Below are 57,671 nucleotides of genomic sequence, written 5' to 3'. Positions count from 1 at the left end.
CACCGCGGCGGAGATGGTCGAGAAGTACCGGCTGGGCGGCCTGATCCTGATGAACAGATCGGCCGGGGATCCGACCGCCAGCACCAACAAGACGAGCAACCTCACGTCCCCGGCCCAGGTGCGTACGTTCACCGACGGGCTGCAGGCTGCTGCGGCGAAGCTGCCGGCGTCGGTGCCGATGCTCATCGGCACCGACCAGGAGTACGGCGTGGTCAACCGGCTGCGCGACGGGATCGTCCAGCTGCCCAGCGCACTGGCGTTCGGCGCCGCGGGTGACCCCGCGCTGACCCGTGGAGCCTGGGCCGCTGCCGGCGCGGACCTGCACGCCGTCGGCATCAATGTGGATTTCGCGCCGGTCGCCGACGTGGTGGGGCCGGACGGCGGGTTCATGGGCTCGCGTTCCTACGGCTCCGATCCGAAGGCCGTGTCGGAGCAGGTGAGCGCGGCGGTGCAGGGCCTGCGGGACGCCGGGATCGCGGCGACGCTGAAGCACTTTCCAGGTCACGGACACACCAGCGGCGACAGCCACACCGAGTTGCCGGCGTTGAGCCAGAGCGCTGACGCACTGGCAGCCGGTGACCTGCCGCCATTCACGGCCGGCATCAACGCCGGCGCGGACCTGGTCATGTCCGGGCACCTGGACGTGCGAGCCATCGACCCGGGCGTGCCGGCGTCGTTCTCGTCCCACGTGCTGATCGACCTGCTCCGCGGCCGACTCGGATTCAAGGGCGTGGTGGTCAGCGACGCGATGAACATGGCACCGGCGCAGAAGTACCCGCCGGGCGAGGCGGCCGTCCGGGCCCTGGTCGCCGGCAACGACCTTCTGCTGATGCCGCCCGATCTCGCCGCCGCGCAGCGCGGCCTGCTCGACGGGCTGCGCACCGGCCAGTTGCCCAAGGCGCGGCTGGTGGAGGCGGCGACGAGGGTACTGGCCGTGAAGCTCGCCCGGGCCGAGTACCAGCAGCCCGAACTGGCCGGCGTGAACGGTGCCGAGGGCCGGGCGGCGGCCGCGAAGGTGAGCGCCGCGGCCGTGACGATCCTGCGCGGTGGCTGCCAGGGCGCCCTGGTGAAGGGACCGGTCACCGTGACCGCGTCGGCCGGGCGCGACCAGCAGCGGGCCTGGCTCGTCGATGCGCTGCGCCGGCGGCAGGTGGCGGTGTCGTCCAGCGGCGGGGCCGAGGTGCGGCTGGTGGGGTACGGCGACGACATCTCCGACCTCCGCGCGGGTGCGGCGGTCACCGTGTCCATGGACGTGCCGTCGCTGCTGGGGCAGGCGAGGTCGCCGGTGCTGCTGGCCACGTACTCCTCGACCGAAGCGTCGATGTCGGCGCTCGCCGACGTGCTGACCGGTGCCGCGCCGGCGGCCGGACGTTCCCCGCTCGACGTGTCCGGTCTGCCCCGATCGGCCTGCGCTCGTTGACCTTGCGTAGTTGATTAATTCCTATTCGTGACGGCCTAGCATCTTTTGGCCAGCCGTGGAGGGTGACCGGCGCATATCTGACCCGTCGTCGCCGGAAGCACACGAGCCCGGGAGCGGATCGACCGCTCCCGGGCTCGCCTTGGGCCCAGCGCTATTCAACAGGGATCACTGCCGTGCGCTCGGCACGCGGCTTACAGCGGGATGTTGCCGTGCGCGCCGCGCGCAGCCGGAGCGGCCGCGAGCGCCTCCGCGATGCGCCGCCGGGTCTCGGTCGGCTTCACCACATCGTCGACGACGCCGATCTCCAGCGCCCGGTTGACCCCGCCGGCCACCCGGGTCTGCTCCTCGATCAGTTCGGCGCGCAGCGCCTCCCGTTCATCGGCCGGAGCGGCGGCGAGCTTCTTGCGGTGCAGGATGTTGACCGCGGCGGAGGCGCCCATGACGGCGACCTCGGCGTTCGGCCAGGCGAACACGGCGGTGGCACCCAGGGAGCGGGAGTTCATCGCGATGTACGCGCCGCCGTAGGCCTTGCGGGTGACCAGCGTGATCCGCGGCACGACGGCCTCGGCGAAGGCGTGCAGCAGCTTGGCGCCGCGCCGCACCACACCGTCCCACTCCTGGCCCACGCCCGGCAGGTATCCGGGGACGTCGACCAGCACGATCAGCGGCACGCCCAGGGAATCGCACATCCGCACGAACCGCGCCGCCTTCTCCGCGCTGGCGGAGTCGAGGCAGCCGCCGAGACGCATCGGGTTGTTGGCGATGACCCCGACCGTACGGCCGCCGAAGCGTCCGAGCGTGGTGACGATGTTGGGCGCCCACTTGGCGTGCAACTCCACACCCGGCTCGTCGAGGATCGCGTTGACCAGCGGCTTGACGTCGTAGGCGCGGTTGGTCTGCTCGGGCAGCAGCGCCGACAGGTCGACGTCGCTGGCCACGTCGGCCGGCTCGATCCGACCCTGGCTACCGAGCAGCGAGGCCAGCTGGCGGGCCTTCTCCAGCGCCGACTCGTCGTCCTTCGTGGTCACGTGCACCACGCCGGAGCGCCGACCGTGCGTCTCGGGGCCGCCCAGCCGCTCCATGTCGACCTGCTCGCCGGTGACGCTGCGCACCACCTCAGGGCCGGTGACGAAGATGCGGCCCGCGGCGGACATCACCACAATGTCGGTGAGCGCCGGGCCGTACGCCGCGCCGCCCGCGGCCGGGCCGAGGACGACCGAGATCTGCGGTACCCGGCCGGAGGCGCGCACCATCGCGGCGAAGACCTGGCCGACCGCGTCCAGCGAGACGACCCCTTCGGCCAGCCGCGCCCCGCCGCAGTGCCACAACCCCAGCACCGGTACCCGCTCGCGGACCGCTGCGTCGATGGTGTCCACAATGTGGCGGCAACCTTCGGTGCCCATGGCGCCGCCCATGCGGGTCGCGTCCGTGGCATACGCGACGACCGGGGCGCCGTCGATCTCGCCGCGGGCAGCCAGTACGCCCGAGTCGTCGCGGGGCGCGAGCAGGCGCAGCGTCCCCTGATCGAACAGCGCCCGAAGCCGGACCTCGGGATCGCGGTAGTCGATCACCTGAGCGTCAGCGGATATCGATGTCAGTGTCATGGATTCTCCGGAAGAATCAGGCGCGGGCGAAGACCAACGCGGCGTTGTGGCCGCCGAAGCCGAACGAGTTGTTCAGCGCGGCGGGGATCTCCATGGGGCGCGCCTTGTGGGCGGCCACGTCCAGGTCGACCTTGTCGTCGGGGTCGTCCAGGTTGATCGTCGGCGGCACCACGCCGTGGTGGATGGCGAGGATGGTGGCGATCGACTCGATCGCACCGGCCGCGCCGAGCAGGTGCCCGGTCATCGACTTGGTCGACGTCACCACCGGGTGGTCGCCGAGGGCCTTGTGCAGCGCGATGATCTCCGCGACGTCGCCGACCGGGGTCGAGGTGGCGTGCGCGTTGACGTGCACCACGTCCGACTTGGCGATGCCGGCGTCCGCCAGCGCCATCGCGATCGCCCGCGTGGCGCCCCAGCCCTCCGGGTCGGGCTGGACGATGTCGAAGCCGTCGGAGGTCATGCCGGCACCGGCGAGCCGGGCGTACACCTTGGCGCCGCGGGCCCGGGCCCGGTCGGCCCGCTCGAGCACGATCACGCCGGAGCCCTCGCCGAGGACGAAGCCGTCCCGGCCCTTGTCGAACGGGCGGGACGCCTTCTCCGGCTCGTCGTTGCGGGTCGACATGGCGCGCATCGAGGCGAAGGCGGCCATCGGCAGCGGGTGGATGACCGACTCGGTACCACCGGCGACCACCACGTCGGCCCGGCCGGACCGGATCATGTCCAGGGCCCAGGCGATCGACTCGGCTCCGGTGGCGCAGGCACTCGTCGGGGCGTGCACCCCCGCCTTGGCCTTCAGCTCCAGGCCGATCCAGGCCGCCGGCCCGTTGGGCATGAGCATCGGGATGGTGTGCGGCGACACCCGGCGGGGACCGCTCGCCTCCAGGACGTCGTCCTGGGCGAGCAGCGTGGTCGCGCCGCCGATACCCGAACCGACGACCACGCCCAGCCGCTCCGGGTCGAGGCCGGCGTCGGCGAGGCCGGAGTCCGCCCACGCCTCGCGGGCGGCCACCACGGCGACCTGCTCCGAGCGGTCCATCCGGCGGGCCTGCACCCGATCGATGGTCGGCTCGACGGCGAGTTGACCGGCGATGCGCACCGGGAGCTGCGCCGCCCACTCCGGGGTCAGGGCGCTGACCCCGGAGCGGCCGGCGAGCATGGCGTTCCAGGTCGACGCGACGTCCCCGCCCAGCGGGGTCGTCGCGCCGAGCCCGGTGACTACGACCTCAATACTCACGCCTGTGCCTTGGAGATGTACGACACGGCGTCGCCCACCGTCTTGAGGTTCTGCACCTCGTCGTCCGGGATCTTGACGCCGAACTTCTCCTCGGCCGCCACCACGACCTCCACCATCGACAGCGAGTCGACGTCGAGGTCCTCGGTGAACGACTTCTCCTCGGTGACGTCGTCCGGGTTGACCCCGGCTACCTCTTCGAGGATCTCGGCGAGGCCGGCAACGATCTCGTCACGGGTCATTTGGGTTTTACTTCCTTCCTTGTTGGCACGCTTGGTCGTGAACGCCGGGAGGGCGCTACGGACAACGGACGACCTGTCCGGCGTACGTCAGGCCGCCGCCGAAGCCGAACAGTAGTACCGGGGAACCTGACGGCACCTCGCGACGCTCGATCAGCTTCGAGAGGGCCAGGGGGATGCTCGCCGCGGAGGTGTTGCCCGATTCGACGATGTCCTTCGCGATGATCGCGTTGGGCAGGTTGAGCCGCTTGGCGATGCCTTCAATGATGCGGGCGTTGGCCTGGTGGCAGACGACCGCCTTGATGTCCTCCGGCTCGTACCCGGACCGCTTGATCGCGTCGAGGGCCAGCGGGGCGAGCGCCGTGGTGGCCCAGCGGAAGACCTGTTGGCCCTCCTGCTGGATGTACGGGCGCCAGCCCTCGATCCGCACCGCGTCGCTGCGCTCCGGCACCGAGCCCCAGAGCACCGGACCGATGCCGGGCTGCTCGCCCTCGGGTACGGCGGTGACGACTGCGGCGCCGGCCGCGTCGCCGAACAGGATGCAGGTGGAGCGGTCGGTCCAGTCCGTGAAGTCGGACAGCTTCTCAGCCCCGATCACGATCGCGTTGCGCGCCGCACCGGCCCGGATGGCGTGGTCGACGGTGCCCATCGCGTACGAGAAGCCGGAGCAGGCCGTGTTGATGTCGTAGGCGGCCGGCGCGTCGATGCCGAGCTTCGCCGCGACCCGGCAGGCGACGTTGGGGGAGCGGTCGACCGAGCTGCAGGTGGCGACGACGACGAGGTCGATGTCACCGACGCCCAGGCCGGAGTTTGCCAGCGCCTTGTCCGCGGCGGCCGCGGCCATGTCGGCGACGGTCTCGTTGTCGGCGATACGCCGGGTGACGATGCCGACCCGGTCGCGGATCCACTGGTCGTTGGTGTCGACCATCTCGGCCAGGTCGTCGTTGGTGAGCACGCGGGTGGGCTGGTAGTGGCCCATGGCGAGAATCCGGGAGCCGACAACAGGTTGGGTCACGGCGTTACCTCTCTTATTGACTGGCTCGCGGATGTCTAAAGACCGCCACCGATGCGGGCGACAGGCTGGCCGGGCGCCACCGGGTCGTCGGGGTGGGCGAGCCACTCGACGAGCGCGCCCGACTCGTGGGCGGTCACCTCGACCGCGCCCTGGCGCGTGCTCACCTGGCCGATGACCTGGCCGTTGCGTACCTCGGCGCCCTCGGCGACGTCGTCGGCGGGGGTGAAGTTGCCGGCGGCGGTGGCGACGACGACCCGGAACTGGAGCGTCGGTTCGTGGCTCGGCGCGGCGCCGTGACGGGCGATCAGATCCTTCGCCGCAGCCAGGTCGTCCGGCGTGTTCACGGTGACGATCTCGACGCCCTTGAGCGCCCGCTTCGCCAGGCCGGCCAGGGTGCCGGCCGGCGGCAGCTCGATGACCGCCGTGACGCCGATCTCCGCGAGGGTCTGCATGCACAGGTCCCAGCGCACCGGCGCGGTGACCTGGCGGACCAGGCGCTGGAGCATCGTCGGCCCGTGGTCGACCGCGGCGCCGTCGCGGTTGGACAGCAGGATCCGGGTGGGCGCGCCCGTGGTGATGCCGCCGGCGACGGTGGCGAGGGCCTGCTCGGCAGGCGCCATGTACGGGGTGTGGAAGGCGCCGGCGACCGACAGCGGGATCACGCGGGCCTTGGCCGGCGGCTCGGCGGCGAGCTTCTCGAGGCTGGACAGCGCGCCGGCGGCGACGACCTGGCCGGCGCCGTTGCGGTTGGCGGGGTAGAGGCCGACGGCCTCGATCGCGGCGATGACCTCGTCCGGGTCACCGCCGAGCACCGCGCTCATGCCGGTCGGTTCGAGAGCGCACGCCGCCGCCATCTCGCGCCCGCGTACCGCCGCGAGCGTGACGGCCGCCTCCGGCGTCAGGACGTCGGCGAGAGCCGCGGCGCCGATCTCACCCACGCTGTGGCCGGCGACGACGCCCACGTCGTACATGGGCAGCTGTTCGGCGGCGAGCAGCGCGGCCGCGACCAGCAGCGGCTGCGTGCGGGCAGTGTCCTTGATGTCCTCGGCGCCCGCCTCGGTGCCCAGGTGGACGAGGTCGAGTCCGGCGAGCGCCGACCACCAGCGCAGGCGGGCCTCGGCGCCGGGAAGGTCGAGCCACGGGGTGAGGAAGCCAGGCTTCTGGGACCCCTGTCCGGGGGCGAGTACGGCGAGCACGGGTATGACTCTTCCGGATACTGACCGGTATCGGGGTTAACGCCAGCCACCAAACTCGACGACATCTTTTGGAGGATCCCTCCAAAAGATGTCCGCCGCTGGCTTTTGGTAACCGGAACGTTACTCGGTGCTAGCCACCGGTTGGTGGGGCGGGAGGCACGGCCGACGGGTCGAGCCGCCCGACCGTCAGGGCGATGCGGAGGGTGAAGGCGTCCCGCGCCACGAGGGGCGTAAAGCCGGTCACTTCCCCAATACGGCGCAGTCTATATCGGACGGTATTGGGATGGACGAAAAGGGCGCGTGCCGCACTCTCCAGGACGCTCCCGGCGGTGAAGAACGCGTCGAGGGTGTCGAGCAGTTCGCCGCCCGCGCGTACGAGGACGCCGTACACGTCCTGGCGCAGGATCCGGCGCGCCTCCGCATCGCCGGCCAGGGCTCGCTCGGGCAGCAGGTCGCCAGCGGACACCGGACGGGGCGCGGCAGGCCAGGCGGGGGCGGCGCGGTACCCGGCGAGGGCGGCCCGGGCCGACTCGGTGGCCTCGTCCAGGCTGGGTACGGCCGGCCCGACGACGACCGGGCCGTCGCCGAACCCGACCAGGAGTTGACGGGTGGCGGCGAGGGGGTCGGGCGCGCCGGCGAGGACGACGACGAGGCGGTCGCCGTGCACGCCGCCCAGGATGTCGACGCCGATGCGCCGGGCCGTCCGGTACACGGTGTGCAGCACCATCGTCGCCTCGCCACCCGGTGAGCGGCCGACCGCGACGGCGACCGGCGAGGCGTCTCCCCAACCCAGCGCCGCGGCCCGACTCGCGACCACGTCCGAGGAGTCCCCGCGCAGCAGCGCGTCGACGAGCAGGGCCTGCAGGCGGGTGTCCCACGCCCCGCGGGTCTCGGCGGCGCGGGCGTACACCCGGGCGGCGGCGAAGGCGATCTCGCGGCTGAAGCGCAGGATGGCGTCCTGGATGGCCGCCTCCTCGCCCGCGGCGGCGAGGTGGGGCACCTGCTCCTCGGCCACCTCAATCGTGATCTTGACCAGCTGGACGGTCTGCTGCAGGTTGATCGAGCGGGCGAGCGCCCTGGGGGCGGCTTCGAACACCTCGTCCGAGACCGCCTGCGGGCCGCCGTCGTCCCCCTCGCGCCGGCGCAGCCACTCCACGAGAGACCGGACGCCGGCCTGCGCTACCAGCATGACCCAGGCGCGCTGGTCGGCGGGCAATTCCCGGAACCAGGGCAGGACCTCGTCCATGCGCGCGACACTCGCGGTCGCCAACGAGCCGGCGGCCTGCTCGATCGCCCGGATGCTGGCCCCGAGCGGGCCCACGTCGGCCGCGTCGTCGTCGGGCCGCTCGCCGGCCTCCACCTGCCTGGTCATGCTCCTGAGCTTGTCATGATCCGGCGCGCGGCGCGGGGGCGGTGCTCGGGTGCGGCTGTTCGTCACAGCTTCTTGCCCGACCGCCCGTCATGGATTCCCGCTCGACCACCCATCATTTTGAAGCACATCAATATTGAAAGACGTTGACATGTATGTCATCCGCTGTTAAAACGTTAGTGAGAGCGCTCTCTCACCAGGCGGGCCCGGGGAACAGGAGAAAGCGCGCTGTAAAGACCTTGTTTCCCTCTGTGGAAAGGCATTCCGATGAGTTCACCAGTGCACGCGCTCTCCCATCGCCGGGGGCGCGTGGTCCGGATCCTGGCCGTCATGGCGGTCGTCGCTCTTGCCGTAGCGGGCTGGCTGACCACCAGGATCAGCGCCAGCGCTGCCGTGCCACCGCCCGCACCGGGCTGGAGTCTCGTCTTCGGTGACGACTTCAACGGCCCCGCCAACACCGGCGTCAACCGGTCCAACTGGCTCTACTCTCTCGGCCACGGCTACCCCGGCGGCGCCGCCAACTGGGGCACCGGTGAGATCGAGACAATGACCGACAGCACCGCCAACGTCTTCCAGGACGGCCAGGGCCACCTCGCCATCAAGCCGATCCGGGACGCCGCGGGCAACTGGACCTCCGGTCGCATCGAGACCCAGCGCACCGACTTCGCCGCCCCGGCCGGAGGCAAGCTACGGGTGGAGGCCGCCATCCAGCAGCCTAACGTCAGCGGCGCGGCCGCCGCCGGCTACTGGCCGGCGTTCTGGATGCTCGGCGACGCGGCGCGGCCGGTAGGCGCCACCAACTGGCCCAGCATCGGCGAGTGGGACATCCTGGAGAACATCAACGGCCGCGACTCGCACTTCGCCGCCATGCACTGTGGAGTTTCGCCCGGCGGCCCCTGCAACGAGACCACCGGCATCGGCAGCGGCGAGCGCGCCTGCCCCGGCTGCAAGACCGGCTTCCACACCTACGCCATCGAGTACGACCGCAGCACCTCACCGGAGACCCTGCGCTGGTTCCGCGACGGCCAGAACTTCTTCACGATCAGCCAGAACCAGCTCGACGCCACCACCTGGAACAACGCCACCCACCGGGGCTTCTTCATCATCCTGAACGTCGCCATGGGTGGCGGGTTCCCCGCGGCGTTCGGCGGCGGCCCCACCGCGGCCACCCAGTCCGGCGTACCGATGCTCGTCGACTACGTCTCCGTGTACACCAGTGGTGGGGGCGGCGGCACGACGCCTCCGCCGCCCCCGCCGCCGGGTGGCGCGCGCGACGCATACTCCACGATCCAGGCCGAGAGCTTCAACGCCCAGTCCGGTACGCAGACGGAAGCGACCGCCGACACCGGTGGCGGGGAGGACGTCGGCTGGATCGGCAACGGCGACTGGCTGCAGTTCGACAACGTCAACTTCGGGTCGAGCGCGGCCACGCAGTTCAGCGCGCGGGTCGCCTCCGGCGCGGCCAGCGGCGTGAGCGGTCTGGTCGAGGTACGCCTGGACAGCAGGACGAGCGCGCCGATCGGCAGCTTCGCGACCGGCAACACCGGCGGCTGGCAGAGCTGGCGCACCGTGCCGGCCAACATCGCGGCGGTCACGGGTACGCACACGGTCTACCTGACCTTCAGCAGCGGCCAGCCGGCCGACTACGTCAACGTCAACTGGTTCACGTTCGGTCACTGAGGTCCCGCTCGTTTTGCAGGAGGGTGCCCCGCTAGGTGCGTCGGCACGTAGCGGGGCACCCTTCTGGCGTGGAGGGGAGGATTCCCGCCGCTGATCTGGCCGGAAGGGGCGCGCCGGCGCCGAAGGCGCGCTGTGACCGGGTGCGGGCCTGGCACGATGGGCGGATGGGCGACTGCGATCTGGTGATCGTTCTGCGGTACCGCAAGGCGGTGACGTACGGCTTCCATGTGCTGCTCGGCGCGCTGGAGGAGCACACCTCGGCGGTGTCGTACGACGTGCGGTTCGGTCAGTCGGTTGACGACACCGTCGCCGAGATCGAGGCGGCCGTAGGCCGGGCGTCGCGGGTCCTCGTACTGTGGTCGTTCTACTCCCCGGACGCCGAGGCGCTCGCCGCGGAGCTCGCGCTGATCCGGGCGAAGGTGGACGCACCGAAGGTGCTGCATGTCGCGGGCGGCGTACACGCGACGGCCGAGCCCGTGCAGACGCTCGACGCCGGCTGGGACGTCGCGGCGGTCGGCGAGGGGGAGACGACGCTGCTGCGGCTGGTTGACGCCGTAGGGGATCCCACGTCAGTGCCCGGACTGGTCTTCCGCGACGCGGCCGGGAAGATCGTGAAGACCGGCCGCCCGGAGCGGTTGCCGCTCGACACCTTCCGCGGATTCTCGTTGCGGTGGAACAAGTTCAACGCCCTTGAGATCACGCGAGGGTGTCTGTACTCGTGCCGGTTCTGCCAGACCCCGTTCATGTTCTCCGCGCGGTTCCGGCATCGAAGCATCGCCAACGTCCGCTGGCACGTCGACCAGATGCGCCAGCGCGGCCTGCGGGACGTCCGGTTCATCACCCCGACCGCGCTCTCGTACGGCAGCGACAACGAGGAGCCCAACCTGGCCGCTGTCGAGGAGTTGCTCGCGTCCTGCAAGGAAGGCATCGGCCCGGACGGGCGGGTGTTCTTCGGTTCGTTCCCCAGCGAGATCCGGCCCGAGCACGTCAGCCGCGAGGCGCTGCGTCTGGTCAAGCGCTACTGCGCCAACAACAACATCATCGTGGGCGCGCAGTCCGGCTCGGACCGGGTGTTGGACGCGGCCAAGCGCGGTCACGGGGTGGAGGAGGTCAGGCGCGCCGCTCGGCTCGGCGTCGAGGAGGGCTTCCGCATCAACGTCGACATGATCTTCGGGATGCCGGGGGAGGACCAGGCCGACGTGGCCGCCTCCCTGGCGCTCGCCAGGGAGCTCGCCGACCTGGGCGCCCGCATCCACGCACACACCTTCATGCCGCTGCCCGGTACGCCCTGGCGGGAAGCCCCGCCCGGCGACGTCGACCCGGAGACCATCAAGGCGGTCGACCGGCTCTCGCAGCAGGGCGCGTTGTACGGCCACTGGCAGCGCCAGCGCGACCACGCCGTCCGGCTCGCGGCCGCGGCCGAGGCGTACCCGCGTCCTGGCCGCAGCCGCACGATCCTGCCGCAGGTCCCGAGGGACGCCCAGGCGCATTAAGGCTATGAATCCCGTCCGTTAGCAGGCCGCCGCGCCCAAGCTGGCCACAGTGCCACTGGGCGCATCCGGCAGGCCACTCACCGCACTGGATGATGCGCTCGTCGCGGTCACCGTGCGGAGATCTTGTCCCTGCGCTCCCTCAGCGCCAGCCTCCCAGTACGGGGGCGCATAGCCGCAAGTCGATTTACGCGGCGATTGTCCAACCCAGGTTGGCCGACGGAGGAGGACGTACGTGCGGGCTACCAAGGTTTTCGTAAGGCGCCGTCGAGCAGTGGTCGGGCTGCTCGCGGCCGTGGCGGTTGCGGTACCGCTGTCCGTGACGGGGGCGGCAGCCGGTTCCGCCAATGCGGCGGATTCCACGTCGAGGAAGTGCTCGTACACGTCAAGCCAGGACGTCCCCGCCCGGATGCGGGACGGCACCATCCTGCGTTCCAATGTGTTCACGCCGACCGCTCCGGGTAAGTTTCCGGTCATCCTGATGCGGCTTCCGTACAACAAGGACGTCGCCCAGACCTACGTCTATGCCGCCCCTACTTACTACGCCTCCCACTGCTACGTCGTGGTGATCCAGGATGTCCGCGGGCAGTACAAGTCGGACGGCACCTTCTACACCTTCCGCAACGAGGCCACCGACGGCTACGACAGCATCGAGTGGGCCGCCCGGCTGCCCCACGCCAACGGCAAGGTGGGGATGTACGGCTTCTCCTATCCCGGAGCCACCCAGTGGCTGCCGGCGACCCTGCGCCCGCCGCACCTGGTGACGATCGTCCCCGCCATGACGGCATCGGACTACCACGACGGCTGGACCTACGAGGGCGGGGCGCTCGACCAGTCGTTCGCCGAGAGTTGGCCGCTCACCACCCTCGCCAACAGTTCGGTCCGGCGCTACCCGGACGGCGCCGCGCTGGACGCGGGGATGAACCAGGCCGCGCAGGACCTGTTCAGCAAGTGGTACTGGCAGCTTCCGCTCAAGGACTTCTCGCCGCTGTCTCCCCAGGACCCGCGGGTGGCGCCCTACTTCTACGACTGGCTCAAGCATCCGGACAACGACGCGTACTGGCAGCAGTGGAGCCTCCGCTCGCGCTACTCGCAGGTGACCGTTCCGACGCTGAACTTCGACGGCTGGTACGACATCTTCGTCAAGGGGGCGCTGGAGAACTTCCAGGGCATCCGCGCGCAGGGTGGCTCCGAGGCGAGCCGGCGCGGCAGCAAGCTCGTGGTCGGGCCCTGGGTCCACATACCGTGGAACCGCCAGGTCGGCCAGGTCGACTTCGGCCCCCAGGCGGACAATCCCATCGACCAACTTCAACTCAAGTGGTTCGACTTCTGGCTCAAGGGCATCCGCAACGGTGTGGACAAGGACCCGGCGGTCCGGATCTTCGTGATGGGCGCCAACAAGTGGCGGACCGCCGACACCTGGCCCCTGCCCGGGACCGAGTATCGCAACTACTACCTGGGCAGCCTGGGTAACGCGAACACGTTGACCGGCACGGGGACGCTGAGCGCCGGCGTACCGATGTCCGGCAGCGCGACCGACCACTACGTCTACGATCCCGCGAACCCGGTACCCAGCTTCGGCGGCCGCTTCCAGGCCTCGGTCCCCGGCGGCCCGTACGACCAGCGGCTGATCGAGCAGCGGCCGGACGTGCTCGTCTACAGCACGCCTCCGCTGCAACAGAACACCGAGGTCACCGGCCCGATCACGGTCACCCTCTATGCGGCTTCCTCCGCCCCCGACACGGACTGGACGGCCAAGCTGACCGATGTTCACCCGGACGGCACGTCGATGCTCATCGAGTACGGAATCCAGCGGGCCAGGTATCGCGACTCCGAGACCGAGCCGAGCCTGATAACCCCGAACCAGATCTACAAGTACACGATCGAGGTGTGGCCGACCAGCAACCTCTTCAAGGCCGGCCACCAGATCCGGCTAGAGATCTCCAGCAGCAACTTCCCCATGTTCGACCGCAACCCGAACACCGGGCACCCCTTCGGCCAGGACGCCGAACTGCAGCCCGCCAACCAGACCATCTACCACGACGCCGAACACCCGTCCGCGATCACCCTTCCGATCATGCCGAACCCCATCGCCGACTGACACCCGGGGAGGGACGGCCCGGTGCGCACGCCGGCGCACCGGGCCGTCCCGTCCTAGCCCGCGTCGTCCAGGGCGAAGCGCAGGTACCGGTCGGCGGAGCGGCGCACCGCCTCGGCACCGTCGGTGTGCACGATCAGATCCCACCAGGCGCCGTACACGCGGTTGAACGCGAACGGCGCCATCAGCGCGAGCGCCCGGCGGATGGTCCGTGGCCGTTCGGGGATCAGGTTCGGGTAGCTGACGCAGTCCCACAGCACATTGCCGCCGGGCGCGTGGACGAGCAGGGCGCGCTGGCCGATGGCGAAGGCGGGTGCCGTGCCGACCCCGGTCACCCCGGGGCCCTGCTCGCGGAGTTCGCCGCGGCGACTACCGGCGGCCAGCTCGGCCAACGAGGTCCAGCGCTGGCCCTCCCAGCCGACGTACTGGCGCTCGTCGAGGCAGATAGGACAGTCCTCGCGCGGCGCCGGGTACTGGACGCCGCAGGTCGCACAGATCGGTAGGTCAACGTCCATTGTGGGATGGCATTACGCGTACTCCTGCCGGTACCGGTTCAGCGCCTCGTGGATCCCGTTGACCACCCGGTCGATCGCCGCGGAGTCGGTCGGGTCCCACACCCCGTACAGATTGATGTTGAGCCCGTTGACCGTGACGCCGCCCGAATGGTTCGTCATGTCCCGGTCGGTCGGTATCCAGGGCCTCACCGCGTCGGTGGTCGTCCCGGCGAGTCCCTGCTTGACACCGGTCAGGAGGTTGCCGGTCGCGCGTTCCATGGTGGCCAGCGCGAAGTCCGCGGCCGATTCCGCGGCCGATTCCGCGGCCGTCCGGCCGAGCCGTGCGGGCAGTCGGGCGAGGACCTCTGTCGCGGCGTCGACGAGGGTGGAGGTCGTCGAGTTGGCGGCGTCCAGGGTGGAGCCGACCAGGCTGGGCAGGGAGCCGACGCCGCGTGACCGCAGCGCCGACCCGACGCCGGCGCCGACGGCGGCGGTGGACCGATCGAACAGGTCGAGAACGAGGCGGCGCGCCCGCTGCGGCAGCGCCGCGAATGCCTGGCCGGTGTCGCTGACGAGTTCCCGGACGCCGAGGTACTTCTGCGACAGCCGACGAATGACGCCGCCCCAGAAGGCAGCCTGGGTGGACGCGAGGCGGATCACATCGGTGACGAAGACTGCCGCGCCGGCTGCTCCCGGCGAGAGGCTGCCGAGGAACGCGCCTACCGCCTGCCCCAGCCGGGGCAGCGACCGGCTCAGCTCGGTCGCGACCGGAGCGGAGTCCCTGACCAGCTCTCGTAGGCCCGGCATGGCGTTGCGGACGAAGCCCGCCACTCCTTCGGCCATCGGTTCGATCACCGGGGCCGCGTCGGCGACCAGTCCTTTCAGCTCGGGGGCGAGATCGTTCGCGAGCCGGCGAAACGTGTTGACCGCGCCCACTATCGGGACGAGCGCCGACGTAGGCTCACCGCCATCCGGGCCCTGAGGCTCGATGTCGAGCTCGCGACCCTCCTGGTCGGCGTTGATCCGCAGGTAGACCGCGGCCCTCATGCCGCGTACTTTACGGCACCGCGCACCGTCCGCACGTCGGCGCGAAAGCGCCGCCGTAGCCCCGTCGGGCAGGGTAAATCGCATCCCGGCACCCGAGCTGCACCCCCGCGGCTCCACTGGCCGCAACCGGTGTTCGCTGCACTTGCGGCAACGAAAGTACCTGCCTGGAGGTCGAATGCTGCTCAGCTCCCTGCTCGCCAAGTCGCTGGCGGCGAAGATCGCGTTGGGCTTTGTCGGCGCGTCCGTCGGTGCCACTGCGGTGGCCGCCGAGGCGGGTGCGCTGCCGGACCCGGTCCAGCAGGTGGCTCACCAGGTCGCCGGTTCCGTCGGCGTGCCCGCGCCCGCGACAGTGCCCTCGCCGCCTGAGACGTCGCCGACGGACGTACCGTCACCGGCGCCGTCGGCCTCGGTCAGCACGCGGCCGTCCGCGTGGCCGAGCCACCGCCCCGAGGCGCACGAGTCGGAGTCGCCGCACGCCGAGGACGACGGCAACAAGCCCGACTGCCACTCCGGCAAGCCCGACTGCGAAGACCACGGGCGCGATGACGGCGACAAGAACAACCACGGCGACGACCAGGGCCACCAGTCCGGCAAGGACAAGGCGAAGAAGTCGGAGTACAAGACTCCGCAGCCGAAGGAGTCAAAGTCCGAGTCGCGCAAGTCGGGTTCCGGCCAGCACGGCGGCTCGGGCGACAACAACGACTGAGCCGCCCACGACCTACCGCAAAGAGTGACTCTTTGCGGTGATCTCTCAGCCGTCCAGTTTGGACAGCGCCGCCCGTAGCCGGTCCAGGGTGCGGGCGCGGCCGAGTACCTCCAGCGACTCGAACAGCGGCAGGCCGACCGAACGGCCGGTCACGGCCACGCGTACCGGTGCCTGTGCCTTGCCCAGCTTGAGCCCGCGCTCGGCGCCCACCGCCTCGAGCGTCGCCTTGAGCGACTCGGCGTCCCACGGCGCGTTCTCGAAGGCGGCGATCGAGGCGGAGAGCAGATCGGCGGCGCCCTCCTTCATCGCCTTGCCCCATGCGACCTCGTCGATCGCGGGCTCGTCCAGGAACAGGAAGTCGACGTTCGGCACGATCTCGGACAGGACCGCCACCCGCGTCTGCGCCAGCGGCGCGACCGCGGCGAACACCTTCGGGTCGAAGTTGCCCGGGTCCCACGGCGGCGCCGCGACGGGTGTCGCTCCGGGCGCGACCGGGGTGCCGGTCAGCCACGGCTGGCAGGCCTCGATGAACTCCTCGGCCGACAGCGCCCGGATGTACTCGCCGTTGAACGCGCGCAGTTTCTTCTCGTCGAAGAAGGCGGGGGAGGGGTTGACGTCTTCCAGCCGGAACTCCTCCTCGATCACCGACCACGGGACGATCTCCCGGTTTCCGGTCGGCGCCCAGCCCAGCAGCATCAGGTAGTTGCGCATCGCGTCGGGGAGGTAACCCTCGTCACGGTACGACTCCAGCGCGACCTTGTCGCGGCGCTTCGACAGCTTCTGACGCTTCTCGTTGACGACGATCGGCACGTGCGCCCAGCGCGGCGGCTGGTGGCCCAGCGCCTCCCACAGCAACTGCTGCTTGGGAGTGTTGGGCAGGTGCTCCTCGGCGCGCATGACGAGGGTGATCCCCATCGTCGCGTCGTCGACGACGTTGGCCAGCAGGAACACCGCCGACCCGTCTGCGCGGGCGATGACGAAGTCCTCGATATTCGCGTTCTCCGTCACGACCGAGCCGCGGACCACGTCCATGACGACGGTCTCGCCCTCGTCAGGCGTGCGGAACCGCAGCGCCCGCCCCGGGCCCGGCTCCAGGCCGCGATCGCGGCAGTAGCCGTCGTAACCGGTGAACTGGCTCCCGGTGCGGGCCTGGACCTCTTCGCGGGTGCATTCGCAGTAGTACGCTCGGCCAGACTCGCGTAGCCGTTCAGCCGCCGCACGGTGCTGCTCCGCGTACGAGGACTGGAAGTACGGACCCTCGTACGTGCCGCGCTTGATCCCGATCCAGTCGAGCGCGTTGATGATTCCCTCAGTCCACTCCGGGCGGTTGCGCGCGGCGTCCGTATCCTCGATACGCAGCACAAATACACCGTTGTGTTGTTTGGCATAGATCCAGTTCTGCAGCGCCGAGCGGGCACCGCCGACGTGGAACATACCGGTCGGAGAGGGAGCAAAGCGTACGCGTACCGTCACGGTTTCTACCTTATGGCCCGTGTCCCCGACGCGGCACGCGGGCCGGCGCACAGGGTCGCGTTCGTTGGTCGGCCTCAGTAGATTGGCCAGACGGAGTACCTGCCGTGTCGGGGGAGGAATCGTAATGCACATGCCGAGTCGTCGGTCGCGGGCCCGGTTGGTTGGGGTGGTGGCCGTCGTCCTGGCGTTGGCTGCGGCCACCGGATGCGCGCAGAGTGACAAGGCGACCTGGCGCGGCGCCGGCACGGGCATGCCCTCCGGTGAGGCGGGTGGCGCCGGCACGAAGAAGGCGCCGGGTGAATTCAAGATCACGCCCGCGGCTGACGCAACCCAGGTCTCCGTGCTCGACCCGATCAAGGTCACCGCGCAGGACGCCACCCTGGAGGCCGTGACCGTCACCAACCCCGACGGCAAGCAGGTCGGCGGTGAGTTGGGCGCCGACCGCAAGTCGTGGAGCAGCGGCGAGCCACTCGGCTACGGCAAGCAGTACAAGGTGACGGCGACCGGCACCAACAGTGCCGGCCAGCACATCGAGCAGACCAGCGCCTTCACCACGCTGAAGCCGAAGAACCAGACGCAGCCCTACCTGCGGGCCAGCGACACCCACCTGCTCAAGGAGCGCGACACCTACGGGGTCGGCCAGACGATCCAGGTGTGGTTCGACGAGCCGGTGCCGGACAAGGCGACGGCGCAGACGTCGCTCAAGGTGACTACCAGTCCGCAGGCGGAAGGTGCGTGGCACTGGTTCGGGGCCCAGCGCGTCGAGTGGCGCCCGAAGGAGTACTGGAAGCCGGGCACCAAGGTCAGCGTCTCGACGGACGTCTACGGCAAGGACCTGGGCGACGGCCTGTACGGGCAGAGCGACGTGAGCGCCTCCTTCGCCATCGGCCAGTCGCGGATCGCGATCGCGGACAACAACACCAAGCAGATGCAGGTGTACGTCGACGGCCAGGTGGTCCGCACGATGCCGGTCAGCCTGGGCAAGGGCGGCTACAACAAGACCGCCGACGGCCAGACGATCAATTACTGGACCAACGGTGGGCCGCACGTGGTCCTCGACAAGGCCCCGGTGACGCGCATGACCTCGGCCAGCTACGGCGTCAAGGATCCCAAGGATCCGAACTACTACGACGAGAAGATCACGCTCACCGTGCGGATCTCCAACGCGGGCGAGTACGTGCACATGGCTGACTGGAACATCCCCGCCCACGGCCGGCAGAACACCTCGCACGGCTGCATCAACGTCGCTCCGGCGCACGCGAAGTGGTTCTACGACACCTTCATCCCCGGCGACGTCGTCGACGTGAAGAACAGTCCGATCACGCTGAAGCCGACCGACGGCATCGGGGCGTGGACGCTCAGCTGGAATGACTGGACCAAGGGCAGCGCCCTCTAAGTGAGGCGCAGGGGCGGGGCTGGCTAGGTAGCCGGCCCCGCCTCGCTGTATGTGTCTAGTCCGCGGCGACCCTATCGCGATACCCGTCGATCTCATGGCTGCGTGGGCTCCCCATACAGGTGCCGCAGCCATGCGGGGTGCTGCGTGGATGAAATATCCGAAAAGTGGCGTCTAGCTATTCATGACTTTCACTATTGTGACCTGACGCACACGAAGTTACCCTTCAGTAACCCCCGTTACCGATTGGTAACTTTCTCCTTTCCTGGAGGCGTTCATGACGCTGCGTCGATCCGTCGTACTCTCAGCACTCCTCGCCGGTACCGTTGCCGCCTCGTTAGCCGTCCCGTCGGCCGCCGCCAGCACCACGGCGGTCCATACCGGCGCCGCCCCCCGACCCGCAGTCGCCGCAGGCACCGCGATCACCGGATTCCGGTTCGTCGACATTCCCTCGAAAGACGGCGTGGTACTGAAAGCCAACGTCATCGCCCCGGCGGCGACCGGCCGTTATCCGGCGATCGTGTTCGTCAACAGTTGGGGACTCAACGATCTCCAGTACGTCGCGCAGGCGTCGGCGTTCGCCCGCCGCGGGTACGTCGTCCTCTCGTACACCACCAGAGGGTTCTGGGACTCGGGCGGGGAGATCGACGTAGCCGGCCCCAAGGACATGCTCGACACCAGGGCGGTGGTGGACTGGCTGCTGGCCAACACGGCCGCCGACCCCGCGCGCGTCGGCATCGCCGGCGTCTCCTACGGCTCCGGGATCAGCCTGCTCGCCGCCGCGTTCGACCCGCGGATCAAGGCGGTCGTCGCCATGAGCTGTTGGACCGACCTGGTGACCTCGCTCTACGGCAACGACACCCGGCACCCGCAGGCGGTGTGGCTGCTCAAGACCGTCGCCGACCTGGTCGGCCGGCCGAGCGCCGAGTTCACCGCCATGGCCAAGGCGTACTTCAGCAGTGACGATCTGGACCCGCTCAAGACGTGGGGTCGGATCCGCTCCGCCGCGACGTACGTCGACGCCATCAACCGCAACCGGCCGGCGATCCTGATGGCCAACGGGTACAACGACACCATCTTCGCGCCCAACCAACTGGTGGACTTCTTCGGCAAGCTGACCGGACCGAAGCGACTCGAGTTCGCGCCCGGCGACCACGTCATCGCCGAGGGGTTCGGCCTGCTCGGGTTGCCCAACCACGTGTGGGACAGCGCCTATCGGTGGTTCGACCGGTACCTCGGCGGCAAGCAGACCGGAATCGACACCGAGCCGCCCGTCGTCCTGCGCCGCCCCGGCAGCGACGCCGTCGAGTCGTATCCCGACTGGGCGCACGTCAACACCTCAACCCAGCGCATGTACCTGGGTAAGCCGGGCGGACTGATCGCAACCGGCCCGCTGTCCACGGACCCCGGATCGGACAACTGGAGCCAGCCGATCTCGATGGGGTCGGACACGTTCGCCGACGCCGGGGTGGCCCTGCTGACCAACGGTTTCGCCGCGCTGACCGGCATCCCGCCCATGGTCTGGATGCCCGCGATCCTCCGCAGCAACGCGGGCGTGTGGATGTCCGACCCGCTACCGGCCGGCGGCGTGATCCGGGGCTGCCCGAAGCTGCACCTGACGATCAACTCGGCGCAGCCGAAGGGAACGCTGATCGCCTACCTGTACGACACCGGCCCGCTCGGGGTCGGAAAGCTCATCGGCCACACGCCGGTCACCTGGCTGGAGCCCACGCAGACGATCGACCTCAAGATGGAGGCGATGGCGTACGACGTGCCGGCCGGGCACCAGCTCGCCCTGGTGATCGACACGGTGGACCCGCTCTATCTCGGCGCCAGTCGGTACGGCACGACGATGGCGTTCACCGGAGGGTCCTGGCTCGACCTCCCGCTCCGCTGACCGCCCTCGTAGATCTTGGGCACTTAGACCGGCGATAACCGGCCTAAGTGCCCAAGATCGTAGGGGCTAAGAATCGCCGCCGGTCTCGCCGACCGGGGCGGCGTTCACGTCGTCGATCGCGTACTTCTTGGCCGCCTCGGCCGGGGCCGACGCGCGGACCTCACCGCGGCGGGCAAGCTGGCGCAGCGTCGCCACCACGATCGACTCGGCGTCGACGTGGAAGTGGCGGCGCAGCGCGTGCCGCGTGTCGGACATGCCGAACCCGTCCGTGCCGAGCGAGGTGTAGTCGCTCGGAACCCAGCGGGAGATCAGGTCCTGGACGGCCCGCATGAAGTCGCTGACGGCCACGACCGGGCCACCGGTCGACTCCGACAGCTTCTGCGTCACGTACGGAACCCGCTCGTCCTGCCCGGGGTGCAGCAGGTTGTGCTCCTCGGCCGCCACGGCGTCGCGGCGAAGCTCGGTCCACGAGGTCACGGACCACACGTCGGCGCCCACGCCCCAGTCCTCGGCCAGCAACTGCTGGGCCTTGAGAGCCCACTGCAGGCCGACGCCCGACGCGAGGATCTGGGCCTTCGGGCCGTCGACCGCCGGCGCCTGGGCGTACCGGTACATGCCCTTCAGCAGCCCGTCGACGTCCAGGTCAGCCGGCTCGACAGGCTGGTGGATCGGCTCGTTGTAGACGGTCAGGTAGTAGAAGATGTTCTCGGGGTTCTCCCCGTACATCCGCCGCAGGCCATCCTGGATGATGTGCGCGACCTCGAACCCGAACGCCGGGTCGTAGGTCACCACCGCCGGGTTGGTCGCCGCGAGGAGCAGCGAGTGGCCGTCCTCATGCTGCAGTCCCTCACCGTTGAGGGTGGTGCGGCCGGCCGTGGCGCCGAGCAGGAAGCCGCGGGCCATCTGGTCCGCCGCTGCCCACAGCCCGTCGGCGGTGCGCTGGAAGCCGAACATCGAGTAGAAGATGTACACGGGGATCATCGGCTCGTTGTGCGTCGCGTACGACGTGCCAGCGGCCGTGAACGTGGCCACCGAACCGGCCTCGTTGATGCCCTCGTGCAGGATCTGGCCGGTCTCGGACTCCCGGTAGGACAGGAACAGCTCCCGGTCGACCGGGGTGTACCTCTGCCCGAACGGCGAGTAGATCTTCGCGGTCGGGAACATGGCGTCCATGCCGAACGTGCGCGCCTCGTCCGGGATGATCGGCACCCACCGCTTGCCGATGTTCTTGTCCTTCATCAAGTCCTTCATGAGCTTGACGAAGGCCATCGTGGTGGCGACCTTCTGCTTGCCGGAGCCCTTCTTGATCGTGCTGTACGCGTCCGACGACGGCAGCGCGAGCGGGATCGTGGTGGTACGCCGGGACGGCACCCCACCGCCGAGCTGCTTGCGGCGCTCCCGCATGTACTCCATCTCGTCGGAGTTGTCGGCCGGCTTGTAGTACGGCGGCAGGTAGGGGTTCTCTTCCAGCGCCGAGTCCGGGATGTCCAGGTAGAGGCGGTCGCGGAAGGTCTTGATGTCCGCCAGCGTCAGCTTCTTCATCTGGTGCGTGGCGTTGCGGCCCTCGAAGTGCGAGCCCAGCGTCCAGCCCTTGATCGTCTTCGCCAGGATGACGGTCGGCTGGCCGGTGTGCTCCATCGCCGCCTTGTACGCCGCGTAAAGCTTGCGGTAGTCGTGCCCGCCGCGCTTGAGGTTCCAGATCTCGTCGTCGGTCAGGTGCTCGACCATCTTGCGGGTACGCGGGTCGCGGCCGAAGAAGTTCTCCCGCACGTACGCGCCGGACTCGGCCTTGTACGTCTGGTAGTCGCCGTCCGGCGTGACGTTCATCAGGTTGACCAGCGCGCCGTCGGAGTCGGCGGCGAGCAGCGGGTCCCACTCGCGGCCCCAGACGACCTTGATCACGTTCCAGCCGGCGCCCCGGAAGAACGCCTCCAGCTCCTGCATGATCTTGCCGTTACCGCGGACCGGGCCGTCGAGGCGCTGCAGGTTGCAGTTGATGACGAAGGTGAGGTTGTCGAGCTCCTCGCGGGCGGCCACGCCGATCGCGCCGAGCGACTCGACCTCGTCCATCTCGCCGTCGCCGAGGAACGCCCAGACGTGCTGCTGGCTGGTGTCGGAGATGCCACGGTCGTGCAGGTACCGGTTGAAGCGGGCCTGGTAGATCGCGTTCAGCGGGCCGAGACCCATGGAGACGGTGGGGAACTCCCAGAAGTTCGACATCAGCCGCGGGTGCGGGTAGGACGGCAGGCCGCCACCCGGGTGCGACAGCTCCTGGCGGAACCCGTCGAGCTGGTCGCCGGTCAGGCGGCCCTCCATGAAGGCCCGCGCGTAGATGCCGGGGGAGGCGTGGCCCTGGAAGTAGATCTGGTCACCACCGCCGGGGTGCTCCTTGCCCCGGAAGAAGTGGTTGAAGCCGACCTCGTAGAGGCTCGCGGCCGACGCGAACGTCGAGATGTGACCGCCGACACCGACCTCCGGACGCTGTGCCCGGTGCACCAGCATCGCGGCGTTCCACCGGATGTACGCCCGGATGCGACGCTCCACGAACTCGTCGCCGGGGAACCACGGTTCGCGTTCCGGCGGGATCGTGTTGATGTAGTCGGTGGTGGTCAGTGGCGGCACCCCGACCTGGCGCTCCCGAGCGCGCTCGAGCAGGCGCAGCATGATGTACCGCGCGCGCTTGGCGCCCCGTTCGTCGACGACCCCGTCTAGGGATTCGACCCATTCGTTAGTCTCGTCCGGGTCGATATCAGGCAACTGGCTGGGTAGACCGTCGCTGATAACCGGGCGCTTGCGTTCGGTGGACACAGGCGTTCCTTCGGTATGTGTCTGGTGTAAAGCTTTACGGAACCATGGTGCACGCTCCTACGGGTCTCCGTCACGCCAGTTGGGGGACAACTGGGATGATCAACACATGTACTCATCAGTAATAACGCTCCGGACGGGGTCCACACCCGTCGTTCGTGACATAACGGATGAGGCGGCCGAGTTCGTGGCCGGACGAGGCGACGGGCTGCTCCACGTTTTTGTGCCGCACGCCACTGCCGGCATAGCGATCATCGAAACCGGCGCGGGCAGCGACGACGACCTCCTGCGCGCCCTCGACGACGTGCTACCCACCGACGGCCGCTGGGTGCACCGCCACGGCTCGCCGGGGCACGGGCGCGACCACGTACTGCCGGCGTTCGTCGCCCCGTACGCCACGCTCCCGGTCATCGGCGGGAAGATCGCCCTGGGCACCTGGCAGTCGATCTGCCTGGTCGACCCGAATGTCGACAACCCGACACGGCAGGTGCGCTTCTCGTTCCTGCAGGGCTGACGTCACTTCCTGAGCCTTTCCCTGGCACGGGGAAGTTGGTTTCGGACATGCTGTCCGTCGTGACCACGCCTCAGGACCTCGATGAGCGTTTCCGGGCGGTGCTCGGTGGGTTGAGCCCGGCCGACGAGAAACGCGAGCCCGACGATCCGGTACGCGAGGGCACGGCGCTGACCGGCGTCCAGGCCCGGGAGCTGTTCTCCGCCCAGCTCGCCAGCCGGCACCTCGATCTCGCCGCGCGCTGGCTGCGCAGCTTCGACCAGGGGTACTACACCATCGGCTCGGCCGGCCACGAAGGCAACGCGGCCGTGGCCGCCGCGCTGCGCCCGACCGACCCGGCGCTGCTGCACTACCGCTCGGGCGCGTTCTACTGCGCCCGCGCCGTCCAGGTGCCCGGCAGCGACCCGATCCGGGACGTCCTGCGCGGGCTGGTCGCCTCCACGAAGGAGCCCATCACCGGCGGGCGCCACAAGGTCTTCGGCAACCCCGACCTGCACGTGATACCCACCACCTCCACCATCGGTTCGCACCTGCCCCGCGCCGTCGGCGTCGCGTACGCCATCGAGCGCGGCCGGCGGATCTCCCGCTTACGCGCCCAGACCACCGGCTGGCCGGGTGACGCCGTGGCGGTCTGCTCCTTCGGCGACGCCTCGGTCAATCACGCCACCACCCTCGCCGGCCTGAACACCGCCGGCTGGTCCAACCACACCGGCCTGCGGCTGCCGCTGCTGTTCGTCTGCGAAGACAACGGCATCGGCATCAGCGTGCGCTCCCCGGCGGGCTGGGTCGCCGAGACCCTGCGATCCCGCCCCGGCATCCGGTACTTCGCCGCCGACGGCTGCGACGTCGCCGCCACGTACGACGCGGCGGTCGAGGCCGTTTCCTGGGTACGGCGACAGCGGCGCCCCGCCGTGCTGCACCTGTCCACGGTGCGGCTGATGGGCCACGCCGGGGCCGACGCCGAACTGGCCTACCGCAGCCGGGCCGAGATCGCGGCCGACCTCGACCGCGACCCACTGCTGGCGACCGCCGCGCTGCTCGTACAGGCGGGGCTCGCCACCCCCACCGACCTGATCACCCGCTACGACGAGGTCGGCTGGGAGGTTCGCCGGATCGCCGAGGAGACTCTCGCCGAGCCGAAGCTCGCCTCGGTCAGCGAGGTGACCGCCCCGCTCGCGCCCCGGCGGCCGGTACGCGTGGCCCGTGCCATTTCCGACGCCGCCGCGACATCCGGCAGCGCTGCCCGCCGGGAGGCCTTCGGCGGCCGGCTGCCCGAAGAGGCGGGCGGGCTCACCCTCGCGCAGACCGTCAACGCGACGCTGACCGACGCGCTGCTCGCGTACCCGGAAATGGTCGTCTTCGGTGCGGACGTCGCGGCCAAGGGCGGGGTGTACGGGGTGACGAAGGGGCTGCGCGACCGGTTCGGGGTCGGCCGCGTCTTCGACACGCTGCTCGACGAGACGTCCATCCTGGGCCTGGGGCTCGGCACGGGCCTCGGCGGGATGCTGCCGGTCCCGGAGATCCAGTACCTGGCGTATCTGCACAACGCCGAGGACCAGTTGCGTGGCGAGGCGGCCACGATGCAGTTCTTCTCCGCGGGCAGCTACCGCAACCCGCTGGTCGTACGGGTGCCGGGCCTGGCCTACCAGTCCGGCTTCGGCGGCCACTTCCACAACGACAACTCGGTCGCGGTGCTGCGCGACATCCCCGGCGTCGTCGTCGCCGTGCCGGCGCGGGCCGAGGACGCCGGGCCGCTGCTGCGTACCTGCCTCGCGGCGGCCGTGGTCGACGGCAGCGTGTGCGTGTACCTGGAGCCCATCGCGCTCTACCACACCCGTGACCTGCACGCCGACGGCGACAACGAGTGGCTGGGGGAGTATCTGCCACCGGAGCGTTGGGCGGAGGCGCACGTACCGATCGGCCGGGCCCGGGTCTATGGCGTCGGCTCGTCACAGGACCTGACGATCATCACGTTCGGCAACGGGGTACGGCTGTCGCTGCGGGCCGCCGCGCGGCTGGCCGCCGAGGGGGTGGGCTGCCGGGTGGTCGACCTGCGCTGGCTGTCGCCGCTGCCGGTCGCCGACATTATCCGCGAGTCCTCGGCCACCGGCCGTGTGCTGGTCGTGGACGAGACCCGGCGCAGTGGCGGGGTCGGCGAGGGAGTACTCGCCGCGCTGGTGGACACGGGGTACGTAGGGGTGGCGCGCAGGGTCGCGGCAGTAGACTCGTTCATTCCACTTGGCCTGGCCGCGGCGCATGTGCTCGTGTCCGAGGACCAGATCATCCAAGCGGCTAGGTCGCTAATGGCGCGTTGATTTTTCTGTTCGTTCGGTGAGCCACTTGCGCCGGGGGCCGCAACTGTGTGGACTACGCGCTAACAGCGTCCACGTCCGCGTCCGAGAGAGTGGATACTGCTGCTAGACGTACAAGACAGGGAGGCACTAGACAGTGAACGCGACCGCGGGTCAGGCCGACGTAAAGAGCCTGGCGGACCGGTTCGGGATCGAGCCGGGCATGGTCGTTATGGAGATGGGGTACGACGATGACGTCGACGAGGATCTCCGCGACACGCTGATTGACCGGTGTGGCGAGCTGGTGGACGAGGACACCGACGAGGTGGTCGACGCCGTGCTGCTCTGGTGGCGGGAAGGCGATGGCGACCTGGTCGAGACGCTGATCGACGCGCTCGGACCGCTGACTGACAACGGTGTGGTTTGGCTGCTCACGCCCAAGGCCGGGCGCGAGGGGCACGTCGAGCCCAGCGACATCAACGAGTCGGCTCCGACGGCCGGACTGCAGCAGACCTCGACCGTCAACGCCGGCAAGGATTGGACGGCTGCCCGTCTCGTCGTTCCGAGGAACGCCCGAGCCAAGCAGCGTTGATACCGTCCGTCTCCGGTCCGCCGGCCCCCGTGTGGCCGGCGGCTGGCCCTGGCGTGCCCCCATCGCGACAGGGCAGCGCCGTATTCTCTGAGGCGACGAATCCAATGTCCGACCATTTTGGTCGACTATTCCGGCGACCGGAGGAGAAGGCATGCCGCTTGAGGTGGGGGCCCAGGCGCCCGATTTCATCCTCAGGGACCAGAACAACCAGGAGGTCCAGCTTTCGGGCTTCCGGGGCAAGAAGAACGTCCTGCTGGTGTTCTACCCGCTCGCGTTCACCGGCACGTGCCAGGGGGAGCTGTGCCAGGTTCGCGACAACGTCGGTGACTTCCAGAGCGACCGGGTCCAGGTGCTGGCGATCAGCGTCGACTCGGTCTACAGCCACAAGGTCTGGGCCGAGCGGGAGGGCTTCGACTTCCCGCTGCTGGCGGACTTCTGGCCGCACGGCGAGGTGGCTCACGCGTACGGCGTGTTCAACCGGGACAAGGGCTTCGCCAACCGGGGCACGTTCGTGATCGACCGCGAGGGGATCATCCGGTACGCGGAGATGAACGAGCCCGGCGAGCCCCGCGACCAGGAGGCGTGGCGGAAGGCGCTGGCCGAGCTGGCCTGATCCGTTTCCCATGATCACCTAGAGCTGTGGGTGCTATGGCGCCGCAAAGTCTCGGTGATCATGGGAAACGGCCTGCCGCGGAGGCGGTATCCTTTCGCGGCAAGGTAAGCTAACCGCCGATTCCGGGTGCGTAGCTCAGTGGAAGAGCACCCGCCTTACAAGCGGGGGGTCGCTGGTTCGAACCCAGCCGCGCCCACACCGGATGACCTGGGTATCTCCCCAGGTCATCGTCTGTTTTTCGGGATCTTCGCCGCCGCGTTCCATTGACCCTGGACGTCCCCCATTGGCCGTGGTTCGCCGGTCGTTGGGGCACGCGGGGGCACGAACCCCGGCGCGGTCTGTGCCGTCGACCCACCCGCCGGGGAGCGGGCCGGCTCCGGGGCCGCCACAGTCGACGGACCGGGCAGCATCACGACCAACGCTGGCGGTCCACGGTCGGGCCGTGGTCTGCCGGGGCGGCTGTTACTCCTGATCTCGGACGGGTGTTCCGCGGGCTGACTGAAGCTGTCGACGGCCGTTGATCGTATGATCAGTCAGTCGGCTCTGTCTGAAAGGATGAGTGTGATGCAGTTAGCGTGCTCGGCGGTGCGTTCCGACGGCGAGATCACTGTTGTCCTCGCGGGCGAGTCCGACCTGGCGACCATCGACCAGCTCCGTGACGCACTGTTCGACGCCGTCGCGGAGCGCCCATCCCGAGTCGTGGTCGATCTACGCGGGCTCGTTTTCATCGACTCGATGAGCATCAGCGTACTCATCGCGGCCCGTCGGGCGGCGCTGGAGCACGAGGCTGAATTCGTTGTCACCAATCCAACCCGCCAGGTGCTCAAGGTCCTGACGATCGCCGGTGTGCTCGACGTGCTCACGATGACCGAACCCGGCGGCGCTGAGTCCGGCATGGGGCTCAGCGCCTAGCGCGTGCCTCCACCGCGTCAGGCCTGGCGAATCGCCTCGCCGGCGATCTCGATCCGCACGGTCTTGCCCACGAGGACTCCGCCGCCTTCGAGGGCGACGTTCCACAGCAGGCCGAAGCTCTCGCGTTCGATCTCAGCCGTCGCGTTGAATCCGAAGATGTCCTGCCCATAGGGGTCGCGACGAGCCCCGCCGAACTCCACCTGGAGGTCGACCGGCCGGGTGACGTCCTTGATCGTCAACTTCCCGGTGATCACGAACCGTCCGGCCGCATTGGCGGACTGCTCTACGAGCTTGTTGGTCTCGCCCCGAAAACCTGGCCGATGGCTCTTCAGCCGGGCCCAGAAGAAGATCGGATCGGTGCTCGCCTGCCACTTGATCCCGGTGCTGCGGTACTCCAGCGTGGGGTACTGCTCCACGTCGAGGAAGTCGGCGCTGCGCAGGTGCGTGTCCCGGTCGGCGGTCCCGGTGCTGATGCTCGCTGTCTGGATGGTCGCGGTCACCGAGGAGCGCAACGGGTCCTCGTCCACCACGATCTGCGCGGTCGCCTCGGCGAACTCGCCGCGGACGGGGCTCACCATCATGTGCCGGGCCAGGAAGCCGATCCGTTTGTGCGCCTGATCGAGAACGTAGGTACCGGGCGCCGGGATGGTCATGCCCTGCCAGGACCGCGTGGTGAAACCGGTCATTGTTATGCGTTTCCCCTCCCGAAATGTGCTCGGATGCTACCAGCGCGTGGTAGCGGTTCCCGCCAACCCGGTTGCCGAGAGTGAGCATGGCAGCAACGGGTCTCCGCAGTGACAGCGGGTGGAGGACGGCGCCGCCGAAGCGGGCCATGGAAGGCAGCCGACAAGTCAGCAATCGTGACTACTGGGTCACTGCGCGGCCGCCAGTGGTTGCGGCGGGCCCGCGATTTCCGATAGGACTGCCGTGACTGAAGCCCTGACGGCGGCCTCAGGCGGGAGAAGATCGTGAAGCTCGCGTACGTGGTGGACCGTTCCAACGGTGAAACCACGATCGTCCTGGCCGGTGAAGTCGACGAGACGACCAACGATCAGTTACGACACGTACTGTTCGACGCGGTGTCCGAGCGACCGAAGCGGCTCACGGTCGACCTTCGGGGCCTGATCTTTCTCGACTCCGGCGGTATCGGCACCCTGGTGGCCGTCCGACGAGCCGCGATCGAGCGCCGGTGCAGGTTCCGAGTGACGAGGCCGCAGGGGCAGGTGCTGCGCGTTCTGACCGTGGCCGGCGTGCTCACCGCGCTCACCGCGGCCGACTCCGCACGCGAGGCGGGAGGCGGCATCGGCGCGGCGTCCGGCATCTAGTACGCCGGCCGGTCATGCCGATACGACGCCGTGGTACGCCCGTTCGCCGTGTTGTTTCTTGCCGGCGGGCGGATGCCGCACCTGTCGTAACCGGCGCTGCTGCTGGCGGAGTTCCGTACGCGGCGGAAGTGGAAGCGCGCGGGGCGGCAGCGCGAGACATAGACCGGTACCATTCGCCTATGGGAGCTATCAGGCCTTGGCACCTCGCCCTACTCCTGGTGATTCTGATGCTTCTGGGCGGTGGGATCGGCGCCGCGCTCTGGGCGGTCGGTCGCAGCCGGAAAGAGCCGTAGCGCGGGCGGTCGCCATGACTGGATCGCCGTTCGTTGCCCGATGCCACCGTCACAGGCGAAGATCCAACGGTGGTGGTGTCTGAGCGGCCTCTTACCTATCGGCGGTTGACCCGCGCGGCGCTTGGCACCGCGGTGGTCTTCGCCGTCAGTGGCGTGATCCTGGGGACCTGGGTCTCCCGGCTGCCGGCGACCCGCGACCGACTGCACGCCAGTCCCGCGGAGTTGGGCCTGGCCCTGCTCGCCCCGGGCGTGGGTTCGCTCGTCTCCATGCCGTTGACCGGATGGGTGTGCCGGCGCTTCGGCAGCAGAACGGCCGTGGCCCTCACCGCGCTGCCGTGCTGCGTGGTCGTCTTCCTGCTGGCGATCATGCCGTCACTGGCCACGCTCGCGGCGGCGCTGTTCGTGTGGGGGCTGTGCTTCGGCGCGTGGGACGTGTCGATGAATGTGCAGGGCAGCGCCGTCGAGCAGCGTGCCGGCCGGGCGTGGATGCCGCGTTACCACGCCTGCTGGAGCGTCGGCGGAATCGTCGGCGCGGCACTGGGCGGCCTGGCTGCGCGCGCTGGCGTACCCGTACCGGTGCATTTCGGCCTGACTGGGGCGTTTGTCGGGGCGTTCGTACTCGGTGCCCTGCGCCTCTACATCCCGGACCGGGAGGCCGAGCCGCCGGAGAAGACCAGCAAGCGCGGAGCGTGGTCGGCGGTGCTGAACCGACGCCTCGCCGCCATCGGCCTCATCACCCTGTGCACGATGATGATCGAGGGGGCTGCCGCCGACTGGCTCGCGCTGTACCTCGTCGACGAGCGGCACACCGGCCCCTCGGTCGGTGCCGCCGGCTACGCGGTGTTCGCGGGCGCGATGGCGGCCGGGCGATTCGCCGGCACACCGATCACGGAGCGGCTGGGCCGCGACCGCACGGTTCGGGCCGGGGGGATCGTGATCGTCGGCGGAGTGCTGCTGACGGTGCTCGGCCCGGGGACGCCGCTGGCGTTCCTCGGAGTGGTCGGGTGGGCGCTCGGAGTCTGCCTGATCTTCCCGTCGGCGATCAGCGCCGCAGGGGAAACGCCCGACCGCCCGATGGACGCCATCGCCGCCGTCTCCAGCATCGGGTACGCCGCGCTGCTCATCGGGCCGCCGCTCATCGGCGTTCTCGCCGAGCACACCGGCCTGGGGCGGGCCCTGCTTGTGCTGCTGGTCCTGGGTGCGGCAATCGGTGTTCTCGCACCGGTGGTACGCAGTCCCCGGTGACGTTTGTCGAACCGGGACCAGGGGAGTAGCCGGAGGATGACGACGCCGCGCGAGCGAACCCCGGCGCGTATCACGCTCACCGTCATCGGCATGGTGCTGCTCACCGGCCTCGCCCTCCTCCTGGTGTACGAGACCCGCCGCGTCCTGACCTGGATCGTCATCGCCGCGTTCTTCGCCACCGCGCTGCATCCGCTGGCGAGCTGGTTCGAGCGGCGCGTTCCCTGGATCCGGCGCGGGCTGTCAACGCTGCTGGTCTTCCTCCTGGTGTTCCTCGTCCTCGCCGGGCTCGTGGCGGTCTTCGTGGTGCCGTTGGTCAACCAGGGAACCCAGTTCGTCAACGACCTGCCGCGCATCATCCACGACACCCAGGCCGGCCGTGGCCCGCTCGGTGGCCTCATCAATCGATTCCACCTGCGTGACTACGTAGCAGCGCACGGCGCCCAGCTGCGGGAGTTCCTGACCCGCCTCGGCGCGCCGACGCTGGGGTTTCTGCGCGGCACGGCCACGACCGTCGCCGGCATACTCACGATCTTCGTGCTGTCGTACCTGATGGTGCTGCAGGGCCCGCGCATCGTCGATGGGGTCCTGGACGTGTTGGCGCCACGCTGGGGCAAGCGTGTCCGCCGGGTCGGTCGCGAGTGCGCGCGCATGATCACCGGGTACATCACCGGAAACCTGCTCATCAGCCTGATCTGCGGGGTGCTGACCTACGTCGTGCTGGCGGTGATGCGGGTGCCGTTCGCCGGCCTGCTCGCGCTGTTCGTGGCGTTCGCGGACCTCATGCCGCTCATCGGTGCCACGCTCGGCGCGGTCGTCGCGACGCTGGCTGCGTTCCTGCACTCACTCACCGCCGGCATCGTCGTGCTCGTGTTCTTCATCGTCTACCAGCAGATCGAGAACCACGTGCTGCAGCCGCTGATCATGGCGCGCACCGTACGGCTGGACCCGTTGACGGTGGTGATCAGCATCCTGATCGGCGTCGAACTCGCCGGCCTGCTCGGCGCGCTGCTGGCGATCCCGGTCGCGGGGGTCCTCCAGGTGGTCGTCCGGGACGTCTGGAGGGAACGGCGCGTGCGGCACGCCGCGGATCGGCCGCCGCCCGACGGGGGGAAGGCGGAGCCGCCGCCGGTCGGGGCGGGGGCGGAACCGCCACCCGGCGAGGGGGTCACCCCTCGTCGCACTGGGTGAGCTGTCGTTCACAGTGGCACCACACCCAGGTCACCCTGGGTCTAGAGTGGGCGCGGGCAGCTGTGACGTTCGGTACATCGGGCGTCACCCGCGGCGCAACCTGAGCGTTCCCCTCCGTGAGGAGACCTCTGACTGCCGAGGCCGGTTGGCGACGCTCCGCGAGAAGCGCGCGGAGCTTGAGCGCAGCCGGGACGAGGCGCTGTCGCAGATCGGCCGGGAAGAGGAGTTCCGCCGCTCGGGCCGGGCGCCGCTCGCCGGCGACCTGCCGGAGGACCTCGTACGGCTCTATGAGCGCAGCCGGGAGCAGACCGGCCTCGGTGCCGCGCTGCTGCGCGCTGGCCGCTGTGGCGCCTGCCGGCTGGACCTGAACGCGAGTGAGCTGAACCGGGTGAAGGCGGCGCCCGCCGACGAGGTGATCCGGTGCGAGGAGTGCGGGTCCATCATGGTCCGCACCGAGGAGTCCGGCCTGTGAGAGTCGTCGTCGAAGCCGACGGGGGTTCCCGGGGCAATCCGGGTACGGCCGGGTACGGCGCCGTCGTGCTCGACGCCGACACCGGCGAGCTCCTGGCCGAGCGGATGGGCGCGCTGGGCGTCACCACCAACAACGTCGCCGAGTACCGGGGTCTGATCGCCGGCCTGACCGCCGCAGCCGAGTTGGGCGCGGACGAGGTGGAGGTCCGGATGGACTCCAAGCTCGTCGTCGAGCAGATGTCCGGGCGCTGGCAGATCAAGCACCCCGGGCTGCGGCCCCTCGCTGCGCAGGCGGCCGACCTGGTGCGCCGGTTCAAGTCGGTGAAGTTCAACTGGATCCCACGCGAGCGCAACAAGCGGGCCGATGCCCTCGCCAACCGGGCGATGGACGGCAAGCCCGCGCCTGAGGAGCCCGCTTCAGCCGCCGTTGCGACGGCAGCCCGCGCCGATTCACCCGCAGCTTCGGCTCAGTCCTGGGCGCCGCCGGCCGGGCCGGCCACCCGGCTGATCCTGGTTCGGCACGGCGAGACCGAGTACACCGCGCGCCGGCTGTACTCCGGCCGTGGCGAGGCGCAGTTGACGCCCCGGGGTCTGGCGCAGGCACGGGCGGTGGCGTCCCGGGTGGGTCCCGTGGCGGCGGTCGTCACCTCGCACCTGAGCCGTTGTGCCCGTACGGCTGAGCTGATCGCGCAAGCGGCCGGGGGAGTGCCCGTACGCGTCGAACCCGACCTGGTGGAGTGCGACTTCGGCAAGTGGGAGGGGCTGACATTCGCCGAGGTGAACGAGCGCTGGCCGGAGGAGATGCAGGCCTGGCTGGCGTCGCCGGCGGTTGCGCCGCCCGGCGGCGAGTCCTTCGACGAGGTCGCCGTACGCGTGAGCCGGGCGGTGCAGCGTCTGCGCGAGGCGTACGCCGGTGAGCGTGTCGCTGTCGTCACCCACGTGTCGCCCATCAAACTGGTACTGCGGGAAGCGCTCGACGCCGGCCCGGGCTTCCTGTACCGCTGCTACCTCGATCCCGCCGGTATGTCTACTGTGGACTACTGGCCCGATGGCGGGATCGCCGTACGCGGCGTCAACGAAACGGCTCACCTCGCCGACACCGGCTGACGGCGAGCCGGCACCACCTCACGACGGAAGGTGGCGACCATGCAAAGCTCGTGGGACCAGTGGGTACGCGACACGATCGCCGACGCCGGGTGGGCGGTCGTGGCGGCAAGTGGCGGGACGCCGTACGCGTTCACGATCGGCCTCTGGCGGTCGTACGAACTGCCCGAAGTGGCCATGTTCGGTCTGCGTGAGCAGGACATGCAGATCTGGCTCAACAACTGCGCCCGGCGCCTTCGCGACCTCGGGAAGCCGTTCGCCGACGGTGAGCCGTTCGGCGGCGTTCTCGAGCGCTTCCCGGTGCAGACCCGACCGATCCACCCGTCGTGGCACCGGGCGCTGTTCGCCGCGATGGGCGGCCACTACGGCACCCTGGACGTGCCCGTACTGCAGGTGGTGTGGCCGGACCGGGAAGGCCGCTGGCCGTGGGCGGCGGCGGCGACCGTGACCTGCCGCGAGCGCCAGCCCCGCGGGTGGGTGCCCGTGGACGAGCACGCAGCCGGTGCCTGGCGCCTGGTCGGTGAGCTGTCGCCTGCCTGGCCGTTCCCGTACCTGGAACCGGACGCCACTGTGCTGGCCTCGCCCGAGGTCGTGGCCGGCACGCTGCCCATCATGGCGGTCACCCACGACGCCGACGGGGCCTGGGATTTTCTCGACGAGCGCGGGTATGCCGACGAGGCGGCCGGCTGGGTGTACTTCGGTGAGCTGTACAAGGCGCAGCCGTGGCTGGCCCGGTTCGCCGACATGGCGGCGGACAGCCAGGCGTGGCGCGATGACGACGGGCAGTGGCACACCCGCCGCTTCAGTACCGCGGTTGCGGAGGTGGATACCGCCTGATTCCGCCGCAGCAGCGGGTCGACCGTTCGGCGCAGCGGGAGAGCCATTGGGCGCAGGGGACCGAAGCCCAGGGTCTCCATCCGCTACCGCTCTGGTTACCTCCGCCACACCCGCGTGGGTAAGGAGGAGCATCGTGACATCCCCCCAGAACGAGCCAGCGCCACCGCGTAGCCGCGACGACCGCAGCCCGCTGTACTGGCTGCTGCTCATACCGGTTGTGGTGCCGTTGCTCGTGCCGCTGTTCAACGCCAACGACCCCAAGCTGTTCGGGCTTCCGCGCTTCTACTGGCTGCAGCTCGCCTTCATCATCATCGGCGTCGGCACCACCACGTTCGTCTATCAGATGACGAAACGGCGGGGGTGAGCGGCCGTGTGGAGAAACCACCTCACCGAGATCGTCATCTTCACGATCCTGTTCCTCGCCGTCAGCGCGCTCGGCTTCGTCGCCGCCCGGTGGCGTCGCCCCGAAACCCTCGAGCACCTCGACGAGTGGGGACTGGGCGGGCGCAGCTTCGGCGGCTGGATCACCTGGTTCCTGCTCGGCGGTGACCTGTACACCGCGTACACGTTCGTGGCCGTGCCCGCGCTGCTGTTCGGCGCCGGCGCGATGGGTTTCTTCGCGGTTCCGTACACAATCATCATTTATCCGATGGCGTTCCTGGTCCTGGTGCGCCTCTGGTCGGTGTCGCACCGGCACGGCTTCGTCACGCCGGCCGACTTCGTGCGGGCCCGGTTCGGCTCGCCGACGCTCGCGCTGGTCGTCGCGATCACCGGCATCGTCGCCACGATGCCGTACATCGCACTTCAGTTGGTCGGCATCGAAGCCGTTCTGAAGACGATGGGCATGACCGGCGACTCGATGCTCGCCCGGCACGCGCCGATCATCATCGCGTTCGCGATCCTCGCCGGGTACACGTACCAGTCCGGGCTGCGGGCGCCGGCGCTGATCGCGTTCGTCAAGGACATCCTCATCTATATCGTGATCGCCGTTGCGGTGCTGTACATCCCGTACAAGCTCGGCGGCTGGGACAAGATCTTCGGCGCGGCCGACGCGAAGTTCGCCAAAACGCCGTCGCCGACCGACGGCACGCTGTTGAACGCGGCCAACCAGTGGCAGTACGTCACCCTCGCGTTCGGGTCGGCGTTGGCGCTGTTCCTGTACCCGCACAGCGTCACCGCCGTGCTCGCCAGCCGGAGCCGTGGCGTGATCAAGCGGAACATGTCGGCGCTTCCGGCGTACTCGTTCCTGCTGGGTCTGATCGCGCTACTCGGCTACATGGCGATCGCGGCGGGCATCCAGCCGATGGCCGGCGCCACGGCCGGCACCGTCGACAGCAACACGGTCGTGCCGCTGCTGTTCGAGAAGATGTTCCCGGACTGGTTTGCGGGCATCGCGTTCGCCGCGGTCGGGATCGGGGCGCTGGTGCCGGCGGCGATCATGTCGATCGCGGCGGCGAACCTGTTCACCCGCAACATCTACAAGGAGTACCTGCGCCCGGGTGCCACCCCGGAGCAGGAGGCCAAGGTCAGCAAGGTCACCTCGCTGCTGGTGAAGGTGGGCGCGCTGGCGTTCATTCTCTTCCTCGACCCGCAGTTCTCCATTGACCTGCAGCTCATCGGCGGCGTGGTCATCCTGCAGACGCTGCCGGCGGTCGCGCTGGGCCTGTACACCCGGTGGTTCCACCGCGGGGCGCTCATCACCGGTTGGATCGCGGGCATGGCGGCCGGGTTCTGGATGCTGTACGTGACGCCGAACGCCGCCACCAGGCACCAGCACTTCGGCGGGTCCGCGTTTGCGCTCTCGCACCTCGGGTTCGACACGAAGGTCACCGTGTACACCGGGTTCCTCGCGGTCGGGGTCAACCTGGTGGTGACGGTGCTCGCGACGCTGGTGCTGCGCGCGATGAAGACGCCCGACGGTGTCGACGCGACGGTGGCGGACGACTACCACGTCGACGAGGGCGATCCCCGGGTCAAGGACCTCCCGGAGCCGGTGACGGCTTGACGGTTTCGCGCGATCTTGGACACTTGGACCGGTCCTAGGCGGTCCAAGTGTCCAAGATCTGCGGGCTAGCGGTACGCGCGGATCAGCAGATACACACCGATGACGCTGGCGAACGTCACGATCAGCGCGCGGAGGACCCGCGCCGGCAGCCGTCGCGCGAGGCGGGCACCGAGGTAGCCGCCCGTAATGGTGGCCGGCGCGAGCACCGCCACGTCGGCCCAGTCGACCGGGCCGAACAGCGCGAACACCACCACTGTGACGAAGCCGACTAGAGCCGAGAGGGCGTTCTTCAGGGCGCTGACACGGGCCAGGCTCGTGGCGAGCACCAGCCCTAACGCCGCGACGAACATGACGCCCAGCGCCGCGCCGAAATACCCCCCGTACACCGAGCCGAGCAGCACCATGCCGTGCAGCGCCAGCAGTCGGTGGCGCGGCGACATCTCGTGAGGGTGCCCGACCACGCCGCGCAGGCGCCCCTGGAACGCGAGCACCGCGCCCGCGCCGAGCACCAGGAACGGCACCACCTTGTCGAACGCCTTGGCGGGAGTCGCCAGCAGCAGGACACAGCCGGCGGCCGTACCGACGATCGCGGTGGGCGCGAGGGCGAGGAGCCGACGGAAGCCGTGCTTCCCGTCCTCGGCGGCGAGGTTCGCGAGATCGTGCCGGCTGCCGACCACACTGCTGACGTACCCGGGGAAGACCGCGACCGAGTTCGTCACGTTGGCGGCGACAGTCGGTAGGCCCGTCGCCACCAGCGCCGGGAACGTCACCAGCGATCCGCCGCCGGCGATGGCGTTCACGGTGCCGGCGGCGAGCCCGGCGACCAGAAGCAGTGCGATATGTGCGGCAGTCATGGTGATCGCCAGGCTAGTCGCAATTCATGGATGCCGGTATGCGTTGTGACACGCACAGATCATGGGAAGCGTCGGCCGGCCGCAGGTGTTTGTACCATTGGACGTGCGATGGACGAGTCGACCGGGCGGCCGCGTCAACGCGGCTTTTTCAGCCTCGTTGCCGAGGAACGTCCGGGCTCCACAGGGCAGGGTGGTTGTTAACGGCAACCCGGGGCGACCCGCGGGACAGTGCCACAGAAAACAGACCGCCACGCGGCTTCGGCCGCGGGGTAAGGGTGAAACGGTGGAGTAAGAGCCCACCAGCACCCCGGGTGACCGGGGTGGCTCGGTAAACCCCACCCGGAGCAAGGCCAAGAGGGTCACCGCCACGGCGGTGACCTGCGCAGGCGATTGAGGGCTGCCCGCCCGATGCCTGCGGGTAGGCTGCTAGAGCCTGTCGGTGACGGCAGGCCGAGATGGATGGCCGCCGGCCCGCGTGAGCGGGTCACAGAACCCGGCGTACAGGTCGACTCGTCCGTCGCGCCCCTGCTCGCGTACCGCCTCGCCGTACGCGCGTGATCGCTATACCGTCTCATGTCGTGACAGCCGCTGAGATCACCGTCGCCACCTCGGCAGATCGTGGACGAGTCATCGGCTCGCTGGTCGCCGCATTCATCAACGATCCCGTTCTGCGCTACCTGTTCCCCGAAGAGGCGAGCTATCCGCAGTACGCCGCCGCCTTCTTCGGGCACCTCTTCGACAAGCGGGTGCACAAGGAAACCATCTGGATGATCGGGCGTGGCGCCTCCGTCGCGATCTGGGAACCCCCTGCAGCGCAGAACGAGTCGCCGGACGAGACTCTCGCTCTCGGCGCGCTGGCCCAACTCCCGGCCGATGCGCTGGCCCGTGTCCACGCCTACGACCGGGCGGTGCACGCCGTACTGCCAACTGCCCCGTTCTGGTACCTAGGCGTTTTGGGTACCCACCCCGACAACGCCGGCCGTCGCTGGGGTCATGCCGTCATGAAGGCCGGACTGCGCCGTGCCACCGAAGACGGCCTGCCGGCGATCCTCGAAACCAGCAACCCGGCCAACGTCGAGGTGTACCGCCGCGCAGGCTGGGAGGTGGTGCGCACCGTGACAGAGCCGCTGAGCATCTGGGTCATGCGACAGTCGACTCGTTGATGCTGTTGCGTGATGACCACCCGCTTGATCGGGAGCGGCAGGACGAGGTGCGCCGCGCACCCGGGCCGACCTGCGCAAATGTGGCGTTTCTCGCAGGCGTACCTGTATCGCTCCATCGGTACGGTGGAAACCGTGAGTGCATGTGCAGTGCTGCGTTGTCAGGAACAGGTGGACAGGGCCGTCGCCAGCAACCGCTTCGGAGTTCGAGTCGAGTGGGGCGTCTGCACACAGCACGCTGAGCGGATCAGCTTGGGTGAAGTCTGGCGAACCGATTACGAGCAACGCGTCCTCCTGATGGGGGTGGACGTGGTCGTGCCCGAGGAGTACGTCTTCAACGGAGTCGCGATCGGCCAGGCGAGGGACAACGTCGCGACCGAAGACGAACCGCTGTTCCAGGTCGAGTTCCGCCTCCGCCGCCGCTTTCCCCGCGGCAACGCCAGGGATGAGCGCGAGGTCTCGATGTTCGTGTCGAGGCAGCAGCTGCGCAAGCTCGGCGAGGACTTCATCAAGTTCGCCGAGTAGTCGCCTTGACCTCGTGACCTGGCCTGCGGAGACCACTGCCGGTCGGGGTACTTGAGATCACCCCTGCGCTACGAGTCCTTGCGCGGTCTGCGTCCCCGTTACCGGAGGGCGATTCGGAGTAACGGCTTCGTCGATGCGCGCGAATGGAAACAGGAGCGGGCGGGTGTACGACGTCGATTTGGCGGTCGAGGCGGCCCGCCGCGCCGGTATGTGCGCGGTTCTGTTCAATGACAGCGCTCAGGCGATAGCCGAAATCGAAGCTCAGCTGTAGCCTCCACTCCTCAAGGAGGGGCCATGGCGGAACCGGATTTGATCATGGCGCGGATCGGTCAGGGTGTCGAGCTCGGCCAGCGCGGCGAGCGAGCCGCCGCCCGCAGCCTTTTCGCGAAGATCTGGGACGAGATCGGCCTGACCGGTGATGCCTTGCACCGTTGCGCTCTCGCGCATTCCATGGCCGATGTTCAGGACGACGTGCGCGAGGAACTGATGTGGGACCTGCGGGCGTTGGAGGCGGCCGATTCACTTACGGACGAACGCGTATGGCAGGCCGGCGTCAGCGGATCCGTACGCGGTTTCTACCCCTCGTTGCATCTCAACTTGGGCGAGGCCTATCGCAAACTCGGGGATCTGGAGCGGGCACGGCATCATCTGGAACGTGGGTGGGCCGCGGTAGGGGTGCTCGCCGATGACGGGTACGGGCAGATGGTCAAGGGCGGTCTGGATCGGCTCGCCGAACGACTGCGGATGATCTGAACCTTGGCCACAGCGGTTCGCACCGACGCGCCTGGGTAGGCGCTCAACGTTGCTGTGCAGAGGAGAGGCGAGGGGCGCGATCGCGATGGTGACCAGGGATGAGGTAGCTCCGTACCTCGAGACAATGGATTTTCCGGCGCTCAAGGAGGACATCGTCCGCGAGGCCGAGAAACTGGGTGCTCCTGAGGAGGTGCTGAAGGCCCTTCGAGGAATGCCGCCGGTTGACTACCACAACAAGGACGAGGTTCTCCGCTCGGCGAAGACCGAAATTGCGGAAGAGACCCCGGCGGAGAAGGCGGTGAAAGCGCGCGACAAAAAGCACCAGCGCGTCGCCGAGTATCTGCGCACCCCAACCCTCTAGCGCCCAGGCGTTTTGTCGCTGCCGGCACGCCGACGGCGCGCTTGGCATGCCTTCGTCCGAACCGAGAGATCCGGATCACATGATCCGGATCTCGTCGTTTCCGGCTCTGTCGCGGCAGCCTATCGGCGATGCAGTCGCCGAAGTCAGGTAGCGGATGCGTGACCAAACGTCGAAACATGCGAGCCGCTGACGTCGTTCTCGGGCTCAAACATCACGGCAACACAAGGCATGTACGGCAAATTCGGATGCCGTCGGGCCGTCTTGGGCCGCGTTTCGCTAGCCCGGTTTAGGGCATCATCATCATGCCCTGTTGTCACTCGGACGGGTCTACTGTGGAAGCTGTTGGTCAAATTTATAAGGATCGGTGGTGGACGGCCGATGTGGGGGGCAGTGTGAAGGACATGAGCAACAGTGGTGCTGACCAGTACTACTGGTGCCTTTCACATCACCGCGTCGAGACCGGGGACAACGTCTGCGCTGCGGTGGATCGACTCGGACCGTACAACTCGGCCGAGGAGGCCGAGCGTGCGCTCGACCGAGTAAGAGTTCGAAACGAGACTTGGGATGCGGAGGACGCCCGCTGGAACGGAGAAACGGGGTAGGCGCGCTGTAGTAGCGCCCGCACCGACCAACCGGCGGAAGTCCCCGACGAGGGGGAAACAGACGATGGCCGCAGCAAACAAGGCCACCACCACGAGACCGGCTGCCAAGCGCGCGGCTGGTGCGACCACCACCAAGACCACGGGTACCCGTGCCGCGGTCAGCAAGGCTGCGACGGCGAAGAACACCGTGGCGAAGGCGACGACCGCGAAGACGGCCGCGCCGAAGAAGGCCGTGGCGAAGACGGCCGCGCCGAAGAAGGCCGTGGCGAAGAAGGCGATCGCGAAGGTGGCCCCGGCTCGCAAGACCGCGCCTGCCAACAAGGCCGCTGTCAAGACCGCGCCCGCCAAGAAGGCTGCCGTGAAGACCGCGCCCGCCAAGAAGGCGACCACCACCAAGGTGACGACTGCCAAGGTGGCGCCGGCCCGCAAGGCCGCGCCGGCGAAGACGGTTGCGGCCAAGAAGACCGCCCCGGCCAAGAAGGCTCCGGCCAAGACGACCGCGAAGGCCGCTCCGGCCAAGAAGGCCGTTGCCAAGACGACCGCGAAGGCCGCTCCGGCCAAGAAGGCCGTTGCCAAGACGACCGCGAAGGCCGCTCCGGCCAAGAAGGCCGTTGCCAAGACGACCGCGAAGGCCGCTCCGACCAAGAAGGCCGTTGCCAAGACGACCGCGAAGGCCGCTCCGGCCAAGAAGGCCGCTGCCAAGACGACCGCTGCCAAGACGACCGCCAAGGCCGCTCCGACCAAGAAGGCTGCTGTCAAGACCGCGCCGGCCAAGAAGGCTGCTGTCAAGGTTGCCGCCACCCGCCCGGCCACCGCTCGCAAGGCCGCGCCGACCGCCACCGCTCGCAAGGCGACGCCGACCAAGGCGCCGGCCAAGGCGACCCCGGCGACCAAGTCGGTGCGTCCGGCCGCGAAGACGGCCGTCGCGAAGGCCACCGGCACCGCGAAGACGGCTGTCGCCAAGACGACCGGCACCGCGAAGTCGGCCGCCAACATCGCGGCCAAGGCCGCGGCGAAGGCAACCGGCACCGCGAAGACGGCCGCGACGAAGGCGACGAAGGCCGCCGCCGGCACCGTTCCGGCTCCGCTCAAGCGGGTGAACGGCACGCGTACCAAGGTCGGTACCGCCCGCTAGTCGGGCAGGTGAACATCCGCAAGCAAAAGCGCGGAGAACACTCGCAAAGCAACGATGGGTGGGGCGCCGTACGCGAGAGTGATAGGACATACCCTGTGGCTCTCAGACGCGTACGTGCGCCCCATTTCAACTTCGGCGCACTGCGCCGTGAACTGAAGCTGCCGGACGGGTTCCCGGCGGCGGTACAGGAAGAGGCGGAGCAGAGCGTCTCCGAGCCTCCGAGACCCCCGGTCGACCGCACCGACATTCCGTTCGCGACGATCGACCCGGCCACCTCGCTCGACCTCGATCAGGCGATGTGTCTCCAGCGCCGCTCCGGTGGCGGTTACCGGGTGTACTACGCGATCGCTGACGTCGCATCCTGGGTACGCCCCGGCGGCGCGGTGGACACCGAGGCGTGGACTCGCGGACAGACGGTGTACCTGCCCGACGGCAAGGTGCCGCTGTACCCGAAGGTGCTCAGCGAAGACGCCGCGAGCCTGCTGCCGGACCGGGAGCGGCCGGCGGTGGTCTGGACGACCGACCTCGACGCCGACGGCGGCACGGTAGCCGTACGGGTCGAGCGGGCGCTCGTACGCAGCCGGGCCAAGCTGAACTACGAACGGGTGCAGTCCGACGTGGATGCTGGGCAGCCGGCTGAGCCGGTGGCGCTGTTACCGGAGATCGGCAAGCTGCTCATCGAGCGCGGCCTGGCCCGGGGAGCCATCAACCTGCCGATCCCCGACCAGGAGGTCGAGCGCGACGGCAACGGCTGGCGTCTGGTGCTACGCGCACCGCTCGCGGTGGAGGAGTACAACGCCCAGATCTCGCTGCTCACCGGAGTGACCGCCGCGAAAATCATGATCGACGGTCGGATCGGTCTCTTGCGTACGATGCCGGCGCCGCGGCCCGAGGCGGTGGCCAAACTGCGCGCCGCGGCGCCCGCGCTCGGCGTGGTCTGGCCCCACGGCGTACAGGTCGGTGGTGTCATCGCGACGCTTGACCCGGCCGATCCGCGCAAGGCGGCCTTCCTCGACGAGGCCATCGAGTTGATGCGGGGCGCCGGGTACCGGGCGTTCGCGGGGCAGGCACCGGCCGACGCGGGCCACGGGGCGGTGGCCGCTCCGTACTCACACGTGACCGCGCCGCTGCGGCGCCTCGCGGACCGGTACGCGACCGAGGTGTGCCTGGCGTTGCACGCCGGTGCCGAGGTGCCCGAGTGGGTACGGCAGGCCTTGCCGAACCTGCCCGATGTGATGTCGTCGACCGACCGGATCGCGAGCGCGGCCGAGCGCGGCGCGGTCGACCTGGTGGAGGCCGTCCTGCTCGAAGCGCGGGTGGGGGAGGAGTTCGAAGCGGCCGTGCTGGACGTCGACCCCGGCGTCGTCGCGCTCGACGATCCACCGGTACAGGCGCGCTGCGCGGGCGACGGACTGGTGGCGGGTACGCGGGTGCGGGTCCGGTTGGTCGAGGCCGACCCGTCCCGGCGAAAAGTGCTGTTCCACCTGGTCGAGTGACTGTAGGCATAGACAGACGCCCCGTCGCCCGGTATGACAGCAGGCATCGGCGACGGGAGGTGACGCGCGATGCTGCGGCGGCGGTACACGTTGCTGATTGACTGCGAGGAGAGCGGGTTCCGTACGGGCGTGCGCTTCTGGTCGGAGGCGCTCGGCGCCCGGGCCCGGCACTCCGGCGACCCGAAGGACCCGTTCGTCGAACTGCCGGGCGCAGCCGGTGACCTGCACGTCGAACTGCAGCGCGTAGGCGCCCCCGGCCGGTACCATCTCGATCTTTTCGCTCCTGACGTCGACGCCGAAGCGCACCGACTGGAGGCGCTCGGCGCCGAGAAGGTGCGCCGCGAGCAGGCGTGGTGGGTGATGCGCGCCCCGACCGGTCACCTGTTCTGCATCATCCCGGACTCGGCGCCATCACCCGACGACGAGGCCGACGACGAGTTCGACGACGAGTTCGACGACGAGGCCGACGACGAGTTCGACGACGAAGACGGGTTCGATCACGAACTCGATGACGGGCCGGCCGAGCCCGAGCCCCCGCAGGCGTACCCGCGGCTGCGGTCCGTACCGAACAGCTGACCCCTTAGGAGGTGGACCGCGTGCTCGACCCGCAGTCCGACGATGCCCAGGCCGACGGCTCGATCCCGGATCTCGTCGCCGCGGGTGAGTTCCGCGTGGCCCGCGACTTCCTGCTCGACCACCGTGGCGACTACGAGGCCGCGTACCGGGACTTCCGTTGGCCCCGGCTGGAGACGTTCAACTGGGCGGTCGACTGGTTCGACGGCGTGCTCGCCGCCGAGCGGCCGGACCAGACGGCGCTGTGGGTCGTCGAGTCCGACGGCAGCGAGACCAGGCGGACGTTCGCCGAGATGTCGGCGGCCGCCAAGCAGGTGGCGGCATGGCTGCGCTCCCACGGGGTGCGCCGGTACGACCGGATTCTGCTGATGCTCGGCAACCAGGTCGAGCTGTGGGAGGTGATGCTCGCCGCGATCCGGATCGGCGCGGTGGTGATCCCGGCGTCGACCCTGCTCGGCCCGGACGACCTGGGCGACCGCATCGAGCGGGGCAGTGTCGACCACGTCGTCGCGCGCAGCGTGGACGCGCCGAAGTTCGCGGGCGTCGAGGGCGCCTGGACGCGCATCGCGGTGGGTGAGCCGGTCCAGGGGTGGTTGGCCTACGACAAGGCGTACGAGTTCGCCGGTGACGAGGCGATCGAGGGGCGCAGCCGGGGCGACGACCCGCTGCTGCTGTACTTCACGTCCGGCACGACCGCGCGGCCCAAGCTGGTGGGGCACACCCACGCGTCGTACCCGATCGGGCACCTGTCCACCATGTACTGGCAGGGCCTGCGCCCGGATGACGTGCATCTGAACATCTCCTCGCCGGGCTGGGCCAAGCACGCGTGGAGCAACGTGTTCGCGCCGTGGAACGCCGGTGCGACCGTACTGGTCGTCAACCAGGCGCGGTTCAACGCGGCAGGCCTGCTGGACACGATCGTGCGCTGCGGCGCCACCACGTTCTGCGCGCCGCCGACCGTGTGGCGGCTGCTCATCCAGGCCGACCTGGGCGCCTGGACGGTTCCGCTGCGCGAGTGCGTGGCGGCTGGCGAGCCGCTCAACCCGGAGGTCATCGAGCAGGTACGCGCGGCGTGGGGCATCACCGTGCGCGACGGGTACGGGCAGACCGAGACGACGGCGCAGATCGGCAACCCGCCCGGCCAGCCGCTGAAGCTCGGCTCGATGGGCCGGCCGCTGCCCGGGTACCGGATCGTCCTCGCCGACGTGCTGACCGGGGAGCGGGTGCCGGACGGTGTGGAGGGTGAGATCTGCCTGGACCTCTCGGAGCGGCCGGTGAGCCTGATGCGGGGGTACCTCGACGACGACGGGCACACCGCGCACGTGATGCGCGACGGGCTGTACCACACCGGCGACGTAGCGATCCGCGAGGCGGATGGGTACATCACCTACGTCGGGCGTACCGATGACGTGTTCAAGGCGTCGGACTACCGCATCTCGCCGTTCGAGGTGGAGAGCGCGCTGATCGAGCACGACGCCGTGGTCGAGGCGGCCGTGGTGCCCGCGCCCGACCCGGTGCGGCTGGCGGTCGTCAAGGCGTACGTGATGCTGGCCGACGGCTACCAGCCGAGCCCCGAGATGGCGCAGGAGATCCTGCGGTTCGCGCGTGGACGGCTGGCGCCGTATCAGCGGGTGCGGCGCATCCAGTTCGCCGAGCTGCCGAAGACGATCTCCGGCAAGATCCGCCGGGTCGAGCTGCGCGGTCAGGAGGCCAGCCGGGTGGGCCGCGACGAGCACGAGTACTGGGAGGAGGATTTTCCGGAGCTAAAGTCCTGAAACGGTGCTGCGATGAGGGCCACGCGCGGGTCATGCGAGCCGGATCCGGTGCCAGACTGGCGGTATGGGCTTTGACCCGACGATCCTGCCCGACGTGTCGAACGTAACGGTCGGTCTGCTGGGAGGCACCGGTCCGCAGGGGAAGGGGTTGGCTTACCGGTTGGCTCGTGCGGGGCAGACAGTACGTATTGGTTCGCGGTCGGCTGAGCGGGGCGCGCAGACCGCCGCGGAGATCGGTAACATGCCCGGTGTCGTCAGCGGCGACCGCGTCAGCGGCGGCGACAACGTGTACGCCTGCGACGCGGACGTCGTCATCGTCACCGTGCCGTGGGCGGGGCATGGCGACCTGCTGTCCAGCCTCGCCGAGCACCTGCCGGGGAAGATCGTGGTGGACTGCGTCAACCCGCTCGGATTCGACAAGCAGGGCCCGTACCTGCTGCCCGTACCCGAGGGTAGTGCGGCGCAGCAGGCGGCGGCGCTGCTGCCCGAGTCGCGGGTGTGTGCCGCGTTCAATCACGTCAGCTCCGTGCTGCTGATCAACCCGCAGATCGCCGCCATGGAGCTCGACGTGCTCGTCCTCGGTGACGACCGGGAAGCGGCCAACGTCGTGCAGGCGCTCGCGATGCGGATCGACGGCATGCGCGGCATCCACGCCGGGCGGTTGCGCAACGCCGCCCAGGTCGAGGGGTTGACCGCGAACCTCATCGCCATCAACAAGCGGTACAAGGCCCACGCCGGTATCCGCATCACGGACGTATGAACCGCGACGACCTCGGGGAGCCGCTGTCGCTGGCGGCGTGGTTACGCTCTCACCCGTGAGGCCAGCCTTCGATCCATGGTCGCCGCTGTTCGTGGCGCACCCGTATGACGTGTACGCCTACCTGCGCGAGAACGAGCCGGTCAGCTGGTTCGAGCCCACGGGCCAGTGGCTGATCTCCCGGCACGCCGACGTCGACGCGCTGCTGCGCGACCGGCGCCTGGGCCGCACGTACCTGCACGTGGCCACCCATTCCGAGATGTGCCGGCCCGATGACCCCGCGCACCTCGCGCCGTTCTGGCACGTCATCCGCAACGGCATCCTCGACATGGAGCCGCCCGACCACACCCGGCTGCGGCGACTGGTCTCGCAGGCGTTCACACCGCGGCGGGTCGAGGCGCTGCGCCCGACCGTGCAGCGCATCGCCGACCGGCTCGTCGACGAGTTCGTCGCCGACGGCGGGGGAGACCTGATCGCACGGGTAGCAGAGCCGCTGCCGGTCACCGTCATCGCGGAGATGCTGGGCGTACCCGAGGCCGACCGGCACCTGCTGCGCCCCTGGTCGGCCGACATCTGCGGGATGTACGAGCTGAACCCTTCGCGTGAGGTCGCAGACCGGGCGGTCCGTGCCTGCGAAGAGTTCTCCGATTACCTGCGGGGCCTGGCCGCGGCGCGCCGCGGCGACCCGCGAGACGACCTCATCACCGCGCTGACCCAGGTCGACGGGCTCACCGAGGACGAACTCGTCGGCACCTGCGTCCTGCTACTCAACGCCGGTCACGAGGCGACCGTGAACACCACCGGCAACGGGTGGTGGGCGCTGTTCCGCAACCCCGGTGAGCTGACGCGGCTGCGGGCCTCGGCGGACCTGCTCCCGACGGCCATCGAGGAGCTGATGCGCTACGACACCCCGGCGCAGATGTTCGAGCGGTGGGTCCTGGAGGACATCACGATCTCCGGCGTCGACATCCCGCGCGGCAGCGAGGTGGCGCTGCTGTTCGGCTCGGCCAACCACGACCCGGCCGTGTTCACCGACCCGGCCCGGCTGAACCTCGGCCGCGCCGAAAACCCGCACATCAGCTTCGGCGCCGGCATCCACTACTGCCTGGGCGCTCCGCTGGCGCGGATCGAGCTGACGGCGTCGTTCGGCGCGCTGCTGGCGAAGGCACCGGCGATGAAGCTGGTGGAGACGCCGAAGTGGAAGCCCGGGTACATCATCCGGGGCCTGGAGACTCTCCTCGTTGAGGTTTAGCGGATCTTGGAAGATTTGGCATCGAATGCGATGCCAAATCTTCCAAGATCGCGCGAAGAACTAGATCGCGAAGAACTAGTGGAACGTGTGCTCGGCCGCTGGGAAGACGCCCTCGCGTACCTCCTCGGCGAAGCGGCGGGTCGCGTCGGACAGCGCGCCGGCCAGGTCGGCGTACCGCTTGACGAAGCGCGGCGCCTTGCCGGTGCGCAGGCCCGCCATGTCCTGCCAGACCAGTACCTGGGCGTCGGTGTCCGGGCCGGCTCCGATGCCGACGGTCGGGATGTCGAGCTCGTGCGTGATCTCCTTGGCGACCTCGCCGGGCACCATCTCCAGCACGACCGCGAACGCGCCGGCCTCGGCCACCGCGTACGCGTCCGCCATCAGGTCGGCGGCGGCGTCCCCGCGACCCTGGACCCGGTACCCGCCCAGCGTGTGCTCGCTCTGCGGGGTGAAGCCGATGTGCGCCATCACCGGGATCCCGGCCCCGGTCAGCGCGGAGATCTGGGCATCACAGCGCCGGCCGCCCTCCAGCTTGACGGCGTGGGCGCCACCCTCCTTCATGTAGCGGGCCGCCGTACGCAGGGCCTGGGCCGGGCCCTCCTCGTACGAGCCGAACGGCAGGTCCGCGACGACGAGGGCGCGCTTGCTGGCGCGGACGACCGCGCGGACCAGCGGAAGCATCTCGTCGACGGTGATCGGAAGGGTGGACTCGTACCCGTACACGTTGTTGGCGGCCGAGTCCCCGACGAGCAGGACCGGGATACCGGCCTCGTCGAAGATCGACGCGCTGTACTGGTCGTAGCTGGTGAGCATCGCCCACTTCTCGCCGCGCTCCTTGGCGGCGAGCAGATCGCGGGTGCGTACCCGCCGGCTGGTGACTCCGCCGTAGAGTGACGCGACCTCAGGCTGGGACATCACTGTCTCCCTCGCACTCCTCGAGGCCCGCTTGCCGGGTCCCCGGGCTACGAAGTCGATCGTCGCACCGGTGCCGCCCTGTGGGGCAACGGTCGATGCGAAATCTCACACGGACGTTTGGTGGAGATCGCGGCGCAGTCGCGGGTCGGTGACCTCGATGCCGTACGTTTCCGTGCCGACGCGGGAGATCCCGACGGCGAGGCCGACGTCGCGCAGGATCTCGCTGAACACCAGCGGCGGGATCCGGTCGAGGGGTACCGGGGCGACGGGATCCTCGACCTCACCCACCCACTGCTCGTACCGGCCCGTCTCGGGGTCGGCGACGCTCTCCGGTGCGTCCCGCGGGTAGAACCGCACCTGGTCGGTCACGATCTGCTGGTACGCCCCGGACTCGTACGTCCGCCCGTCGGTGGGCGCGACCCAGAACTCGGCGCGCAGCCCCCACTCGGGCAGCTCGCGGGTCGCGGGGGAGAAGCTGTCGTCGCGGTCCATCCGCAGCCGGTCGCGCCAGCCGCGCTGGGTGACCAGCGCGTGGAACTGGTGCTGGCGCAGCGCCTGCCCGGCGAAGCGGTTGGAGTAGACCTCGTCCGCCTCCTCGTCGGCGGTCAGCTCGTACACCTCGCGGTGGGCCTGTCTGAACGGCTGGCGGATGCCGTGGCGCGCCAGCCACTCGCGCCACGCCAGCACCTCGTCGGCGGGCCGGTTGGCCGGGTGCCACAGGCCTACCGTGGCGTCCGGCGCCGGTCGTACCTCGACGTCGTAGACGGTGCGCAGCGCGCCGTCGGCGTACCCGACCGGCAGCCCGTTGACGGTCCAGATGAGCCGACGGGCGAGGGTGGCGACCAGCGGATGGTCGAGGTACCGCTCCCGCCAGACCACGAAGCGCCAGGCGGGCGCGGACACGAACATCCGGTCGAGGCGGTTGCGCTGCGCGCGCAGCATCTTGCCGATGTCCCGGACCGTGGCCCGCAGTTCGGCGAGCCGCTCGGCGTGCCCCCGCCGTACCGCGGCCGGTGGCGACGCCAGCACGGCGCCGTCGGGGTTGCGCCAGATCAGCCGCGGCCGGCCGTCGACGATCCGCAGTTCGGCCGTGACGCCGTCGAACCGCTCGACCCGGCGACCCACCTCGGTCAGGCCGTACGTCGGGATCGACAGCTCCTCGACGTCGGCGCGCGACAGGCCGAGCGCCCGGGCGTGGGCTTCCAGCGCGGCGTGGATCAGCTTGAGCGTGCCGCGGTAGGTCACCCGGCTCGCCAACCGGGTGAGCTGCGCCAGCCCGGGGTCGCCCAGGCGCGACAGCGCGTACACCGCGGCGTTGGCCACCTTCGCGCTGCGCGGCCCGCGTCCGGCGACCGGGCGCAACGCCCGCTCGACCTGGTCGCCGAGCGTCCGGGCGGTCTCGGGGTGCGGCGGGATCAGCGCCAGCAGCCAGATCAGGCCGCGCAGGACGGTGGCGTTCTCCGGTACGACGTCGGCGTCCCCGTCGACCAGGCGCAGCCAACCAGCCGCGCGGACCCGGTACGTGTTCGGGCCCACGTCGGCCAGCAGCTCACCTCCCCGCCGCTGCCAGCGGCCGGACGGGCGGGGCGTGGTCGCCGTGGCGGCGAGGTCGACGAGCGCGCGCCACGCCGGCCCCAGCGCGTCGACGTCGGCGATCACCTGGTCGGCCCACCGCTCACCCGGGTGGAGGAGGCGCTCCATGAGCTGGCTAGACAGCTCCCTCCCGGCTGAATCCTTCTCTGAACCGGTTGGTGATGGGCAGCCGGCGGTCCCGGCCGAACGCCTTGAAGGTGATCTTCGGTCCGGGCGCGGCCTGGCGGCGCTTGTACTCGGCCGCGTCCACCATGCGCAGGACCCGGTCGACCAGCGCGGGGTCGTGGCCGGCTGCGATCAGCTCGTCGCGGCTCATGTCGCGGTCGATGTAGCCGATCAGAATCGCGTCGAGGACGGCGTAGTCGGGCAGCGAGTCGGTGTCCAGCTGGCCCGGCCGCAGCTCCGCGCTCGGCGGCTTGGCGATCGAGTTCTCCGGGATCGGCGGCGTCTCGCCCCGGTGTACCGCCTCGGCGTTGCGCCACTGCGCCAGCCGCCACACGAGCGTCTTCCACACGTCCTTGATCGGGTTGAAGCCGCCGACGGAGTCGCCGTACAGCGTCGAGTACCCCACCGCCAGCTCGCTCTTGTTGCCGGTGGTGAGGACCAGGTGACCTTCGGAGTTGGACAGCGCCATCAGGATCACCCCGCGTACCCGCGCCTGCAGGTTCTCCACGGCCACCCCGGACAGCGACATGTTCGCGAGGAAGGCGTCGACCATGGGCTGGATCGGCTCGATCCGGTAGTCCAGCCCGGTGCGCTTGGCCAGGTCCGCGGCGTCGTCGCGGGAGTGCTCGGACGAGTGCGCGCTCGGCAGCGACACCCCGACGACGTTCTCCGCGCCGATCGCGTCGCAGGCGATCGCGGCGACGACGGACGAGTCGATACCGCCCGACAGGCCGAGTACGACCGACGGGAAGCGGTTCTTGCGTACGTAGTCGCGCAGGCCCAGCACGAGCGCCTGCCACGCCTCCGCCTCGTCGACGGCCCGCTCGGCGACCTCGGGCGGCAGGAGGGCGGCCGTCGGGGCCGGCAGCTCACCGGTGAGCTGGAGCCGCTCGACCTTCATCTCCCCGAAGTCACCCTCGGTGTCTCTGTCGGCTTCGGGAAGATCCAGATCGAGTACGAGCAGGTGCTCGACGAACTGGGGACCCCGCGCCAGCAGCGAGCCGTCCGCCGCGACGACCATCGAGTCACCGTCGAAGACCAGTTCGTCCTGGCCGCCGATCATGTTCACGTACGCGACGCATGAGCCCGCCTCGGCCGCCCGGCGCTGCACCAGCGGCAGGCGTACGTCGTCCTTGTTCATCTCGTACGGCGAGGCGTTGATGTTGACGACCAGCCCGACGCCGGCCTGGCCGGCGACCGCGAACGGGCCGCCCGGCTGCCAGATGTCCTCGCACACGGTCAGCGCCACGTCGACCCCGCCGATGCGCACGACCTTCAGCGTGTCGCCGGGCACGAAGTACCGGTCCTCGTCGAACACGCCGTAGTTGGGCAGGTGGTGCTTGAAGTACGTGGTGACCACGCGCCCGCCGTGCAGCAGGGCGAGGGCGTCACGCGGGCCCCGGTCCGGGGCGGCGTCCGCGCCGAGCTTCGCCGGCCCGTCCGCGTCCAGGTAGCCGACCACCACCGCCACGTCGCCGAGGCCGTCGGCGGCCAGGTCCTCGGCCAGCCGGTGCAGGGTCTTCTTCGAGGCGGCCACGAACGACTCGCGGAACACCAGGTCCTCGACCGGATACCCGCTGAGCATCATCTCCGGGAAGGCGACGAGTTGGGCCCCGGCGTCGGCGGCCGTTCGGGTCTGCTCGCGCACGATGGCGGCGTTTCCGGGGAAGTCGCCGACGGTCGGGTCCACCTGGGCGAGGGCGATGCGGAGTTGCGGCATCTATCCATCTTCGCGCAGGCGATTCCGGGCCGGTGAGGTTCCCCTGCTCCTGAGGAGTCCGCGGAGCGCGCACCCCGAAAAATCAGCGTCTAATGGTCGCCCGTAACGTCCGCGTAACAAGGGCGGGCAAGACTTTGCCCGGAATGGCCGACTCGACCAGGGGAAATACCGTGGACCGACAGCAGGAGTTCGTCCTCCGCACACTCGAGGAGCGCGACATCCGCTTCGTGCGCCTGTGGTTTACCGACGTGCTGGGCACGCTCAAGAGCGTCTCGGTAGCGCCGGCCGAACTGGAGGCGGCGTTCGACGAGGGGATCGGCTTCGACGGCTCGGCCATCGAGGGCTTCGCCCGGGTGCACGAGTCGGACATGGTCGCCATGCCGGACCCCACGACCTTCCAGGTCTTCCCGTTCGAGGGGGGCATCAGCGGCGAGAGCGCCCGGATGTTCTGCGACATCCTGCTGCCCGACGGCTCGCCGTCCTGGGCCGACCCCCGCCACGTGCTGCGCCGTGCGCTGTCGCGGGCCGCCGAGAAGGGCTTCACCTTCTACACCCACCCGGAGATCGAGTTCTTCCTGCTCGAGGACGCGCCGGCCGACGGTAGCCCGCCGCGCGCGGTCGACCAGGGTGGGTACTTCGACAACACGACCCACGCCGCCGCGCGGGACTTCCGCCGGCAGGCCGTGCTGTCGCTGGAGCGGATCGGTATCTCGGTCGAGTTCAGCCACCACGAGGTCGCGCCCGGCCAGCAGGAGATCGACCTGCGCTACGCGGACGCCCTCACCACGGCGGACAACATCATGACGTTCCGCCACGTGATCAAAGAGGTCGCGCTCTCGCACGGCGTGCACGCGACGTTCATGCCCAAGCCGTTCTCCGACCAGCCGGGCAGCGGGATGCACACCCACCTGTCGCTGTTCGAGGGGGAGCGCAACGTCTTCCACGACCCCAGCGACCCGATGAAGCTGTCCAAGGTGGGCCGGGCGTTCATCGCCGGAATCCTTACCCACGCCCGCGAGTTCACGGCGATCACCAACCAGTGGGTCAACTCGTACAAGCGGCTGTTCCCGGAGATGGTCCCCAACCGGATCACCGAGTCGCCGGCGTACGTGTGCTGGGGGCACCTCAACCGGAGCGCGCTCGTCCGCGTGCCCGCCTACGGCAAGCCCAACTCCGCCCGGGTCGAGGTCCGCTCGCTGGACTCGGCGTGCAACCCGTACCTGTCCTACGCGGTGCTGCTCGGCGCGGGCCTGAAGGGCATCGAGGAAGGGTACGAGCTGCCGCCCGGCGCCGAGGACGACGTGTGGGCGCTGTCGGACGCCGAGCGCAGGGCGGCCGGGTACCAGGCGCTGCCGGAGAACCTGAACGAGGCGCTCGACGTGATGGCCGGCTCGGAACTCGTCGCTGAGATCCTCGGCGAGCACGTGTTCGACTTCTTCATCAAGAACAAGCGCACCGAGTGGGAGGAGTACCGCCGGGTGGTGACGCCGTATGAGCGGCAGCGCTACCTGACGATGCTGTGATCCGGCGGTAACACATTCATTGATGTCGAATGCGGTCTCGCGGCCGCATTCCATCGATGGCGTGCTGGGGACCATGCGGCCCGGGTAGCGCTCGCTCCGGCGACGAGATGTGGCCCGCGTGGCACCTGACCGGCGCGGGCCGACGCCGCGAAAGGCCCCGGTCCGCGATGCGGTAACTGCCGTGGTGGTGGGCAGGCAGGGTGGGTAGAGCCATGTCGCGCGGGAGGAGTGACCCACCATGGCTACCCGGGTGCAAATGGTGATCGACTGTGCCGATCCCGCGAAGCTCGCCGAGTTCTGGGCGCTGGCGCTGGGGTACGAGATGCAGGAGCCACCGCCGGGGTACGCGACCTGGGAGGACTTTTTACGGGCGCGCGGGATCCCGAAATCGGAGTGGAACGCCGTCAGCGCGATCGTCGACCCGTACGGCGTCGGGCCTCGTATTCACCTACAGCGGGTGTCCGAGCCCAAGGCCGGCAAGAACCGGCTCCATCTCGACCTGAGCGTCGGTGGCGACGCGGATGTGCCGGCCGAGGCCCGGCGGGAGCGGATCTTCGAAGAGGCCGCGCGGTTGGAGACGTTCGGCGCCACCCGGCAGCGCGCCGTCGAGGACTGGAGCGGTTTCTGGATGATCATGCAGGATCCCGAGGGCAACGAGTTCTGCCTGTACTGACACGGTCCACCGGCCGGCGACCGCACCGGATAGCCTCGTTGCGTGAATAGCGAAGCCGAGCACAACCGTGAGCCGGAGAACGAGGTTCCGCCACCGCGTGGCCGCCGGTGCCTCATCGTGGAGAACGACCCGACCGACGACGTGCGCCGGCTGGGCAACTGGCTGACCGAGGCCGGGCTGGAGCTGACGGTACTGCGCGCGCACGCCGGCGAAGCGGTGCCCGACAACCTCGACGGCTACGCGGCGATGATCGTGCTCGGCGGCGAGCAGAACGCCTATCCCGATCCGGACGGCACGCCGGGTGCGCCCTGGTTCCCGGCGCTGGAGCGGCTGCTGCGTAAGGCGGTCCGCGAGCGCGTGCCCACCCTGGGGGTGTGCCTGGGCGGGCAGCAGCTTGCCCGAGCCCACGCCGGCACGGTCGAGCGCAGCGCCGCCGGCCCGGAGATCGGTGCCCGGCTGGTCGCACGCCGCGACGTCGCCGACCGCGACCCGCTCTTCGCCGACGTGCCGTTCGCACCCGACGTCCTGCAGTGGCACCTTGACGAGATCACCGAGCTTCCGGCCGACGCGGTCCTGCTCGCGGCGTCGACCAGCTACCCGCACCAGGCGTTCCGCATCGGCGACGCGGCCTGGGGCATCCAGTTTCACATCGAGTGCGACATCGAGATGTTCGCGGAGTGGGTCTCCGGCAACCTGGACATCCTGGCGGAGCTGGGACGAGACCCGATCGAACTGCTGGAGACGGTCGACGCGGTCCTGGACGATATGGAAGAGGTGTGGCGGCCGTTCGCGCAGCGGTTCGCCGCGCTCGCGCTGACCGGTCCGGTGCGGATCGACCAGCGGTACCTTCCACTGCTCGGGGCCTAGAAGGCGGGTAGCACGATGACGAGGCCGGCGAGTGTGGCCGCGCGGCTGGCGCGGTGTGGGTTTACCGATGGGGCTCGGGCCCGTGAGCTGCTGGGCCCGCAGGGCCTGGGCGTGTTGGACGACAGCGGTCAGGCGACGGTCGGCGACATCGACCAGGCCTCGGCGGACGCTGGCGCCGAGGCGCTGCTGGACGCCTTCGCCCGGGCGGCCGATCCCGATCTGGCGCTGCTGCAGTTGCAGCGGATCGTGGAGGCCGAGCGGCGCGACGGCGCGTACGACGTCCTCGCCGCCGCGCTGTCCGACGAGACCCTGCGGGACCGGCTGATCAGGGTGCTCGGCACCTCGGCCACGCTCGGCGACTACCTGGTGGCCAACCCGGGGGAGTGGCAGGTGCTGTGCGCGGCCGAAGAGACCGTGCCGATCGGCGAGGATGCCGCCGACGTGCCGTCGCTTCGCCGGGCGTACCGGCGCAGCCTGCTGCGGATCGTCGCGGCCGACCTGACCGACGGCGCCGACATCGAGCAGACCATGGGGGCGCTGTCCGCCCTCGCGGACGCGACGCTCGAGGCCGCGCTGCGGATCGCCGCGGCCGAGCAGCCGCGGCACGCGAAGGCGTGCCGGCTCGCCGTCATCGCCATGGGCAAGTGCGGCGGCCGGGAGCTCAACTACGTCAGTGACGTCGATGTCGTGTTCGTGGCGGAGCCGACGAACCCCGACGCAGACCAGGAGGAGGCGCTTCGGGCGGCCACTCTCCTGGCCAGCCGAGTGATCCACGTCTGCGGGCTGGTCGCCTGGCCGGTCGACGCCGCGCTGCGGCCCGAGGGCAGCCGGGGACCGCTGGTGCGCACCCTCGCCTCGTACCTGGCGTACTACCGGAAGTGGGCGAAGACCTGGGAGTTCCAGGCCCTGCTCAAGGCGCGCCCCGCCGCCGGCGACCAGCTGCTCGGCGCGCAGTGGCTGCAGGAACTCCAGCCACTGGTCTGGCACGCCGCCGAGCGCCCCGAGGCCGTCCAGGACGTACGCGCGATGCGCAGGCGCATCGTCGACGCCGTACCCGCCGGCGAGCTGGACCGGGAGATCAAGCGCGGCCCCGGCGGCCTGCGCGACATCGAGTTCGCGGTGCAGTTGCTCCAGCTGGTACACGGGCGCGTCGATGAGTCGCTGCGCTCACCGTCCACCTTGGAGGCACTGCGGGCGTTGACCGACGGCGGCTACGTGGGCCGGGTCGACGGGCTGGCGCTGGGCGACGCGTACCGGTTCCTGCGTACCGTCGAGCACCGGCTGCAGCTGCAGCGGCTGCGGCGTACCCACACGGTGCCCGACGACCCGGCGGCGCTGCGGTGGCTGGCGCAGGCGCTGGGGTACTCCAGCGACGCTCGGCGCACAGCCGTCGAGGCGTTCTCCGCCGACTGGCACCGGTACGCCGGCGACGTGCGCAGGCTGCACGCCAAGCTGCTGTACCGGCCGCTGCTGGCGGCGGTGGCCCGGGTGCCCTCGGAGGAGCTGCGGCTCACGCCCGAGGCGGCCGGCGCGCGGCTGAAGACGCTGGGCTTCGCCGACCCGGCCGGGGCGCTGCGCCACATCCAGGCGCTCACCGCCGGGGTGTCGCGGTACGCGCTGATCCAGCGCCAGTTGCTGCCCGTCCTGCTCAGCGAGTTCGCCGACGCCCCGGAGCCCGACCGGGGTCTGCTGGCGTACCGGCAGGTGTCGGACAAGCTGGGCACCACGCCGTGGTACCTGCGCCTGCTGCGCGACGAGGGGCCGGTCGCGATGCGGTTGACCCGGCTGCTCGGGCTGTCCCGGTACGTGACCGACCTGCTCAGCCGCGACCCCGAGGCGCTGCGGCTGCTCGCCGACGACACCGAGCTGGTAGCCCGCTCGGCCGAGGCGCTCTGCGAGGGCTTCCAGGCCGCGGCCGCCCGCCACACCAACCCGGAGCAGGCCATCGCGGCCGTCCGGGCGCTGCGCCGCCGCGAACTGTTCCGTGTCGCCGCCGCCGACCTGCTGGGCCTGCTCGACGTCAGCGCCGTCGGGGAGGCGCTCGCCGACGTCACGGACGCCACCCTCGCAGCCGCGCTGGCCATCGCCAACCCGTCCGGGCTGCCGGTCACCATCATCGGGATGGGTCGCCTCGGCAGCGCCGAGATGAGCTACCCGTCCGACGCCGACGTGCTGTTCGTGTACGAGACGCCGCCGGGCATGCCCGACGAGGCGGCGGCCGGTGCCGCGCTCGCGGTCGCCGAGGAGCTGCGGCGGCTGCTGTCCATGCCGTGCCCCGACCCGCCGCTCGGAGTCGACGCCGACCTGCGGCCGGAGGGCCGCCAGGGCCCGTTGGTGCGCAGCCTCGACGCCTACCGCCGCTACTACGCGCAGTGGTCGAAGGTGTGGGAGTCGCAGGCCCTGCTGCGGGCCCGGCACGTGGCGGGCG

49 protein-coding genes, 1 tRNA gene and 1 other RNA gene (2 of these 51 only partly in view) are annotated in these 57,671 nt (G+C 69.8%); 36 read left to right on the top strand and 15 right to left on the bottom strand.

Annotated features, from left to right (window positions below; translation table 11 throughout):
- Positions 1–1,420, top strand: the 3' portion of a protein-coding gene (locus HC028_RS02500) for a glycoside hydrolase family 3 protein (protein ID WP_168072075.1). Its footprint begins 290 nt before the window's first position; 1,420 of the gene's 1,710 nt are visible here — the last part of the coding sequence; the start codon falls outside the window, past its left edge; the stop codon is at positions 1,418–1,420.
- A gap of 191 nt (positions 1,421–1,611) precedes the next feature.
- Here the strand turns inward: HC028_RS02500 and HC028_RS02495 are convergent, their stop codons facing one another.
- The 6 genes from HC028_RS02495 to HC028_RS02470 all read right to left on the bottom strand — a co-directional run bounded on the left by HC028_RS02495 (position 1,612) and on the right by HC028_RS02470 (position 8,077).
- Positions 1,612–3,024 carry an acyl-CoA carboxylase subunit beta gene (locus tag HC028_RS02495; RefSeq protein WP_168072073.1) on the bottom strand — a complete coding sequence of 471 codons (1,413 nt, stop codon included), beginning with the start codon at positions 3,022–3,024 and terminating at the stop codon, positions 1,612–1,614.
- A 16-nt stretch (positions 3,025–3,040) separates the two neighbouring features.
- Positions 3,041–4,258 (bottom strand): beta-ketoacyl-ACP synthase II, encoded by a 1,218-nt coding sequence (fabF, locus tag HC028_RS02490; RefSeq protein WP_168072071.1) that lies wholly within the window; start codon positions 4,256–4,258, stop codon positions 3,041–3,043.
- The gene (locus HC028_RS02485) at positions 4,255–4,497 is read right to left on the bottom strand and encodes an acyl carrier protein (protein WP_167925897.1); all 243 of its coding nucleotides are present in this window, start codon (positions 4,495–4,497) and stop codon (positions 4,255–4,257) included. The genes fabF and HC028_RS02485 overlap by 4 nt, the downstream gene beginning before the upstream one ends.
- A 55-nt stretch (positions 4,498–4,552) precedes the next feature.
- The gene (locus HC028_RS02480; RefSeq protein WP_168072069.1) at positions 4,553–5,509 is read right to left on the bottom strand and encodes a beta-ketoacyl-ACP synthase III; all 957 of its coding nucleotides are present in this window, start codon (positions 5,507–5,509) and stop codon (positions 4,553–4,555) included.
- Positions 5,510–5,544: 35 nt separating this feature from the next.
- The gene (locus HC028_RS02475) at positions 5,545–6,705 is read right to left on the bottom strand and encodes an acyltransferase domain-containing protein (protein ID WP_168072066.1); all 1,161 of its coding nucleotides are present in this window, start codon (positions 6,703–6,705) and stop codon (positions 5,545–5,547) included.
- 130 nt (positions 6,706–6,835) lie between these two features.
- On the bottom strand, positions 6,836–8,077 hold the full coding sequence (locus HC028_RS02470) for a PucR family transcriptional regulator (RefSeq protein ID WP_168072064.1): 1,242 nt from the start codon (positions 8,075–8,077) through the stop codon (positions 6,836–6,838).
- Positions 8,078–8,341: 264 nt separating this feature from the next.
- Here HC028_RS02470 and HC028_RS02465 point away from each other — a divergent pair, with 264 nt between their 5' ends.
- The 3 genes from HC028_RS02465 (at position 8,342) to HC028_RS02455 (ending at position 13,345) form a co-directional block, all read left to right on the top strand.
- On the top strand, positions 8,342–9,754 hold the full coding sequence (locus tag HC028_RS02465) for a glycoside hydrolase family 16 protein (RefSeq protein WP_168072062.1): 1,413 nt from the start codon (positions 8,342–8,344) through the stop codon (positions 9,752–9,754).
- A gap of 68 nt (positions 9,755–9,822) precedes the next feature.
- Positions 9,823–11,247 carry a TIGR04013 family B12-binding domain/radical SAM domain-containing protein gene (locus HC028_RS02460; RefSeq protein ID WP_239075614.1) on the top strand — a complete coding sequence of 475 codons (1,425 nt, stop codon included), beginning with the start codon at positions 9,823–9,825 and terminating at the stop codon, positions 11,245–11,247.
- A 232-nt stretch (positions 11,248–11,479) separates the two neighbouring features.
- Positions 11,480–13,345, top strand: coding sequence for a CocE/NonD family hydrolase (locus tag HC028_RS02455; RefSeq protein ID WP_203981465.1), 1,866 nt, complete (start codon positions 11,480–11,482; stop codon positions 13,343–13,345).
- A 53-nt stretch (positions 13,346–13,398) separates the two neighbouring features.
- Here the strand turns inward: HC028_RS02455 and HC028_RS02450 are convergent, their stop codons facing one another.
- On the bottom strand, positions 13,399–13,857 hold the full coding sequence (locus HC028_RS02450; protein WP_168072060.1) for a hypothetical protein: 459 nt from the start codon (positions 13,855–13,857) through the stop codon (positions 13,399–13,401).
- 12 nt (positions 13,858–13,869) lie between these two features.
- The gene (locus tag HC028_RS02445) at positions 13,870–14,883 is read right to left on the bottom strand and encodes a hypothetical protein (RefSeq protein ID WP_168072058.1); all 1,014 of its coding nucleotides are present in this window, start codon (positions 14,881–14,883) and stop codon (positions 13,870–13,872) included.
- A 175-nt stretch (positions 14,884–15,058) separates the two neighbouring features.
- On the opposite strand from HC028_RS02445, the gene HC028_RS02440 reads away from it, so the two are divergent.
- The gene (locus HC028_RS02440; RefSeq protein ID WP_168072056.1) at positions 15,059–15,589 is read left to right on the top strand and encodes a hypothetical protein; all 531 of its coding nucleotides are present in this window, start codon (positions 15,059–15,061) and stop codon (positions 15,587–15,589) included.
- 45 nt (positions 15,590–15,634) lie between these two features.
- Here HC028_RS02440 and gltX read toward each other — a convergent pair whose 3' ends face one another.
- Complete coding sequence (gene gltX / locus HC028_RS02435; RefSeq protein WP_275408267.1) at positions 15,635–17,062, bottom strand: glutamate--tRNA ligase; 1,428 nt, start codon at positions 17,060–17,062, stop codon at positions 15,635–15,637.
- A gap of 130 nt (positions 17,063–17,192) precedes the next feature.
- Here gltX and HC028_RS02430 point away from each other — a divergent pair, with 130 nt between their 5' ends.
- Together HC028_RS02430 and HC028_RS02425 are read left to right on the top strand one after the other, a co-directional pair.
- Positions 17,193–18,458: a L,D-transpeptidase gene (locus HC028_RS02430; protein WP_168072052.1), complete on the top strand. Its 1,266-nt coding sequence runs from the start codon at positions 17,193–17,195 to the stop codon at positions 18,456–18,458.
- Between the two features lie 274 nt (positions 18,459–18,732).
- On the top strand, positions 18,733–20,352 hold the full coding sequence (locus HC028_RS02425; protein WP_168072050.1) for a CocE/NonD family hydrolase: 1,620 nt from the start codon (positions 18,733–18,735) through the stop codon (positions 20,350–20,352).
- A 66-nt stretch (positions 20,353–20,418) separates the two neighbouring features.
- On the opposite strand, the gene aceE is transcribed toward HC028_RS02425, so the two are convergent.
- The gene (aceE, locus tag HC028_RS02420) at positions 20,419–23,160 is read right to left on the bottom strand and encodes a pyruvate dehydrogenase (acetyl-transferring), homodimeric type (protein WP_168072048.1); all 2,742 of its coding nucleotides are present in this window, start codon (positions 23,158–23,160) and stop codon (positions 20,419–20,421) included.
- 106 nt (positions 23,161–23,266) lie between these two features.
- On the opposite strand from aceE, the gene HC028_RS02415 reads away from it, so the two are divergent.
- The 6 genes from HC028_RS02415 to HC028_RS02390 all read left to right on the top strand — a co-directional run bounded on the left by HC028_RS02415 (position 23,267) and on the right by HC028_RS02390 (position 28,076).
- The gene (locus HC028_RS02415) at positions 23,267–23,671 is read left to right on the top strand and encodes a YjbQ family protein (protein WP_168072046.1); all 405 of its coding nucleotides are present in this window, start codon (positions 23,267–23,269) and stop codon (positions 23,669–23,671) included.
- Positions 23,672–23,718: 47 nt separating this feature from the next.
- Complete coding sequence (locus tag HC028_RS02410) at positions 23,719–25,983, top strand: thiamine pyrophosphate-dependent enzyme (protein ID WP_168072044.1); 2,265 nt, start codon at positions 23,719–23,721, stop codon at positions 25,981–25,983.
- A gap of 133 nt (positions 25,984–26,116) precedes the next feature.
- Positions 26,117–26,551, top strand: coding sequence for a DUF3052 domain-containing protein (locus HC028_RS02405; protein ID WP_168072042.1), 435 nt, complete (start codon positions 26,117–26,119; stop codon positions 26,549–26,551).
- Between the two features lie 151 nt (positions 26,552–26,702).
- The gene (locus tag HC028_RS02400) at positions 26,703–27,164 is read left to right on the top strand and encodes a peroxiredoxin (protein WP_168072040.1); all 462 of its coding nucleotides are present in this window, start codon (positions 26,703–26,705) and stop codon (positions 27,162–27,164) included.
- Between the two features lie 124 nt (positions 27,165–27,288).
- A tRNA-Val gene (locus tag HC028_RS02395) sits at positions 27,289–27,360 on the top strand.
- 368 nt (positions 27,361–27,728) lie between these two features.
- Complete coding sequence (locus HC028_RS02390) at positions 27,729–28,076, top strand: STAS domain-containing protein (RefSeq protein ID WP_168072038.1); 348 nt, start codon at positions 27,729–27,731, stop codon at positions 28,074–28,076.
- A 17-nt stretch (positions 28,077–28,093) separates the two neighbouring features.
- Here the strand turns inward: HC028_RS02390 and HC028_RS02385 are convergent, their stop codons facing one another.
- Positions 28,094–28,762: a YceI family protein gene (locus HC028_RS02385; protein WP_168072036.1), complete on the bottom strand. Its 669-nt coding sequence runs from the start codon at positions 28,760–28,762 to the stop codon at positions 28,094–28,096.
- Positions 28,763–29,044: 282 nt separating this feature from the next.
- On the opposite strand from HC028_RS02385, the gene HC028_RS02380 reads away from it, so the two are divergent.
- From HC028_RS02380 to mctP, 8 genes are all read left to right on the top strand, one after another.
- The gene (locus HC028_RS02380) at positions 29,045–29,401 is read left to right on the top strand and encodes an STAS domain-containing protein (RefSeq protein ID WP_168072034.1); all 357 of its coding nucleotides are present in this window, start codon (positions 29,045–29,047) and stop codon (positions 29,399–29,401) included.
- Between the two features lie 368 nt (positions 29,402–29,769).
- A complete protein-coding gene (locus tag HC028_RS02375) occupies positions 29,770–30,939 on the top strand; it encodes an MFS transporter (protein ID WP_168072032.1) in 1,170 nt (389 codons plus the stop codon).
- Between the two features lie 36 nt (positions 30,940–30,975).
- Positions 30,976–32,127: an AI-2E family transporter gene (locus tag HC028_RS02370; RefSeq protein ID WP_168072030.1), complete on the top strand. Its 1,152-nt coding sequence runs from the start codon at positions 30,976–30,978 to the stop codon at positions 32,125–32,127.
- A 13-nt stretch (positions 32,128–32,140) separates the two neighbouring features.
- Entirely contained in the window at positions 32,141–32,599 is a 459-nt protein-coding gene (locus HC028_RS02365; protein WP_420850151.1) for a zinc ribbon domain-containing protein, read from the top strand.
- Complete coding sequence (locus tag HC028_RS02360) at positions 32,596–33,705, top strand: bifunctional RNase H/acid phosphatase (protein WP_239075613.1); 1,110 nt, start codon at positions 32,596–32,598, stop codon at positions 33,703–33,705. The genes HC028_RS02365 and HC028_RS02360 overlap by 4 nt, the downstream gene beginning before the upstream one ends.
- Before the next feature lie 39 nt (positions 33,706–33,744).
- A complete protein-coding gene (locus HC028_RS02355; RefSeq protein ID WP_168072025.1) occupies positions 33,745–34,539 on the top strand; it encodes a DUF4262 domain-containing protein in 795 nt (264 codons plus the stop codon).
- A gap of 130 nt (positions 34,540–34,669) precedes the next feature.
- Positions 34,670–34,903 (top strand): DUF3311 domain-containing protein, encoded by a 234-nt coding sequence (locus HC028_RS27260; protein WP_373313990.1) that lies wholly within the window; start codon positions 34,670–34,672, stop codon positions 34,901–34,903.
- 6 nt (positions 34,904–34,909) lie between these two features.
- Positions 34,910–36,544, top strand: a complete 1,635-nt coding sequence (gene mctP / locus HC028_RS02345) for a monocarboxylate uptake permease MctP (protein ID WP_168072020.1) — start codon at positions 34,910–34,912, stop codon at positions 36,542–36,544.
- Between the two features lie 65 nt (positions 36,545–36,609).
- Here mctP and HC028_RS02340 read toward each other — a convergent pair whose 3' ends face one another.
- Positions 36,610–37,398: a sulfite exporter TauE/SafE family protein gene (locus HC028_RS02340; RefSeq protein ID WP_168072018.1), complete on the bottom strand. Its 789-nt coding sequence runs from the start codon at positions 37,396–37,398 to the stop codon at positions 36,610–36,612.
- Between the two features lie 113 nt (positions 37,399–37,511).
- On the opposite strand from HC028_RS02340, the gene rnpB reads away from it, so the two are divergent.
- The 11 genes from rnpB (at position 37,512) to HC028_RS02280 (ending at position 47,787) form a co-directional block, all read left to right on the top strand.
- Positions 37,512–37,915, top strand: an RNA gene (gene rnpB / locus HC028_RS02335) — RNase P RNA component class A.
- Between the two features lie 61 nt (positions 37,916–37,976).
- On the top strand, positions 37,977–38,561 hold the full coding sequence (locus tag HC028_RS02330) for a GNAT family N-acetyltransferase (RefSeq protein ID WP_168072016.1): 585 nt from the start codon (positions 37,977–37,979) through the stop codon (positions 38,559–38,561).
- Positions 38,562–38,693: 132 nt separating this feature from the next.
- Complete coding sequence (locus tag HC028_RS02325) at positions 38,694–39,083, top strand: hypothetical protein (RefSeq protein ID WP_168072014.1); 390 nt, start codon at positions 38,694–38,696, stop codon at positions 39,081–39,083.
- Positions 39,084–39,377: 294 nt separating this feature from the next.
- Positions 39,378–39,836, top strand: a complete 459-nt coding sequence (locus HC028_RS02320) for a Get4 family protein (protein WP_168072011.1) — start codon at positions 39,378–39,380, stop codon at positions 39,834–39,836.
- Between the two features lie 85 nt (positions 39,837–39,921).
- Positions 39,922–40,197: a DUF2795 domain-containing protein gene (locus HC028_RS02315; RefSeq protein WP_168072009.1), complete on the top strand. Its 276-nt coding sequence runs from the start codon at positions 39,922–39,924 to the stop codon at positions 40,195–40,197.
- Between the two features lie 666 nt (positions 40,198–40,863).
- Positions 40,864–41,934 (top strand): hypothetical protein, encoded by a 1,071-nt coding sequence (locus HC028_RS02305; RefSeq protein ID WP_205860920.1) that lies wholly within the window; start codon positions 40,864–40,866, stop codon positions 41,932–41,934.
- A 95-nt stretch (positions 41,935–42,029) separates the two neighbouring features.
- Positions 42,030–43,430 (top strand): RNB domain-containing ribonuclease, encoded by a 1,401-nt coding sequence (locus HC028_RS02300; RefSeq protein ID WP_168072007.1) that lies wholly within the window; start codon positions 42,030–42,032, stop codon positions 43,428–43,430.
- Between the two features lie 69 nt (positions 43,431–43,499).
- A complete protein-coding gene (locus HC028_RS02295; RefSeq protein ID WP_168072005.1) occupies positions 43,500–44,006 on the top strand; it encodes a VOC family protein in 507 nt (168 codons plus the stop codon).
- Positions 44,007–44,026: 20 nt separating this feature from the next.
- A complete protein-coding gene (locus tag HC028_RS02290; protein WP_275408221.1) occupies positions 44,027–45,778 on the top strand; it encodes an AMP-binding protein in 1,752 nt (583 codons plus the stop codon).
- Between the two features lie 64 nt (positions 45,779–45,842).
- Positions 45,843–46,538, top strand: a complete 696-nt coding sequence (gene npdG, locus HC028_RS02285) for an NADPH-dependent F420 reductase (protein WP_168072004.1) — start codon at positions 45,843–45,845, stop codon at positions 46,536–46,538.
- A 55-nt stretch (positions 46,539–46,593) separates the two neighbouring features.
- Positions 46,594–47,787 carry a cytochrome P450 gene (locus tag HC028_RS02280; RefSeq protein WP_203981173.1) on the top strand — a complete coding sequence of 398 codons (1,194 nt, stop codon included), beginning with the start codon at positions 46,594–46,596 and terminating at the stop codon, positions 47,785–47,787.
- A gap of 75 nt (positions 47,788–47,862) precedes the next feature.
- On the opposite strand, the gene panB is transcribed toward HC028_RS02280, so the two are convergent.
- From panB to HC028_RS02265, 3 genes are all read right to left on the bottom strand, one after another.
- A complete protein-coding gene (panB, locus tag HC028_RS02275) occupies positions 47,863–48,702 on the bottom strand; it encodes a 3-methyl-2-oxobutanoate hydroxymethyltransferase (RefSeq protein WP_168072002.1) in 840 nt (279 codons plus the stop codon).
- Between the two features lie 105 nt (positions 48,703–48,807).
- Positions 48,808–50,403 (bottom strand): DUF4132 domain-containing protein, encoded by a 1,596-nt coding sequence (locus HC028_RS02270; RefSeq protein WP_168072001.1) that lies wholly within the window; start codon positions 50,401–50,403, stop codon positions 48,808–48,810.
- 7 nt (positions 50,404–50,410) lie between these two features.
- Positions 50,411–52,180 (bottom strand): NAD+ synthase, encoded by a 1,770-nt coding sequence (locus tag HC028_RS02265; RefSeq protein WP_168072000.1) that lies wholly within the window; start codon positions 52,178–52,180, stop codon positions 50,411–50,413.
- Between the two features lie 170 nt (positions 52,181–52,350).
- Between HC028_RS02265 and glnA the strand changes: the two genes are divergently transcribed.
- The 4 genes from glnA to HC028_RS02245 all read left to right on the top strand — a co-directional run.
- Positions 52,351–53,703: a type I glutamate--ammonia ligase gene (glnA, locus tag HC028_RS02260; RefSeq protein ID WP_168071999.1), complete on the top strand. Its 1,353-nt coding sequence runs from the start codon at positions 52,351–52,353 to the stop codon at positions 53,701–53,703.
- Positions 53,704–53,941: 238 nt separating this feature from the next.
- Positions 53,942–54,376, top strand: coding sequence for a VOC family protein (locus HC028_RS02255; RefSeq protein WP_168071997.1), 435 nt, complete (start codon positions 53,942–53,944; stop codon positions 54,374–54,376).
- A 114-nt stretch (positions 54,377–54,490) separates the two neighbouring features.
- Complete coding sequence (locus tag HC028_RS02250) at positions 54,491–55,243, top strand: type 1 glutamine amidotransferase (protein ID WP_168072297.1); 753 nt, start codon at positions 54,491–54,493, stop codon at positions 55,241–55,243.
- 15 nt (positions 55,244–55,258) lie between these two features.
- Positions 55,259–57,671, top strand: the 5' portion of a protein-coding gene (locus tag HC028_RS02245; protein ID WP_168071995.1) for a bifunctional [glutamine synthetase] adenylyltransferase/[glutamine synthetase]-adenylyl-L-tyrosine phosphorylase. Its footprint extends 536 nt past the window's final position; only the first 2,413 of its 2,949 coding nucleotides appear in the window; the start codon lies at positions 55,259–55,261; the stop codon falls past the right edge of the window.

This window comes from Planosporangium flavigriseum, assembly GCF_011947225.1.
GTDB classification, from domain to species: domain Bacteria; phylum Actinomycetota; class Actinomycetes; order Mycobacteriales; family Micromonosporaceae; genus Planosporangium; species Planosporangium flavigriseum.
This window is presented reverse-complemented; position numbering and strand designations above follow the sequence as displayed.

Coding starts and splice junctions, on each gene's coding strand:
- HC028_RS02495 (WP_168072073.1), bottom strand. CDS start 3,024: ATGACACTGACATCGATATCCGCTGACGCTCAGGTGATCGACTACCGC.
- HC028_RS02485 (WP_167925897.1), bottom strand. CDS start 4,497: ATGACCCGTGACGAGATCGTTGCCGGCCTCGCCGAGATCCTCGAAGAG.
- HC028_RS02470 (WP_168072064.1), bottom strand. CDS start 8,077: ATGACCAGGCAGGTGGAGGCCGGCGAGCGGCCCGACGACGACGCGGCC.
- HC028_RS02465 (WP_168072062.1), top strand. CDS start 8,342: ATGAGTTCACCAGTGCACGCGCTCTCCCATCGCCGGGGGCGCGTGGTC.
- HC028_RS02450 (WP_168072060.1), bottom strand. CDS start 13,857: ATGGACGTTGACCTACCGATCTGTGCGACCTGCGGCGTCCAGTACCCG.
- HC028_RS02445 (WP_168072058.1), bottom strand. CDS start 14,883: ATGAGGGCCGCGGTCTACCTGCGGATCAACGCCGACCAGGAGGGTCGC.
- HC028_RS02440 (WP_168072056.1), top strand. CDS start 15,059: ATGCTGCTCAGCTCCCTGCTCGCCAAGTCGCTGGCGGCGAAGATCGCG.
- HC028_RS02430 (WP_168072052.1), top strand. CDS start 17,193: ATGCCGAGTCGTCGGTCGCGGGCCCGGTTGGTTGGGGTGGTGGCCGTC.
- HC028_RS02425 (WP_168072050.1), top strand. CDS start 18,733: ATGACGCTGCGTCGATCCGTCGTACTCTCAGCACTCCTCGCCGGTACC.
- HC028_RS02415 (WP_168072046.1), top strand. CDS start 23,267: ATGTACTCATCAGTAATAACGCTCCGGACGGGGTCCACACCCGTCGTT.
- HC028_RS02410 (WP_168072044.1), top strand. CDS start 23,719: ATGCTGTCCGTCGTGACCACGCCTCAGGACCTCGATGAGCGTTTCCGG.
- HC028_RS02400 (WP_168072040.1), top strand. CDS start 26,703: ATGCCGCTTGAGGTGGGGGCCCAGGCGCCCGATTTCATCCTCAGGGAC.
- HC028_RS02390 (WP_168072038.1), top strand. CDS start 27,729: ATGCAGTTAGCGTGCTCGGCGGTGCGTTCCGACGGCGAGATCACTGTT.
- HC028_RS02385 (WP_168072036.1), bottom strand. CDS start 28,762: ATGACCGGTTTCACCACGCGGTCCTGGCAGGGCATGACCATCCCGGCG.
- HC028_RS02370 (WP_168072030.1), top strand. CDS start 30,976: ATGACGACGCCGCGCGAGCGAACCCCGGCGCGTATCACGCTCACCGTC.
- HC028_RS02355 (WP_168072025.1), top strand. CDS start 33,745: ATGCAAAGCTCGTGGGACCAGTGGGTACGCGACACGATCGCCGACGCC.
- HC028_RS02340 (WP_168072018.1), bottom strand. CDS start 37,398: ATGACTGCCGCACATATCGCACTGCTTCTGGTCGCCGGGCTCGCCGCC.
- HC028_RS02320 (WP_168072011.1), top strand. CDS start 39,378: ATGGCGGAACCGGATTTGATCATGGCGCGGATCGGTCAGGGTGTCGAG.
- HC028_RS02315 (WP_168072009.1), top strand. CDS start 39,922: ATGGTGACCAGGGATGAGGTAGCTCCGTACCTCGAGACAATGGATTTT.
- HC028_RS02305 (WP_205860920.1), top strand. CDS start 40,864: ATGGCCGCAGCAAACAAGGCCACCACCACGAGACCGGCTGCCAAGCGC.
- HC028_RS02295 (WP_168072005.1), top strand. CDS start 43,500: ATGCTGCGGCGGCGGTACACGTTGCTGATTGACTGCGAGGAGAGCGGG.
- npdG (WP_168072004.1), top strand. CDS start 45,843: ATGGGCTTTGACCCGACGATCCTGCCCGACGTGTCGAACGTAACGGTC.
- panB (WP_168072002.1), bottom strand. CDS start 48,702: ATGTCCCAGCCTGAGGTCGCGTCACTCTACGGCGGAGTCACCAGCCGG.
- HC028_RS02270 (WP_168072001.1), bottom strand. CDS start 50,403: ATGGAGCGCCTCCTCCACCCGGGTGAGCGGTGGGCCGACCAGGTGATC.
- HC028_RS02265 (WP_168072000.1), bottom strand. CDS start 52,180: ATGCCGCAACTCCGCATCGCCCTCGCCCAGGTGGACCCGACCGTCGGC.
- HC028_RS02255 (WP_168071997.1), top strand. CDS start 53,942: ATGGCTACCCGGGTGCAAATGGTGATCGACTGTGCCGATCCCGCGAAG.